Source organism: Streptomyces sp. MK37H (genome assembly GCF_018035285.1).
Taxonomy (GTDB): domain Bacteria; phylum Actinomycetota; class Actinomycetes; order Streptomycetales; family Streptomycetaceae; genus Streptomyces; species Streptomyces endocoffeicus.
The window spans coordinates 1-57,671 of record NZ_JAAAYH010000010.1 but is presented as its reverse complement, the minus strand read 5'-3'; the positions used below and the strand labels follow the sequence as shown (position 1 = coordinate 57,671).

At 72.8% G+C, this 57,671-nt stretch carries 20 protein-coding genes and 1 pseudogene (1 of these 21 running past the window's edge); 9 read left to right on the top strand and 12 right to left on the bottom strand.

Annotation, left to right across the window (positions count from 1 at the left end):
• Both GWI24_RS03195 and GWI24_RS03190 read right to left on the bottom strand, forming a co-directional pair.
• Nucleotides 1-169: part of a LysR family transcriptional regulator coding region (locus GWI24_RS03195; protein ID WP_210944362.1), annotated on the bottom strand (this coding region is incomplete at its 3' end). 700 nt of the annotated region lie to the left of the window's left edge; the window shows 169 of its 869 annotated nt.
• A 218-nt stretch (nt 170-387) separates the two neighbouring features.
• Nucleotides 388-1,491 (bottom strand): sulfotransferase, encoded by a 1,104-nt coding sequence (locus GWI24_RS03190; RefSeq protein ID WP_247615806.1) that lies wholly within the window; start codon nt 1,489-1,491, stop codon nt 388-390.
• Nucleotides 1,492-2,072: 581 nt separating this feature from the next.
• On the opposite strand from GWI24_RS03190, the gene GWI24_RS03185 reads away from it, so the two are divergent.
• On the top strand, nt 2,073-4,880 hold the full coding sequence (locus tag GWI24_RS03185) for a LuxR family transcriptional regulator (protein ID WP_210944360.1): 2,808 nt from the start codon (nt 2,073-2,075) through the stop codon (nt 4,878-4,880).
• A 40-nt stretch (nt 4,881-4,920) separates the two neighbouring features.
• Nucleotides 4,921-6,579 (top strand): NAD(P)/FAD-dependent oxidoreductase, encoded by a 1,659-nt coding sequence (locus GWI24_RS03180; protein ID WP_210944359.1) that lies wholly within the window; start codon nt 4,921-4,923, stop codon nt 6,577-6,579.
• Nucleotides 6,580-6,639: 60 nt separating this feature from the next.
• On the opposite strand, the gene GWI24_RS03175 is transcribed toward GWI24_RS03180, so the two are convergent.
• Together GWI24_RS03175 and GWI24_RS03170 are read right to left on the bottom strand one after the other, a co-directional pair.
• Nucleotides 6,640-8,073: a class I adenylate-forming enzyme family protein gene (locus tag GWI24_RS03175; RefSeq protein WP_210944358.1), complete on the bottom strand. Its 1,434-nt coding sequence runs from the start codon at nt 8,071-8,073 to the stop codon at nt 6,640-6,642.
• A gap of 57 nt (nt 8,074-8,130) precedes the next feature.
• Nucleotides 8,131-8,787, bottom strand: coding sequence for a thioesterase II family protein (locus tag GWI24_RS03170; RefSeq protein ID WP_210944357.1), 657 nt, complete (start codon nt 8,785-8,787; stop codon nt 8,131-8,133).
• Between the two features lie 325 nt (nt 8,788-9,112).
• On the opposite strand from GWI24_RS03170, the gene GWI24_RS03165 reads away from it, so the two are divergent.
• The 5 genes from GWI24_RS03165 to GWI24_RS44805 all read left to right on the top strand — a co-directional run bounded on the left by GWI24_RS03165 (nt 9,113) and on the right by GWI24_RS44805 (nt 13,101).
• A complete protein-coding gene (locus tag GWI24_RS03165; RefSeq protein WP_210944356.1) occupies nt 9,113-10,141 on the top strand; it encodes an ABC transporter ATP-binding protein in 1,029 nt (342 codons plus the stop codon).
• A complete protein-coding gene (locus tag GWI24_RS44810; RefSeq protein ID WP_247615805.1) occupies nt 10,138-11,622 on the top strand; it encodes an ABC transporter permease in 1,485 nt (494 codons plus the stop codon). Before GWI24_RS03165 ends, GWI24_RS44810 begins: the two co-directional genes overlap by 4 nt.
• 34 nt (nt 11,623-11,656) lie before the next feature.
• Entirely contained in the window at nt 11,657-12,595 is a 939-nt protein-coding gene (locus tag GWI24_RS03155; RefSeq protein ID WP_210944355.1) for an ACP S-malonyltransferase, read from the top strand.
• 70 nt (nt 12,596-12,665) lie between these two features.
• Nucleotides 12,666-12,803, top strand: coding sequence for a hypothetical protein (locus tag GWI24_RS03150; protein ID WP_210944367.1), 138 nt, complete (start codon nt 12,666-12,668; stop codon nt 12,801-12,803).
• A 13-nt stretch (nt 12,804-12,816) separates the two neighbouring features.
• Nucleotides 12,817-13,101: a DUF6087 family protein gene (locus GWI24_RS44805; RefSeq protein ID WP_247615804.1), complete on the top strand. Its 285-nt coding sequence runs from the start codon at nt 12,817-12,819 to the stop codon at nt 13,099-13,101.
• A 100-nt stretch (nt 13,102-13,201) separates the two neighbouring features.
• On the opposite strand, the gene GWI24_RS46760 is transcribed toward GWI24_RS44805, so the two are convergent.
• The 4 genes and pseudogenes from GWI24_RS46760 to GWI24_RS03135 all read right to left on the bottom strand — a co-directional run bounded on the left by GWI24_RS46760 (nt 13,202) and on the right by GWI24_RS03135 (nt 16,192).
• Nucleotides 13,202-13,432 (bottom strand): DUF397 domain-containing protein, encoded by a 231-nt coding sequence (locus GWI24_RS46760; protein ID WP_210944354.1) that lies wholly within the window; start codon nt 13,430-13,432, stop codon nt 13,202-13,204.
• 174 nt (nt 13,433-13,606) lie between these two features.
• A pseudogene (locus tag GWI24_RS44800) lies at nt 13,607-14,118 on the bottom strand (DUF5753 domain-containing protein); the annotation flags it as partial.
• A 459-nt stretch (nt 14,119-14,577) separates the two neighbouring features.
• Complete coding sequence (locus GWI24_RS03140) at nt 14,578-15,615, bottom strand: hypothetical protein (protein ID WP_210944353.1); 1,038 nt, start codon at nt 15,613-15,615, stop codon at nt 14,578-14,580.
• 1 nt (nt 15,616) lies between these two features.
• Nucleotides 15,617-16,192 (bottom strand): flavoprotein, encoded by a 576-nt coding sequence (locus GWI24_RS03135; RefSeq protein ID WP_210944352.1) that lies wholly within the window; start codon nt 16,190-16,192, stop codon nt 15,617-15,619.
• Nucleotides 16,193-16,395: 203 nt separating this feature from the next.
• On the opposite strand from GWI24_RS03135, the gene GWI24_RS03130 reads away from it, so the two are divergent.
• Both GWI24_RS03130 and GWI24_RS03125 read left to right on the top strand, forming a co-directional pair.
• Nucleotides 16,396-16,803, top strand: a complete 408-nt coding sequence (locus tag GWI24_RS03130) for a hypothetical protein (protein ID WP_210944366.1) — start codon at nt 16,396-16,398, stop codon at nt 16,801-16,803.
• The gene (locus GWI24_RS03125) at nt 16,803-17,018 is read left to right on the top strand and encodes a hypothetical protein (protein WP_210944351.1); all 216 of its coding nucleotides are present in this window, start codon (nt 16,803-16,805) and stop codon (nt 17,016-17,018) included. The genes GWI24_RS03130 and GWI24_RS03125 overlap by 1 nt, the downstream gene beginning before the upstream one ends.
• A gap of 54 nt (nt 17,019-17,072) precedes the next feature.
• Here the strand turns inward: GWI24_RS03125 and GWI24_RS03120 are convergent, their stop codons facing one another.
• The 4 genes from GWI24_RS03120 to GWI24_RS03105 all read right to left on the bottom strand — a co-directional run.
• Nucleotides 17,073-29,012 (bottom strand): type I polyketide synthase, encoded by an 11,940-nt coding sequence (locus GWI24_RS03120; protein WP_210944350.1) that lies wholly within the window; start codon nt 29,010-29,012, stop codon nt 17,073-17,075.
• A gap of 62 nt (nt 29,013-29,074) precedes the next feature.
• Complete coding sequence (locus GWI24_RS03115) at nt 29,075-46,534, bottom strand: SDR family NAD(P)-dependent oxidoreductase (protein WP_374103264.1); 17,460 nt, start codon at nt 46,532-46,534, stop codon at nt 29,075-29,077.
• A 29-nt stretch (nt 46,535-46,563) separates the two neighbouring features.
• A complete protein-coding gene (locus GWI24_RS03110; RefSeq protein WP_210944349.1) occupies nt 46,564-56,175 on the bottom strand; it encodes a type I polyketide synthase in 9,612 nt (3,203 codons plus the stop codon).
• A 65-nt stretch (nt 56,176-56,240) separates the two neighbouring features.
• Nucleotides 56,241-57,671: beta-ketoacyl reductase (locus tag GWI24_RS03105; RefSeq protein WP_247615802.1), on the bottom strand; the 1,431-nt coding region annotated here is incomplete at its 5' end.

The window sequence follows — 57,671 nt, the reverse complement described above, 5'->3', positions numbered from 1 at the left end:
GGGCGATATTGCCGCGCGCCCGGTGGAAGAGATCGGCTCCCAGCTCCCGTTCGAGGGCGCGGATCTGCTGGGACAGCGAGGGCTGGGCGACATGCAGGAGCTCCGCGGCGCGGGTGAAGTGCCGGGTCTCCGCGACGGTGGCGAAATAACGCAGCTGATGCAACTGCACACCACGATGATAGGCACCGGCTATGGACGTCTCGCCACTGCGTGCCCAGAACGTATGGGTCTCTCTCGGGGAAGCTCCCTCGGAGAAGCTCCCTCGGAGAAGCTCCCTCGGGGAAGCTCCCTCAGGGCGGGGAACTCGGCAAAGCTCTGGGGGAAGCAGGGCGCCACCCGGCGACCGGCCTCCAGGAGGGCGGCCGCCGCCGGGTGACCACATGCGCCCTACTGGCGGGCGGCCAGCGCCCGCGTCCCCGGGCTACAGGCTTCCAGCAGCGAGGTGAGCTCCTCCTCGGCCAGCTTGCTCGCCGCGCCGGGCCGGCCACCGTCGAGGTGGGCGATGGACGCGTCCAGCCAGTCGCGGTGCGGTTCCACCCCGATGAACTCGGCGAGCCGGATCAGCTCCTTCTCCGGCTCCTCCAGCAGGGTCTCGTACGACAGCGCGGTGCGCTGCTCCGCCGGGACCTCGTCCAGCTTCTTCAGACCGTCGACGATCGTCTCGGACCACAGGGTGCCGAACGCGCCGATCGGGATGGGACGGTCCCACACCAGCGCCGGGTCGTAGCGGTCGCTCAGCAGCGGGGCCAGGTCGGGCGGGAGCTGGGCCGCGTGCTGCGGCGTCAGCTGCATCGGGGACTCGAGACCGCAGTGGATGGCCATCTCCCACAGCATCGGGATCATCCGGAAGCTGAAGTGGCGGCTCATCGAGACGGCACAGTCGGGGCCCTGGCGGTAGATGTGCACGAAGCGGGCCTCGGGGAAGGCGCGGTGCATCTCGGGTACGCGGCCGATGGACAGGCCGGTGCGCTCGACGACGGTTCCGGGGTTGCCGAACCGTGCGCCGAGGGTGGCGAAGAGGGCCGTCCAGTGGTCTGCCGGACGGCGGGTGGGCCAGGTGGTGACCTCGGCCGCCAACTCGTCGAAGAGCGCGTCGGGGTCGTCGGTCAGATGGGGCAGCACCATGACGCTGATGGCCGGGATACCGGTGGTCTCCGCGTCGAACCGCCGCTTGGGCATCCTGTGGTAGAGGAACTCGGGCGGGATGGCGCCATTTTTGATCATGCTATTGGTGATCACATTGGGCCGGGACAGAAATCCCCAGAAATCCGAACCGCTCAGCGGAGCCTCGTCCAGTACCTCCGTGTCGGGAATACTGGCGAACAATTCATTGATGCTGAGAACATCCGGATGAATATTGATGATCTGAGACAGAGCCGTCGAACCGCACCGACCGGTGCCGACGACAAATGTCAACTTCTGGTTGACCACGCGCACTTCCTCCCGTTTCTCGCTCGGGCAACTAGTTGTTTCCCTAGTAGCCGTTCCCATAGTGGCCCATGACACACCGCGGTCGATTCGGTGGCCGCGGCGATGCTAATGGATGCCCGGGGCGACGATGACTCCGACCATCGAACAGGGGAAACACACACAACGGGATGCGAGAGGGCGAACTCAAGGTTCAGCAGCTTCCTACACTTTTGCGCAACTTTCACATCCGACAGGGGTGTTACCCTCAGAAACCCCTCAACTACCAGCGACGAAGCCCGATCTGAGAGTCGACTCCGGACTTCACAACTCACCCCCGGGGACGAAACCGTAATCGAACAGTTTCTCCCGTGACGAGACGGTCATCTTTTCGTACCAACAGCACTGCTAGAGTGCGCATCCACCCCATACCCGTGATCCTGGGCTGGCATGCCCAACCCGGCCGGGTGGGGCGGGGAACACGCGACATAACGCAGAGCAGCGGTGCCGCCGCACAGGGTGCAGCAACGGAAGGGACAGGGGACCCGAACAGCGGCACGGTACTTTCAACTCTCGGGGGACGACGCATTACCAGGTGCGCCATGCACGGTGATTCGCTTTCAAGACCCCTGCGCACACGGAAAATCGGGGAAGGTGTTTCGTACGTGTTGGTGGAGCGCGATCAGGAGATAGCCCGGCTCAATCGGCTCCTCTTCGAGGGCGCCCGCGAGGGAAGCCGGCTCGCCGTCATCAGCGGCGCCGTGACATCGGGAAAGACCGCACTTTTGCACACCGTGACGGATACGGCGGGCGGACGCGGCGTCCGGGTGCTGCCCGCGGTCGCCTCCGCCTCGGAGCAGAAGTTCCCCTACGCCGTGCTCGAGCAGCTCTACCAGGGCATGCCGACCCATCTGCGGCGCTCCCGGCCGCGCCCCGGCCTCGACGCGCTCCGCGACCCGAACGGCCCGGACCAGGCCGAGCTCTCGCTGCTCCAGGACTTCCACCGCACCCTCGACGAACTGACCGGCGACGCCCCCTTGTTGATCGCCATCGACGACGTCCAGTTCGCCGATCTGCCGTCGCTGCGCTGCCTGGCGTACGGCATCCGCCGCTGCCGCTCGGAGACGCTGTCCGTCGTGGTGAGCCGCGGGTCGCTGAGCGGCCCCGCGGCCACCGCCCTGGACGAGTTGCTGCACGAGCCGAAGGTGTGCCATGTCCGGCTCGCCCCGCTCACCGTCGCGGGTGTCTCCACGCTGCTGACCGAGGAGTTGGGCACCGAGGAGGCCGGGCGGCACGCCGCCGCGTACCACGAGATGACCGGCGGCAATCTGCTGCTGCTGCGCGGTCTGCTGGACGACCGGTTCTCCCGCCTCACCCGCGGCCCCCTCGACCCCGCGCCCGGTACGGACGCCCCGGTGGCCGGGGAGCTGTTCCGGCAGGCGGCGCTGTCCTGCGTGTACCGCGGCGGCCCGGCCCACCGCCGGGTGGCCCATGGGATCGCGCTGCTGGGTGACGCCACGTCCGTTCCCCTGCTGAGCAGGCTGATCGAGGTCGAGGAGCGGCTGGTACGGCAGTCCGTCGCGCTGCTCACCGAGGTCGGGATCCTGCACGGCGGGCGGTTCCGCAGCGACGCGGTGCGCACCGTGCTCCTGGACGACCTGGAGCTGCACGAGCTCGGCCCGCTGCACCACCGGGCCGCCCGGCTGCTGTACGAGGAGGGCGCCGACCCCATCGACGTGGCCCGCCATCTGCTCAGCCACGAGGCTCCCGAGCCGGTCGAGGAGTGGATCACGCAGGCGCTGTGCGACGCGGCCGTGCACGCCATCGCCGCGGACCGCAGGGAACTGGCGATGAACTGCCTGCAGATGGCCGACCGTTACACCACCGACGAGCGCGAGGCGCTTCAGCTCCAGGCCACGATGGTGCAGGCGATGTGGCCGTTCAACCCGCTGTCCCAGATGCGGCGACTGCAGTCGCTGGCCGGTCCGGCCGGCAGCGGGATGCTGCCCGCCCCCGAGACCATCCCGGTCGTCATCGGACTGCTGGGGCTGGGCCGGATGGACGAGGCGGCCGCCGCGCTGGAGCAGGTCAGCCGGGCCGCCGCCGAGCACCCGGGCACCGAGCTGGACACCGGGCTGCGGGCCATCCGGCTCGCGCTGTCCTCCACCTACCCCGACCACCCCGAACTGCGGCCCTTCCTGGACCAGGAGGAGGACGACGGTCCGTGGGACGTCCCGCTGTCGCCGGACCAGACCCCGGAGTCGCCCCATCTGACCGCGTTCCGCGCGCTGCTGACCGTACTGAGCCGCGGGGTCGACGAGCGCGCCGTACGGGCCGCGGAGCGGGTGCTGGAGACCGTCCGGCTCTCCGACCGCACGATGCTGACGGTGCACGCCGCCCTCCAGACGCTGGTGTACGCCGACCGCCACGCCACCGCCACCACCTGGTGCGACCGGCTGATCGAGGAGACCTCGGAGCGCGGCGCCAAGGCGCTGCTGGCCTACTTCTGTGTGCTGCGGGCCCAGATCGCGCTGCGCGTGGGGCGGCTGCGGGACACGGTCCGGTACGCGGAGCGGGCGCTTGAGGAGCTTCCGGCGCGCGGCTGGGGCGTCACCGTCGGCATGCCGCTGGGGATGCTGATCAACGCCCACACCTCGATGGGCAACCATGACGCGGCGGCCGAACTGCTCGCCCGCCCGGTGCCGGACGAGATGTACCGCAACCGCTTCGGGCTGCACTACCTCTACGCACGGGCCCGGCACCAGCTGGCCACCGGCCGGCAGCACGCGGCCCTCACCGACTTCCGCGCCTGCGGCGAGAAGATGGCCGACTGGGGCCTTGACTCGCCCGCCACCCTGACCTGGCGGCTCGGCGCCGCCGAGACCTGGCTGACGCTCGGCGGCCAGGAGCGGGCGGCACGGCTGGCGGAGGAGCAGCTCGAGCTGGCCGGGGAGTCCTCCTCGCGCACCCGGGGCGCCGCGCTGCGGGTCCTGGCCGCCACCCGGCCGCGCCACGAGCGCATCGCGCTGCTCCAGCAGGCGGTGGGGGTGCTCCAGGCGAGCGGCGGCTGGTACGAGATGGCGCGGGCGCTGGCGGACCTGGCGGAGGCGCACAAGCAGCTCGGTGATCTGGACACCAGCCGGCTGATGACCCGTCGGGCCCTGCGGCTCGCGGACAGCTGCGGCGCCGACGAGCTGTCCCGCTCATTGCAGCGCACTCCGGCCCGTTCGGCCCTGTCGGAGGCGGCCCGTACCGGAGAGGATACCGCCGCCTTTTCCGAACTCTCCGATGCAGAAAGTCGAGTGGCAGCACTAGCAGCTTCCGGCTACACCAACCGCGAGATCGCCGCTAAGCTTTTCATCACGATCTCCACGGTGGAACAGCACCTGACCCGTGTCTACCGGAAGATCAACATCAGCCAGCGCCGAGAACTGCCCGCGAGCCTGGATTTCGATGTCGCTTACACCGCCTGATCTCCCCGCGAAGCCACTCGGCCCCAACGAGGTTGATGCCATGACGTGCGCCACCGCGTCCGCCACGACGATGCTCGTGCCGGATTTCCCCTTTTCCTACGACAGATGGTTGTCCCATCCAGCGGGTCTGGGCGCCCTGCCTGCTGCGATGCACGGAACCGAAGTCGCCGTCATCGGCGGCGGGATGTCCGGAGTTACCGCGGCCTATGAGCTTCTACGACTAGGGCTTTCCCCAGTTCTTTATGAAGCGGAGCAACTGGGCGGCCGGATGCGTTCCACGCCCTTCCCCGGTAATCCGGAATACAAGGCGGAGATGGGCGCCATGCGCTTTCCCGTCGCCGCCCGATCGCTGTTCCATTACATCGATCTGCTGGCCCTGTCCACTCGTCCTTTCCCTAATCCTTTGGCGCCGGCCACCGCGAGCACGCTGATCGACCTGAACGGCGGCCAGGACCGGGCACGCACCGCCGGCGAGCTCCCGGAGGTCTACCAGGAGGTCGCCGACGCCTGGGAAAAGGCGCTCCAGGAGCGGGCCGACCTGGCCACGCTGCGGGACGCCATCCAGCGGCGGGACGTCAGCACGCTGAAGACCGTATGGAACTCGCTGGTCAAGGAGTTCGACGACCAGTCCTTCTACGGCTTCCTCGCCACCTCCTCCACCTTCCAGTCGTTCCGCCACCGGGAGATCTTCGGCCAGGTGGGCTTCGGCACCGGCGGCTGGGACACCGACTTCCCCAACTCGGTGCTGGAGATCCTGCGTGTCGTGGTCACCGAGGCCGACGACAACCAGGTGGGCATAGTCGGCGGCTCCTCCCAGGTGCCGAACGGGCTGTGGGAGCACCGGCCCGAGACGCTTCGGCACTGGCCGCGGGGCACCTCGCTGGCCTCGCTGCACGGCGGCCGGCCCCGGCCCGCGGTCACCCGGCTGCGGCGGACCGCCGACGGCATCCGGGTGACGGACGAGAGCGGCGAGGAGCGCGAGTTCCCCGCGGTGGTCTTCAGCCCGCATGTGTGGACGCTGCTGAACCGGGTCGACTGTGATTCAACGCTGCTGTCCACTCCGCTGTGGACGGCGGTGGAGCGCACCCACTACATGGGCGCGTCCAAGCTGTTCGTCCTGGTCGACCGGCCGTTCTGGCGGGACACCGACCCGGCGACCGGCCACGACGCGATGAGCATGACGCTCACCGACCGGATGCCGCGCGGGGTCTATCTGTTCGATGACGGGCCCGACCGGCCCGGGGTGATGTGCCTGTCGTACACCTGGAACGACGACTCGCTGAAGGTCGCCACGCTCTCGGCCGAGGAGCGGCTGGAGACGCTGCTGACCAAGCTGGCCGCGATCTATCCGGATGTGGACATCCGGTCGCACATCATCGCGGGGCCGCTGACCGTCACCTGGGAGACCGAGCCCCGCTTCATGGGGGCCTTCAAGAACAACCTGCCCGGCCACTACCGCTATCAGCGGCGGCTGTTCACCCAGTTCATGCAGGACGGGATGGATCCGGGGCAGCAGGGCTTCTTCCTGTGCGGGGACGATGTCTCCTGGACGGCCGGCTTCGCCGAGGGAGCGGTGACCACGGCGCTGAACGCGGTGTGGGGCGTGCTCCGCCACCTCGGCGGCACCACCCATCCGGACAACCCCGGCCCCGGTGATCTCTTCGACACCTTCGCGCCGCTGGAGCTTCCGTACGACTGACGGCCGCGGCGTCACGCACAGGGGGAGCCGTCGCGCGCCGTCGGCTCCCCCTGTCATGTCTCAGCCCTGGGCGAGACCCTGGGCGAGACCCTGGGCGAGCTGCTCGAGGCGGCGCTTGTCCGGCTTGCCGTTGCGGTTGAGCGGGAAGTTCTCCAGCACCTCGACCCGGTTGGGCTGTTCGTAGACCGGGAGCACCTGGCAGAGCCGCTCCCGCCAGTGCTTGGCGTCCCGCAGCTCCTCGTCCTCCACGAAGAAGACCAGCTGCTCGTCACCGGCGCGGCGCTCGTCGGGGAGCGGCACGATCCGGGTGGAGATCTCGGCGAGGGCCGCCTTCCGCTCGATCAGCTCGGGGTAGAGCGTGTAGCCGGAGCGGTGCACCGCGAACTTCCGCCCCAGGACGAAGAGGTTGTCCTGTCCGTCGAGGTAGCCGAGGTCGCCGGTGGACTGCCAGCCGGTGGGCACGGCGTCGATGGTGCCGTCCGCCGCGAGGTGGCCCTCGAGCGCGTCCGGGGTGTCGACCTCGATCTCGCCGGCCTCGCCGGGGGCGGCCGGGTGGCCGTCCTCGTCGATGACGCGCAGCTTGATGCCGTCCATGGCCCGGCCGCAGGAGACCGGGTTCTCCAGAGTGGCGAAGGCGATGTTGCCCAGCTCGGTGCTGCCGTAGCTGTCCAGCAGCGGCAGTCCGAATTCGGCCACATAGCGCTCGGAGAGCGCGCCGTCCAGCGGCGCGGCGCCCGAGCAGAACATCCGGACGCCCTCCAACCGCGCCCGCAGCGACGGCTTCCGGCCGACCAGGTTGAGCATGGTGCGGTAGCTGGACGGGGTGGCGTCGATCACCGTGGCGCCGGTCCGCCCGGCCATCTGGACGGCCCGGTCCAGGCGCTTGTACGGGGCGATCACCAGCGAGCAGCGGGTGAGCCAGGCGATGAGCACCATGGACAGCCCGTACTGGTGGGCGAAGGGCAGCAGCGGCAGCAGCACATCGTCCGGCCGGTGCCCGACCTGGGCGGCGTTGCGCTCCAGGTTGGTGAGGAACTTACGGCCGGACTTGACGGCGCCCTTGGGCTCGCCGGTGGAGCCGGAGGTCCACATGATCAGGCCGTCGCGCCGGTCGGCCCAGGCGTCGAAGTCCAGCTCCCGGGTGGTCAGCGGGCGCCCGGCGGCCGGGGCGATCAGCTCGTAGAGGTTCACCGTACGGATGTCGTCGTGGATCGGGGCGTCGTCGTCCACGAAGGCGATCCCGGCGCCGGTGCGCCGCGCTATCCGCCGGGTCTCGTCCGGGTGCTCCTGCTGGTCGATCAGGACGATGGAAGCTCCCACGTGCATGAGCGCGAACAGCACGCTCACATAGGCGGCGGAGTTGCCCGCCTTGAAGATGACGCGGTCGCCGTGGGTCACCCCGTGCTCGCGGATCACATCGGCGACGCGCAGCGCGTCCAGCTCGAAGTCGGCCAGGGTCTGCACCGAGTCGAGCGCGTAGATCTTCGCGGTCATCGAACGTACTCTTTTCCTTTTCGCTCAGGAGTACGGGCAGCCCTGGGCGGGTCCCCCCTAGGCTCCCTGGTCTTCGGCGCCGGCTTCCCACTCGGCGTCGACGGGGACTTGGGAGAGCAGCTGGTCGTGCACCAGGTTGACGACCTCTCTCCGGCTCGAGTCGAGGTAGTAGCGGGCACCGGGAAACACCTCGAGGTCGAATCGTCCGCTCGTCCGCCGCCGCCAGGCCCGTACGCCGCGCAGCGGGGTCTTGGGGTCGCCCTCACCGGCGAGGGCGACGATCCGGCAGCCGAGCGCCGGGGGCCCCAGGGTCATGCCCCAGTGCGCCGTCCGGCCGGAGACGAACAGGGTCAGCAGCGGCGTCCCGGTCTCCCGTTCCACGCGCTCGGCGACGCGGTAGGCGAGGTCGGCGCCGGCCCGGTGGCCGAAGAAGGCCAGCGGGCGGTCCATCCACTCCCCCAGCGCACCGAAAATCCGGTCCGCGAGGTCGGCGGAGTCGGTCAGCCGCTCGTCGTCCTCGAGCCCGGCATACAGGGGGTACTGGATCGCCAACACCTCCACCGTGGGCAGCAGAAGCTCGGACAGTGAGAGGTAGTACGCGGTGGAGTGGGCGGATTCCGGGAAACAGATCAGCCGGAAACTGCTCGGAGTTTCCGTTTGCAATATCCGAATAAGGCCCACATCATCGGGCTTGATCTGGCTCAAGGAGTACATCCCCGCGATTGCACTGAGGGGCCGGGCACGAGTGCACGGTGGGGCGCGTCGACCACGCTCGTCCGAGATGCTGACTCCGTGAGGCTATGAGCCCTTCTCCTGGGCCACAACCCCTAGTAACCGCTATTCGAGGTACGCGCTATATGCGGGTACCGCGCCCGTCCCGACGTGGCGCGGGACACAGGCGGGCGCCCCCTAAGGCCCCCTCACCCGGGCCACTACCCCCTAATCTGGGGGCCGTTAGGGGCCAGGAGTCAAGCTGTCGTGTTAAACATGTGCAAAGTAATGGTCTCCTCAAGCCAATTAAATCGGTGCGACGACAGCGATGAACACAACACGTCCTATTGATTTCGCCGTCGTTGTCGACGGCTTGGTCAAGAAGTACCCCGGCCGGCCCGTTCCGGCTGTCGACAATCTCAGCTTCACCGTCAGGCACGGTGAGGTCTTCGGCTTCCTCGGGCCCAACGGAGCGGGTAAGACCACCACCATCGGCATCCTGACCACCCGTGTCGCGCCCAGCGGCGGACGTGCCTTCGTACAGGGCGTCGACGTGGTGGCCAGGCCGGCGGTGGCCCGGCAGTCCTTCGCCGTCGTGCCGCAGCGCAACAACCTGGACCGGTCGCTGACCATCCGCCAGAACCTGACCTTCCACGCCGGCTACCACGGTCTCTCGCGCTCGGAGCGCAACCGCCTCGCGGACGAGAGCCTGGACTGGGTCGGCCTCTCCGACCACGCCAAGGCCCGGGCGGATCAGGTCTCCGGCGGTCAGGCTCAGCGCGTGATGATCGCGCGGGCCCTGATGCACCGCCCCCGGGTGCTGTTCCTGGACGAGCCGGCCACCGGCCTCGACCCGCAGTCCCAGATCTTTGTGCGCGACCGGGTCGCCGAACTGAAGGTCCGTGGCGTCACGGTGGTGATCACCACCCACGACATGGAGGAAGCGTCCAAGCTGTGTGACCGGATCGGCATCGTCGACCACGGCAAGCTGCTCGCTCTGGACACCCCTGAGGCGCTGACCAGCCGGATGAGCAACACCGCGCTGACCGTCACGGTGCGCCCGCCGTACTCCGGCATGAACGGCGTGGTCCACATGGTGCAGGGCCTCGGGGTCGCCGAGCGGGTCGAGGTGCTCCAGGCCGAGGACGACATGGCCGCCCTCATGCAGGGCGGGGGCGCGGCCGTCAACGACGGCACCTTCCGGATGAAGGTCTACAGCAACGCACCGTCCTCCGTGCTTCTGCCCACGGTCATCAAGGCCCTGACCGACACCGAGTGCGAAATCAAGGACCTGAATGTGAGCAAGGCGAGCCTGGAAGACGTCTTTGTCGACCTGACGGGGAAGGAGATGCGATGAGCTCCTCCTCACGACCCACGTCATCGACGGACGGGACCCCCGGCGGCAAGGCCGCCGAGGAGAAGCCCGCGACCGGCACACCCCCGCACCAGGGCGGCGGCCAGGGTTCCGCCGGCCGGGGCGATGAGCGGTCCTCCGCCGAACGCAGGCCCGCCGACCCCAGGACCCCCGGCGCCAAGCCGGACGGGACCGGGCCCGCCGATCCGCGGAGCGCCGACGGCACGTCCGCCGAGGACGACGGCTTCGAGGACACCCGGACCGTGCTCGTACGGTCCAAGCCGTCCGCCCCGCGTCCCGGTCCCGAGGCCCGGGCCCCGCGTCCGGGCGCCGAGGTCCAGAAGGCAGCCCCGAACGCGCCGGTCAAGCACGAGAGCCGACCGCACGACCCCCGGCACCACGAGAGCAGGCCGCACGACCCCCGGCACCACGAGAGCAGGCCGCAGGAGCACCGGCACCACGAGGCCAGGGGCATGGGCGCCCCGCACGGCAGCGGGGACATCGGCGACACCCTGACGCTGGTCATCAAGCCGATACCGGCCCCGTCGGCCTCCCAGGCCGCGCAGGACGCCAAGGCCGCGCTGAACGCCATCATCGCGGCGGCCGACGCCCGTTCGCCCCTCGTGGAGCCCGAGCCGGAGCCCGAACTCGAGCTCGAGCTGCCCGACTCCAAGCGCCGCGGCGGGCGCCACCGGCGCCGCGCCAACCGGTGGCGGACGTTCTTCTTCATCCTGTGGCGCGACATCTTCGTCACCGGCCGCGAGATGGGCCCCTTCCTGGGCCAGGTCATCGTGGAACCGTTCTTCATGCTGTTCGTCTTCGGCAAGGTGCTCGGCGAGATCGGCTTCACCCAGCCCGGCTTCCAGCAGGTGCTGCTGCCCGGTGTGGTGGCGCTCAACAGTTTCCTGGTCGCCCTGCAGAACACCGCGCTGCCACTGGCCATCGACTTCTCCTGGACCAAGGAGATCGAGGACCGATTGCTCGCGCCCATCCCGGTCGCACTGGTGGCGGTGGAGAAGGCGGTCTTCGGCGCGATGCGCGGTCTGATCGGCTCGCTGGTCATGATCCCGATCGGTCTGGCGCTGCTGGACGACGTCTCCTGGCCGCTGGACAAGATGCCGGTGACGCTGGGCATCCTCAGCCTCGGCGGACTCGTCGGCGGCTGCGTCGGCCTCACCCTGGGCACTCTGGCGCCCGCGCGTCACATCTCCATCGTCTTCGCCATGACGCTCACCCCGATCATGTTCACCGGGGCCACGCAGTTCCCGTGGCGGAGCCTGGAGACCGTCCGCTGGTTCCAGGTGCTGTGCACCTTCAACCCGCTGACCTACGTCACCGAGGCGATGCGCGGACTGCTGCTGACCCCCGGGCCCAAGACGCCGGAGTCGATCCCGCTGTGGATCTGCTTCTCGGCCATCGGGGCGGCCGTCCTGATCTTCGGGATGATCGGCATCCGGGGCTTCAACCGCCGGGCGCAGGACTGAGCCACGGCAGGACTTGAGAGTAAGGCACCACACCATGACGGCATCCGAGCAGACGAAGACAGCCATCGTTTTCCCGGGCATGGGACCCTCCGGCTTCTCCGAGGTGGGCAGGTTCCTCACGCTCGACCCGTTCGCCCGGAAGCGGCTGGCCGAGGCCGACGAGGCGCTGGGCTACTCGGTCTTCGACCGGCTCCGCGACTCCGAGGACGACTACTCCGAGGCCACCCAGATCGCCTTCCTGGTGAACTCGATGGCCTCGGCGGACCGGGCGGAGCAGGAGCACGGACTGGTCCCCGACCTGTGCGTGGGCCCCAGCTTCGGGCAGAAGGCGGCTGCGGCCTACGTCAGTTCGCTGCCGTTCCCCGAGGTGGTGCGGCTCACCGCGGAGCTGGCCCGCTGTGAGCACGCGTACTTCACCGAGGAGTACCAGGACGCGGTCACCCACACCTTCGTCCGCACTCCGCAGGAGAAGCTGACGGAGATCCTCACCGAGCTCGGCGAGCGCGATGAGTGGTACGACTACTCCGGCTATCTCGACGACGGCTTCTTCATGGTGTCGCTGCGCGAGACGGAGCTGGAGTGGTTCAAGAAGGCGATCAGCCAGGCCGGCGGCTACTCCATGTACAGCATGGTCCCGGCGGTGCACGCGCCCGCGTTCGCGGAGCTGCGGCGCCGGGCCGCCGAGGAGATCCTGCCCAAGTACGACATCCTCGACCCCAAGCTGCCCGTGGTCACCGACCAGGACGGCACCATCGTGACCACGGCCGACGAGCTGCGCACGATGCTGCTGGACACCTTCGATCTGCCGATCCACTGGCCGAAGGTGGTGGACACGCTGAAGGGCGCCGGGGTGTCGAAGATGTACATCACCGGGCCGGACAACCTCTTCCACCGGCTGGACCGCACCAAGTCCAACTTCGAGGTGGTGACGGTGGGTCCGGGCAAGCGCTCGCGGCCCGCTCGTAAGCGCTGATGACGGCGTAACACGCACGCGCGGCCCGGCCCCCTCAGGGCCGGGCCGCGCGGCGCGCGTGGGTCCGGGGGTGCCGGACCACCTGGGTCGCCTCCCGGCCCAATATTTTCTGGACGCGGCCCGCCCGTACGAGACCGCCGCGGTGGACGACGTACGCAGCAGAGCGAGGGATCTCACCGCCGCCCGGCCGACCACGATCGTCGCCTGAGACCATCGAGCGCATGGGCAAGCACCGCCGACCCGGCCCACCAAACCAGCCGTCCCGCGCCGTCCCGCGCGTAGACGTCGCCAGCCCTCTCGCCGCGTACAGCAAGCGGCGCCGTCCGCCGCTGGACATCTACCGCCGTCACCGGCCCCTGCACGGCGGCGCCGGCCATCTCCGACCCGACGAACCACGCGCGCTGGAAGAGTGGGACGGCTTCACCTACGCCCCAGCCGGGACGGCACCCGATCTCGCCGCAGCCCAGCGATGGGTCAACGAGCTAACGCCCGGTGAGTCCGGATGAGGCTCCGCCGCTCGGCCCTGGATGACCCGGCTGCCCGCCCAGCATGACGACGGCCCCCGGTCCGGGGGCCGATCGCTTCGGTGGCTGGTTGCTGGATGGGTCAGGTGGTGGGGAACTCCCCGCGCCTGACGGCAGAGACAAACGAGGACCAGGCGGTCAGCTCGAACATGAGCGCTGGGCCGTGCGGGTCCTTGCTGCCACGAACGGGGACCACGCCGCGCGAGGCGACGAGGTCCTCGGCGACCTCTATGCAGGCGCCGGTGGCGGCTCCCCTGGCCGAGGGCTGGGGCGGTGCCGGACAGCGGGAGGGGTTGGGGGTACCCCTCTCCAAAACGTTTGCCAAATTAGTTGCTTCAGATCAAGCGTTTTATCGAGGGGTGCTCGGAGAGGCCGTCAGTCCGGTATCCGCCCCAGCTCCCGGGCGCAGGTGCCGCCACCGGCGCTCGCATCCACCGGCCCGGCGCCCGGCGACGCGGTGCGAGCCCCCCGCCCCCGCCGCCGCTGCTCAATTGCGCCGAAGGCGCGAGACGAAACCCGCACCCGACCGAGCCGAGAAGCCCATACCGACCTGAACCGAGACCCGATCCTGAACCGAGACCCGCACGACTGAGGTGCTTTCCCGTTCAAATTGGCCCCGCTGGGCGGACTCCGCGTATGACATGAGCGAACGGTCCGACATCGTCAGGATATAGAGCGGCAGGTCGAACGGGCGGCGCGCCCCCAGTCGAACAGGGCGACTTGGAGCACAGTGTTCGGCAACTCGGCCATCTCGACCAGCCGTACGAACTGGGCGTCCATGACGACGGGTTCGCCGATGGGCCGACGGACACAGGCTTTCGTCCAGCATCACGAAGAGCAGCGGCGGGGGCGTCCGGACGAGCGCGGCTTGCCGCTCCGCGACAAACGTCACCCGCTCCGGCGTCTGGAGCAGACCGGGGATGACGCCCCTTCGTACTGCCGGATCTCCGCTGCCCGGCCCTCGTGCCCCACGTACTCGGGGAAGCCCTCCAACAGGCCGTCGTAATCGTCGCCGGACAGACCCTCACGGGAGCCGAAACCGTTCCTAGATACTGAGCGTGAGTTGTACGTGCTCAGCCGGGCGCTCCGAACGGTGTTGAGCGTCCTGGTCGCCCGCGTTCGCTCCGTATCCGGGCGCCACGGATCGTGTCCGTGGCCCGGGAGGGCGGGGGCGGGTGTCCTTACGTGGCCGACAATCAGCCGGACCGGGACGAACGGCCGACGATGACGATGCGCGTCTACAGCATGGCGCACAACGGGTGCCCCGACGCTCGTGAGCGGTCCGGGGCGGACGGTCCCGGCCCTGGTCGTTTCCGCATGCCCGTGGCAGACGACCGGAGCCACCCCCGACGCATCGGGTGCGATCCAAGGGAGTGATCTTTGATCTGCTCAGCCCGGAGGTAGGGCAGCAAGCCCCACATCACAGAAGACGAACGGGTGCCGACGGCCCGCTGTCGGTCAGACGCGGGTGAGGAAGCTGGTGGCGCGTTCTTCGAGGTCGGCGGCGCATCGCAGCCCGCGGCAGCGGTATGGGGCGAGGTTGCGGCGTATGTTCCGTACCGCCTTGCGCGTGCGGGTGGAGGCCACGCCGTCCATGTGGTCCATAGCCCGGCTCCAGGTGGCGCATGCCTCTTCGACGCTGCCCTGGTTGAGCTGGGACTCGGCGGCGGCGACCAGATCCAGGGCGACGATGCGTGCGTAGGTACCAGCCGGGCGGGAGGCGGCGGCGTGGGCGTAGTACTGGCTGGCACGCCGATGATCGCCGAGGTCTTCGAGGACCTTGGCGGTGCGGGAGACGACGGTCGCCTCCGGCGGCCCCCAGGCCAGTGCACAGAATGGGACCTGGTCGCCGCGGCCTGTGTCCAGGGCGGTGCGGGCGGCTTCGATCTCGGCGACGGCCTGGCGGCGTTGACCGGTCTTGGCCAGGGCGTGGGCGTGGGTGATGTGGAACAGCGCCCGGGCGGGGGCCGGGACCTGGTCGTGGGCACGGGCGAGGCCGCTCGCGGCTAGATCGAGGCAGTGTTCGGGGCGGTGCAGTTTCATGCCCTGCTGAGACATGGTGCGCATCACGAACCCGTCCTGGCCGGGTTCGCCGGACTCCAACGCCAGGGCGAAGGACTGCATGTAGTACCGCTGCGCCAGGCCCTGCTCTCCGGAGTCGTATGCCTTCCAGCCCGCCAGGTGGGCGGCGGAGGAGGCGACGGAGAGCATCTGGCGGCGCAGGTCGTCGTTGTGGAAGCGGGCCTGGCACAGCGGCGCGATGTCGGTGATGAGGTACTGCACGAACGCGGCCCGTCCGTGCTGGCCGCCGAGGCGTTCGTCCATCTCGGCGAACAGCCCCACCATGTCACGCACCGCGCTGACCTCCGCGGCGCCGATGACGGCTCCGCCGCGGGCGGCGGCGGTACGTTCGGCCATCTCCTTGACGTAGCCCAGCGGCAGCACGGTGGCGGCCATGGAGTAGGCGGAGACAGTCAGGAACCGGCGTCGGTGCACGTCAGCCTCCCCGATCGTCATGAGTACCTCGACCGGGTCCGGGCCGAGGGCTAAGGGCGGCCAAGGCCACATCCCACGGGTAGGCAGCTACGTTGCCCTGCTTGGGGATGTGCGGAGTGAACCCGTCTCCCCCGAGAAGAACGGTGACGCCATTGGCCCGTAGGAAGTCAACGCTGCGCCCCAGGGCCGGATGTCCTGCCTGTGCCTGGTTGAGATACGGCAGGGCGACCACTGGAAGTTGCAGCCCGATGGCTTCCGTGACGAGTCCGAGCGCGAGCGTGTCAGCAATGCCCTGCGCCCATTTGTTGATCGTGTTGAAGGTGGCCGGGGCCACGAGAAGAGCGTCAGGTGGCGGGAATACGTCCGCCTGCTGCGGCAGTTTGTACGCCGTGCGCACCGGGTGCCCGGTCAGTTCGGCCAATTCCGACAGTTCCTCATCAAGCCACCGAGCGGCCGATGGGGTGAGTACCAGGCACACATCCCACCCCGCTGCCTGCGCCTTCTCGATACCGGTTCTGATGCGTTGAGCAGGCGGAGCAGCGCAGGCGATCAGGTAGAGCACACGGGAATCTGTCATGCGGGAAGTCCACAACGGCCGGCGAGCCCCCGCAAGCGTCCTTCGGCCGAACCGGCACCGAGTAGGCGAAGGTCCTCGACAAGCCCCCGGGTCCGCGGACGGCAGTGCACCTCTTCCGGTGCCTCCCGCTCGGCTTCGAGTAACTTCGTCACCGCTTCCTCGCGGCGTCCAGCCTGTGTGAGGCCACGGGCCACGTCGACCAAGTGGGCCGCGCGGCGCTCGCGAGGCAGAGCGTTCAGGCCGGTCTGCTCGATCTGAACGGCAGCGGCCACGGCGTCGGCCCCGTCGTTCATGCGCGCGAGGGCCGAGACGCGATGAATGCTGACGTTGGTCGGGCCGAAAGCGGTCCACAGGGCATCTTCGCGCCCCACAACCCCACCGAACCGCGTTCGGGCCTGTGCCCCGCGTGCGTCGTGGCCGGAAAGCCCACCCGCGACGGCCTCGAACAGGCTGTCGTGATCGTCGCCGGACAGACCCTCACGGGAGCCGAAACCCTCGACCTGGCCGATGCCACGCCCGAAGAACTGGCCTACCACCTCGGCGCGGTGAAACGGAGCCTGCGCAGCCTGCTCCAACTCCTCGCCCCCGTGCCGGGAGGGGAGGACCGCTGATGGCCGACAACCAGCCTGACCGAGACGAACGGCCGAAGATGACGATGCGCGTCTACACCGTGGCGCGCAACGGCATCGTCACCACCCGGCGCGCGATGGTGACCGTCCTCAACGGGAAGCAGAGCGACGCCTACTCGTTGGGGCAGGCGTGGCCACCGTGCCAGTGCCCCCGCCATCGCGACCACAACAACTCCGGCCGATTCAGGCTCCTCTGAACACGACGACGGCCTGTTGGCACCCCTGTGGGGTGCCAACAGGCCGTCCGTCCGTCAGGACAGCCAGTCCTCCACGGCCCGGGCCGTCGTCGCGGCGTGCTCCTCCATCATCGTGAAGTGGTTCCCCGGCACATCGAGCGCGGTGTGCGGGAGCTGCCAGTACGACCGCCAGTCGCCGTCGCGGGACCAGTCGAAGAGCCGGTCCCCGGCCCGGACCAGCAGGGTCGGCGTCTTGACCTCCTTGGGCCGCCACTCCCCGAACAGCCGGAAGTACGCGCCCATGGCCAGCAGCCGGGTGTCGTCCACCGGCACCTGGCCCGCGCTCCGCTCGTCCATCCCGGCGCTCAGCCCGGGCTGGAGGGCGACGGCCGCGTCCCGGTCGTGGGAGTAGATGTCGAGCAGGACGACCGCGTCCGGGAAGACCCCGGTGCTCTCCAGCCGCGCGGCCACCTCATGGGCGAGCAGCCCGCCCGAGGAGTGGCCCAGCAGCACGAACGGCGCCCCGTCGGTCTCCCGCAGCACCGCCTCGGCCTGCGCCTCGACCACCGCCTCCGGGTTGGCCGGGAGCCGCTCTCCGGCGACGAAGCCGGGGTTGCCCAGCGCCCAGACGTTCCGGTGGCCGCGGAATCCGGCGGCGAACCGGGCGTACTGGTGCGGGCCGCCGATCGACAGGATCGAGGAGAAGCACACCAGCGCCGGCCCGGTCTCACCGCGCGAGAGCCGCACCAGCGCGGGCGCCTTGTCCAGCTCGGCGGCGCATCCGAACGAGGGCCGGAACCGCGAGACGTCCATCAGCAGCCGGGTGAACTCCTCCTGCTCACCGCGCTGTCCGGCCTCCCGCATCATCGCGCCGAACACGGCCGACGGCTCCGCGCCCGCCGCCTCGTCCCGCGCCGCGTCCGGCACCGCGCCGCCCTCGGCGGCCACCGCACCGGCCAGCCGCGCGAGCAGCTGCCGGGCGACCAGCTCGGGCGTCGGGTGGTCGAACAGCAGCGTCGGGGGCAGCCGCAGCCCGCTCGCGGCGCCCAGCCGGTTGCGGAGCTCCACGGCGGTCAGCGAGTCGAAGCCCTGCTCCAGGAAGCCCCGTGTGGCCCCCACCGCCTCCGCGTCCGCGAAGCCGAGGACCGCGGCGGCCTGACCGCGGACCAGGTCCAGCACGGCCTGCTCGCGCTCCGCCTCGGCCAGCCCGGCCAGCCGCCGCGCCAGCGAGGGGCCGCCGGTGTCGGCCGCCCCGGCGGAGACCGTACGGCGCCGGGCCGGGGCCCGGACCAGCCCGCGGAAGACGGCGGGCAGCGCGCCCTCGGCGGCCTGCTCGCGCAGCGGCGCGATGTCCAGGTGCAGCGGTACGAGCACCGCCTCACCGCCGACCGAGCAAGCCGTGTCGAACAGCTCCAGACCGTCCCGCGAGGTCAGCGGCGCCATCCCGGAGCGCTCCATACGGGCCACATCCGCGTCCGCCATGCCACCGGTCATCGCGCTGCGCTGCTCCCACAGGCCCCAGGCCAGCGAGAGCGCGGGCAGCCCGGCGGAGCGGCGGTGCGCGGCGAAGGCGTCCAGGAAGGTGTTGGCCGCCGCGTAGTTGCCCTGGCCCGGCGCGCCGAAGGTACCGGCGGCGGACGAGAACACCACGAAGGCCTTCAGGCCCAGGTCCAGGGTCAGCTCGTGCAGATTGAGCGCCGCGTCCACCTTCGGCCGGAAGACCGTGTCGATCCGCTCCGGGGTGAGCGCGGGCAGCAGCCCGTCGTCCAGCACCCCGGCGGTGTGTACGACGGCGGCGAGCGGATGCGCCGGGTCCACCTCGGCCAGCAGCAGCGACAGCGCCTCGCGGTCGGCCACATCGCAGGCCGCGACGCTCACCTCGGCGCCCAGCGCGGTCAGTTCGTCGACCAGCTCGGGCATCCCCTGGGCGCGCTGGCCGCGGCGGCTGTTGAGCAGCAGATGCCGCACACCGCGCTCGGTCACCAGATGGCGGGCGAGCTGTCCGCCGAGGACACCGGTGGCGCCGGTGATCAGAACCGTGCCGTCCGGGTCGAACTCCGGCAGCCCCTCAGGCGCCCCCGCGTGCTGCTCCTGAGCGGCGACCCGGGCCAGCCGGGGCGCGTGGAGGGCGCCCGCGCGGACCGCGAGCTGCGGTTCGCCGCCGGCCGCGGCCGCCATGAGCGCGTCGGCCGAGGGCCCCTCGTGGTCCAGGTCGAGCAGCAGGAAGCGGTCCGGGTTCTCGGTCTGCGCGGTGCGGATCAGCCCCCATACGGGCGCGTGCGGCAGGTCGTACACCTCGGCGTCCGGGGACGTGGCGACCGCCCCGCGGGTGACGAACGCCAGCCGCGCCCCGGCGAGGCCCTCCTCCGCGAGCCACGACTGCGCGGTGTCCAGCGCGGCGTGGGTGGCCAGCCGCGCGCCCTCCGCCAGATGGCCGCCACCGCCACCGGCGGGGCCGGTGAGCGGGAGCAGGACGACATCCGGCCGGGGGCTGCCCGAGGCCACCACGGCCGCGAGCTCGGTCAGATCGGGGAAGACGGCGCACTCGGCGCCGATGGACTCCAGCGCGTCGACCAGCCCGAAGGGGTCCCTGCCGTTCGCGGCGGCCTGCTCGCCGACCAGGGCCCAGCGGACGGCCGCGGGGGCCGCCGAGGGCGATGGCACCGGCGCCCACTCCAGCCGGAACAGCGAGTCGTGGTAGGTCACCTGGGCCGCGCGCAGCTGCTCCGGGGCGATGCGCCGCAGCACCAGGGAGTCCACCGACGCGACCGCGCCGCCGTTCTCGTCCGCGACGGTCAGCACCACCGCCTCCGGCCCGGCCGGGGCGATCCGTACGCGCAGCGCCGTGGCACCCGCCGCGTGGAGGGTGACCCCGCTCCAGGAGAACGGCAGCCGGATCCCATCCGCCCCGTCGCCCAGGAAGTCGCCGAGCGCGACCCCGTGCAGCGCGGCGTCCAGCAGCGCCGGATGCAGCCCGAACAGCGCGGCGTCACGGTGCTGCCGCTGGTCCAGGCGCAGTTCGGCGAAGACCTCCTCGCCGCGCCGCCAGGCGGCCTCGAGCCCCTGGAACGCCGGGCCGTAGCCGAAGCCGCCCGCCGCGAACCGCTCGTAGAGGTCGTCCACATCGAGGGCGACGGCCTCCGCGGGCGGCCATACGGACAGGTCCGCTCCGCTGTCGGCGGCGTCGCCGGAGGCCAGCACACCGCTGACGTGGCGGCTCCAAGGCACGTCCGAGGCGTCGCCCCGGTCCGCGTCCGGCTCCGGGCGGGAGTAGATCTCCAGCGCCCGGCGGCCGCTCGCGTCGGGCGCGCCGACGGTCAGCCGCAACTGGATCCCGCCCCGGGCGGGCAGGATCAGCGGCGCCTCCAGGGTCAACTCGTCCAGCAGATCGCAGCCGACCTGGTCACCGGCGCGGATCGCCAGCTCCACGAAGGCCGTTCCCGGCAGCAGCACGGTGCCGGACACGGCGTGGTCGGCGAGCCAGGGGTGGGTCTGGAGGGAGAGCCGCCCGGTGAGCAGGAAGCCGTCGGAGTCGGGGATTTCGACGGCGGCGCCCAGCAGCGGATGCCCGGCGGCGCCGAGACCGGCGGAGGCGACATCGCCCGCCGAGAGCGGCACCTCGATCCAGTAGCGCTCGTGCTGGAAGGCGTACGTGGGCAGCTCGACGCGGGCCGCGCCCGTCCCCTCGTACACCGCCTCCCAGTCGACGGCCACACCGCGCGTCCACGCCTCGCCCAGCGAGGTGTGGAAGCGGTCCATCCCGCCCTCGTCACGGCGCAGCGAGCCGATCGCGGCGGCCTCGCGGCCCGCGTCCTCGGCGGTCTCCTGCACACCCATGGTGAGGACGGGGTGGGCGCTGGACTCGATGAACGCTCCGAAGCCCTCGTCCAGCAGGCGGCGGATCGCGCTCTCCAGCTCGACGGTGCGCCGGAGGTTGGTGAACCAGTACTCGGCGTCCAGCTCGGAACCGTTGACCCACTCCCCCGTCACGGTGGACAGGAACGGCACCTCGGCGGCCCCGGGCTCCACGGGCGCGAGCAGCTCCAGGAGTTCCTCGCGGAGGAGTTCGACCTGGGCCGAGTGCGAGGCGTAGTCCACCGGCACCCGGCGGGCCCGCACCTCATCGGCCTCACAGGACGCGAGCAGCTCGTCCAGCGCCTCGGGCTCGCCCGAAACCACCGCCGAGGAGGGGCCGTTGACGGCCGCGACGGAGATCCGCTCCTCGCCCCAGGGGGCAATGCGCTCCCGTACGTCGGCCACCGGAAGCGCCACCGAGACCATCCCGCCCCTGCCCGCCAGCACCCGGCCGATGGCCTGGCTGCGCAGCGCCACCACACGGGCCGCGTCCTGGAGCGACAGGATTCCGGCCACGCACGCGGCGGCGATCTCGCCCTGGGAGTGGCCGACCACGGCGGACGGCCGGACGCCCAGCGAGCGCCACAGCTCGGCCAGCGACACCATCACCGCGAACAGCACCGGCTGGACCACATCCACGCGCTCCAACGACGGCGCGCCCTCGGCGCCGCGCAACACATCGACCAGCGACCAGTCGGTGAACTCCGCGAGCGCCGCGGCGCATTCGTGGATACGGGACGCGAAGACGGGCGAGGCATCCATCAGCCCCACCGCCATACCGGCCCACTGCGACCCCTGCCCCGGGAACACGAACGCCGTCTTGCCGGCCGTCCCGGTGCCCTGGACCAGCTGGGCCGCCGCCTCGCCCCGGGCGAGTGCCGTCAGGGCCCGGGTGAAGTCCTCGCGGTCCGTGCCGACCAGCACCGCGCGCTGGTCGTGGACGGCGCGGGTGGTGGCCAGGGAGTAGCCGACGTCGGCCGGGCGCAGGCCCGGGTGGGCGTCGAGGTGGGTCAGTAGCCGCTCGGCCTGGGCGCTCAGCGCCGTCTCGCTCCTGCCGGACAGGACCCACGGCAGCGCACCCGGCTCGGGTGCGGTGGCGTCGGCGGCCGTGGGCCGCTCGGCCGGGGCCTGCTCGATGATGGTGTGCGCGTTGGTGCCGCTGATGCCGAACGAGGACACCGCGGCGCGACGCGGACGGCCGGTCTCCGGCCACTCCGTCTGGTCGGTGAGCAGCGACACCGCGCCCGCCGTCCAGTCCACGTGCGGGGAGGGCTCGTCCACGTGCAGGGTCCTCGGCAGCACGCCGTGTTCGATGGCCTTGACCATCTTGATGATCCCGGCGACACCGGCCGCGGCCTGGGTGTGGCCGAAGTTGGACTTCACCGAGCCCAGCCAGAGCGGCTCGTCGTCGGTGTGCTCCTGGCCGTAGGTGGCGAGCAGCGCCTGGGCCTCGATCGGGTCGCCCAGTGTCGTACCGGTGCCGTGTGCTTCGACGACGTCCACCTCTGAGGCGGACAGCCGGGCGTTGGCGAGGGCCTGGCGGATGACGCGCTGCTGGGACGGGCCGTTGGGCGCGGTCAGACCGTTGGACGCGCCGTCCTGGTTGATGGCCGAGCCCCGGACGATCGCGAGGACCGGGTGGCCGTGTCGGCGCGCGTCCGACAGCCGCTCGACCAGCAGCATGCCGACGCCCTCGCCCCAGGCCGTACCGTCGGCCGCGGCGGCGAAGGGCTTGCAGCGGCCGTCGGTCGCGAGGCCGCGCTGCTTGCTGAAGGCCACGAAGGTGCCGGGGGTGGCCATGACGGTGACACCGCCCGCGAGCGCGAGCGAGCACTCGCCGTTGCGCAGCGCCTGCACCGCCATGTGCAGGGTGACCAGCGACGACGAGCACGCCGTATCGACGGTGACCGCCGGGCCCTCCAGGCCGAAGGTGTACGACACCCGGCCCGAGGCGACGCTGCCGGAGCTGGCGGTGCCCATGTAGCCCTCGAGGCCGTCGGGGGCGCGGTGCAGGAGGGTGCCGTAGTCGTTGTACATGACGCCGGTGTAGACACCGGTCCGGCTGCCGCGCACCGTCGCCGGGTCGATGCCCGCCCGCTCGAACGCCTCCCAGGTGGTCTCCAGCAGCAGCCGCTGCTGCGGGTCCATCGCGAGCGCCTCACGCGGCGAGATCCCGAAGAAGACGGGGTCGAAGTGGTGGGCGTCGTGCAGGAATCCGCCGTTGCGGGCGTAGCTGGTGCCCTGCTGGTCGGGGTCGTCGTCGTAGAGCGACTCGATGTCCCAGCCGCGGTCTGTGGGCATGTCGGTGATGGCGTCCGCGCCGTCGGTGACCAGCTTCCACAGGTCCTCGGGCGAGGTCACCCCGCCGGGGAACCGGCAGCTCATCGCCACGATGGCGATCGGGTCGTCGTCGTGTGCGGTGGCGGCGGCCACGGGCGCGGCCGCGTCCTCCTGGCTGCCCTGGGCCTCGGCCCGCAGATACGCGGCGAGGGCGGCGGGGGTCGGGTAGTCGAAGATCAGCGTGGCGGGCAGCCGGACGCCGCTGACCGCGGTCAGGCGGTTGCGCAGCTCCACGGCGGTGAGCGAGTCGAAGCCGACCTCGCTGAACGCGCGCTGGGGCTCGACCGCTTCGGGCCCGGCGTAGCCGAGCACGGCCGCCACCTGCGTACGGACCAGGCCGAGGACGATTGCCTCGGCCTCGGCGTCGGACGCCGCCCCGGCCAGCTGCTGGGCGAGCGCGCCGGACCGCGCCGCGGCGGCGGCCTGGGCCGCCTGGGCCGCGCGGCGGGGCGGAACGCGGACGAGTCCGCGGAGGAGCGGCGGCAGCATTCCGGCGCTTGCCTGCGTCCGGAGGGCGGCCAGGTCGAGGGGCATGGGGACCAGCAGCGCGTCGTCTGTGGCGTTCGCCAGGTCGAACAGCTCTCGGCCCTGGTCGGCGGTGATGGCGGCGATGCCACCGCGCTGGAGGCGGGCGAGTTCCGCCTCGTCCAGGTCTCCGGCCATGCCGCCGGGCTCGGCCCAGAGGCCCCAGGCGAGGGAAGTGGCGGGCAGGCCGTCGGCGCGGCGGTGCTGGGCGAGGGCGTCCAGGAAGGCGTTGGCCGCCGCGTAGTTGCCCTGTCCGGCGCCGCCGAAGACGCCTGCGGCCGAGCTGAACAGGATGAACGCGGACAGGTCCGCGTCCTGGGTCAGCTCGTGCAGGTTCCACGCCGCGTGTGCCTTCGGGCGGGCCACGGTGGCCAGGCGCTCGGGGGTCAGCGAGGCGATCACGCCGTCGTCCAGGACGCCCGCCGTGTGGATCACGGCGGTGAGGGGGTGGGCGGTGGGGATGGACGCGAGGGCCTCGGCGAGGGCGGTGCGGTCCGCCACGTCGCAGGCCGCCCAGTGGGCTTCGGCGCCCAGCTCGGCGAGTTCGGCGGTGAGTTCGGCTGCGCCGGGGGCGTTTTCGCCGCGGCGGCTGACCAGGAGGAGGTGGCGTACGCCGCGGTCGGTTACGAGGTGGCGGGCGAAGAGGGTCCCTAGGGTGCCCGATGCGCCGGTGATCAGGACTGTGCCGTCGGGGTTCCACTCCGTGGCTTGGTCGTCCTGCGTCGACGCGGTGGCGCGGGCCAGGCGGGGGGCCTTGACCGTGCCTTCGCGTACCGCGAGTTCCTGCTCGCCCGATGCGAGGGCGGTGGGCAGGGCTTCGAGGGAGTCCGGGTGGGTGTCGAGGTCCACCAGGATGATGCGGCCCGGGTTCTCCGACTGGGCGGAGCGGATGAGGCCGTGGGCGGCGGCGTGGGCGAGGTTGGTGCCGTCGGTGAGGATGGCGAGGCGGGTGTCGGTGAAGTGGGCTTCGGCCAGCCAGGTCTGGAGGAGGTTGAGGGCTTGGGTGGTGGTCTGGTGTGCGGCTTCGGTGGGGTTTTCCCCTATCCCGCCCCTTCCCGTAACCAGGGGCTCCGCCCCTGGACCCCGGTCCTCAAACGCCGGACGGGCTGGAGATGCCGCACCGGCCGCGTGCGGGTCCGGGCGCCCCTCGGGCGTGTCCTCAAGCGCCGGACGGGCTGGAAGTGCCGCACCGGCCGAAGGCTCCGCCCCCGAGCCCCGGTCCTCAATCGCGGGACGGGCTGGAGGTGCCGCACCGGCCGAAGGCTCCACCCCCGAGCCCCGGTCCTCAAACACCGGACGGGCTGGAGATGCCGCGTCGTCCGCGTGCGGGCCCGGGCGCCCCTCGGGCGTGTCCTCAAGCGCCGGACGGGCTTGATGTTGCGCACTGTCCCAGGCTTCGGGTGCTGCGCCGTTGGGGGCATGAGGTGCCGCAAGGGACACCACTACGTACTTCGGGGGCTCGGTGCCCGCGTCCAGCTCGGCCGCCAGTGTCGGCAGGTCCGGGTAGGTGGCGAGGCCCAGGGGGTTGGGGCCTACGGCTGCCCAACCAGCCCTGGACACCGGCTCGGACGTTGCCGGGATCGGGGTCCAGTCCACCTTGAACAGGGCGTCGGGGGCGCTGCCCGGGGCGGTCAGCTGGTCCTGGGAGACCGTGCGGAGGGCCAGGCGGTCGACCGTGGCCACCGGGGTGCCGGTGACGTCGGCCAGTTGGAGGGACACCGTGCCGTTTCCGGCTGACGACAGGCGGACGCGTACCGTGTCGGCGCCCACCGAGTGGATGCGGACGCCGGTCCAGGAGAAGGGGAGTCCGCCCTGGCCCGGGTTGTCGGTCAGGTCGCTGAGGCCGATGGTGTGCAGGACGGCGTCCAGCAGGGCCGGGTGGAGGCCGAAGAGGGCGGCGCCGGGTTCGGTGTCCTCGGGGAGGGCGACCTCGGCGTAGACCTCGCCGTCGGCGCGCCAGGCGGCGCGCAGGCCCTGGAAGACGGGGCCGTAGGCGAAGCCCGCCTCGGCCAGGCCCTCGTACAGGCCGTCGGTCTCGATGCGCTCCGCCCCGGCGGGCGGCCAGGCGCTCAGGTCGAACGACGGGGCCACGGGGGCGCTCTCCGCGAGGACGCCGGTGGCGTGCCGCAGCCACGGCTCGTCGTCTCCCGCCTCGTCGGGGCGGGAGTGGAGGGCGAGGGTGCGGCGGCCGGTGTCGTCCTGGGCGCCCACGGCGATCTGGAGCTGGACCCCGCCCCGCTCGGGCAGGATCAGCGGGGCCTCCAGGGTGAGCTCCTCCACCAGATCGCATCCGGCCTGCTCACCGGCGCGCACCGCCAGTTCCACGAACGCGGTGCCGGGCAGCAGCACCGCGCCCATGACGGCGTGGTCGGCCAGCCACGGGTGGGTGTCCAGCGCTAGCCGCCCGGTGAAGAGGAAGCCCTCCGCGTCGGCCAGGGAGACGGCCGTGCCGAGCAGCGGGTGGTCGGCGGTGCCGAGGCCGACGGAGGAGACGTCGCCATAGGCGGTGCCCGCGTCCAGCCAGTAGTGCTCGCGCTGGAAGGCGTAGGTGGGCAGCTCGACGCGCTCGGCGCCGGTGCCCGCGTAGTACGCCGCCCAGTCGGGGGCCGTGCCCCGGGTGTGCAGGGTGGCCAGGGCGGTGGTCAGGGTCTCGGCCTCGGGGCGGCCGGACCGCAGGGCGGGGGCGAACGCCACGTGCTCGGACTCGCCCGCCAGGCACTCCTGGCCGAGCGCGGACAGCACACCGTCCGGGCCGAGTTCGAGGTAGGTGGTGACGCCCTGCGCCTCCATCGCGCGCATGCCGTCGAGGAAGCGCACGGCCTCGCGGACATGGCGGACCCAGAAGTCGGCGGTGGCGATCTCCGCGGCGGGCGCGATGCCGCCGGTGAGGTTGGAGACCACCGGGATCTTCGGGGCCTCGTACGTCAGGCTCTCCGCGACCTTGCGGAACGGCTCCAGCATCGGGTCCATCAGCGGCGAGTGGAACGCGTGGCTGACGGTGAGCCGCTTGGTCTTACGGCCCTGGGCCTCGAACGACGCGGCGATCTCCAGAGCCGCGTCCTCGTCGCCCGCGATGACCACCGACGTCGGGCCGTTGAGGGCGGCGATGCTCACGCGGTCGGTGAGCAACGGCGCGACCTCGTCCTCGGACGCCTGGACGGCGATCATCGCGCCGCCGCCCGGCAGCCGCTGCATGAGGCGGCCCCGGGCCGCCACCAGCAGGGCGGCGGCGTCGAGCGAGAGCACCCCCGCGACATGCGCCGCGGCGATCTCGCCGATGGAGTGTCCGGAGACCACGTCCGGCTTCAGGCCCCAGGACTCGACGAGGCGGAAGAGGGCCACCTCGATGGCGAACAACGCGGGCTGGGTGAAGCCGGTACGGTCCAGCGCGGCGGCGTCGTCCCCGAACAGCACGTCCTTCAGGGGGCGTTCGAGGCGCGGGTCGAGCGCGGCGCACACCGCGTCCAGCGCCTCCGCGAACGCCGGGTAGGTCTCGTAGAGCTCGCGCCCCATGCCGAGGCGCTGGCTGCCCTGGCCGGTGAAGAGGAACCCCAGCTTGCCCCGGGTCTCCACGCCCTGGACCACCCCGGCGGCGGGCTCACCGGAGGCGAGCGCGGCGAGGCGGTCGAGGAAGGTGGCGCGGTCACCGGCGATGACGGCGGCGCGGTTCTCCAGGGCGGCGCGGGTGGTGGCCAGGGAGTGGCCGAGGGACACCGGGTCAAGATCGGGGCGTTCGGCCACGTAGGCGTGGAGCCGGGCGGCCTGGGCGCGCAGCGCGTCCTCGCCCTTGCCGGACACCAGCCACGGCAGGAGGGGGAGGGTGCGGGGCGCGGCCGGTGCCGCCGTCTCCTCGGCGGGCGCCGCCGTGCCCTCGGCGGGGGCCTCCGCGGCCTCCTCGCCGTCGGGGTCCTCCGCCGGGGGCTCCTCGATGATCAGGTGGGCGTTGGTGCCGCTGATGCCGAACGACGACACGGCGGCGCGGCGCGGACGGCCGGTCTCCGGCCACGGCCGGCCCTCGGTCAGCAGCGAGACGGCCCCGGCCGACCAGTCGATGTGCGGCGACGGCTCGTCGATGTGCAGGGACTTGGGCACATAGCCGTGCTCGATGGCCTTGACCATCTTGATGATCCCGGCGACACCGGCGGCGGCCTGGGTGTGCCCGACGTTGGACTTGATGGAGCCGAGCAGCAGCGGCCGTTCGGCGGGCTTCTCCTTGCCGTACGTGGCGAGCAGCGCCTGCGCCTCGATCGGGTCGCCGAGCGTGGTGCCCGTGCCGTGGGCCTCGACCACGTCGATCTGGTCGGCCGTCAGCCGGGCGCTGGCGAGCGCCTGGCGGATGACCCGCTGCTGGGAGGGGCCGTTGGGCGCGGTGAGGCCGTTGGAGGCGCCGTCCTGGTTGATGGCCGAGCCACGGACGACGGCCAGCACCTTGTGGCCGTTGCGGCGGGCGTCCGACAGCCGCTCGACCAGCAGCATGCCCGCGCCCTCGGACCAGCCGGTGCCGTCGGCGGACGCCGCGAAGGACTTGCAGCGGCCGTCGAAGGACAGCCCGCGCTGGCGGCTGAACTCGGTGAACGTGCCGGGCGTCGACATCACGGTGACACCGCCCGCCAGGGCCAGCGAGCACTCGCCGTTGCGCAGCGCCTGCATGGCCAGGTGCAGGGTCACCAGCGACGAGGAGCACGCCGTGTCGACGGTGAGCGCGGGGCCCTCCAGGCCGAAGGTGTACGCCACCCGGCCGGAGGCGATGCTGCTGGAGCCGCCGGTGCCGAGGTAGCCCTCGACACCGGGCGGCACGGCGCGCAGCCGCGAGGCGTAGTCGTGGTACATGACGCCCGCGAAGACACCGGTACGGGTGCCGCGCACGGAGGTGGCGTCGATGCCCGCCCGCTCGAACACCTCCCAGGTGGTCTCCAGCAGCAGCCGCTGCTGGGGGTCCATCGCGAGGGCCTCGCGCGGATTGATGCCGAAGAACGCCGGATCGAAATAGTTGGCGTCGTGGAGGAAACCGCCCTCCCGGACATAGCTCGTGCCCGCGCCGTCCGGATTGTCGTCGAAGAGCCGCCCGATGTCCCAGCCGCGGTCGGTGGGGAACTCGGAAATGCCGTCCCCGCCCTCGGACACCAGCCGCCACAGGTCCTCGGGCGAGCCGACCCCGCCCGGGTAACGGCAGCTCATCCCGACGATCGCGATGGGCTCCTGGTCCTCCGACTCCACCTCCTGCAGGCGGCGCCGGGTCTCATGCAGGTCGGCGGTCACCCGCTTGAGAAAGTAGCGGAGCTTTTCCTCATTCATACGTGCGTTTCCCTCTCGAGGAATCCGGAAGGCCTTGTCACTTCACGCCGGCTACGGTCACTTCAGGAGATCCCGAATTCCTTGCCGATGAAGTCGAAGAGGTCGTCGTCCGTGGCGGACTCCAGCTCCTCGGCGACTCCGGCGCCGTCTTCCGGTCCTCGGTTGTCATTCCATTGCGCGAGCAGGGCCTGCAGCCGCGCGGTGACCCTGCTCCGGCCCTCGTCGTCCGGGGCGGCTCCGGCCAGGGACTTCTCCAGCCCGTCGAGCTCCGCGAGCAGCGAGGTGACCGCCGTCGCGTCGTCCGGCAGGATCTCGCCGCGCAGATACTCGACCAGCGCGCCCGGGGTCGGGTAGTCGAAGACCAGCGTCGCCGGGAGGCGGACTCCGGTCGTCGCGTTGAGACGGTTGCGGAGCTCGACCGCGGTGAGCGAGTCGAAGCCGACCTCGCTGAACGAGCGGGCCGGGTCGACCGTCTCCGGGCCGGGGTAGCCGAGGACGGCCGCCACCTGGGTGCAGACCAGCTCCAGCAGCACCTCCTCGCGCTCGGGCTCGGAGAGCCCGGCGAGCCGCTCGCGCAGTGCCTCGGCACCGGCCGCGGCGGCCGCGGCGGACTCGGCGGCGCGGCGGACGGGGGCCCGGACCAGGCCGCGGAAGAGCGCGGGCAGCATGCCGCTCCCTGCCTGTGCCCTGAGGGCCGCCATGTCCAGTGGCAGCGGTACGAGGAGGGCCTCGTCCGAGCCCTGTGCGGCGCCCTGTGCGGCGTCGAACAGCTCCATGCCGCTCTCGGCCGTGAGCACGCCGACCCCGCCGCGCCGGATGCGGGCGATCTCGGCCTCGTCCAGCTCACCGCCCATGCCTCCGGCCACCGACCACAGGCCCCAGGCGAGGGAGGTGGCGGGCAGGCCGTTGGCCCGGCGGTGCTGGGCCAGGGCGTCCAGGAAGGCGTTGGCCGCCGCGTAGTTGCCCTGGCCGGGGCCGCCGAAGACGCCTGCGGCCGAGCTGAACAGGATGAACGCGGACAGGTCCGCGCCCTGGGTCAGCTCGTGCAGGTTCCACGCCGCGTGTGCCTTCGGGCGGGCCACGGTGGCCAGGCGCTCGGGGGTCAGCGAGCCGATCACGCCGTCGTCCAGGACGCCCGCCGTGTGGATCACGGCGGTGAGGGGGTGGGCGGTGGGGATGGACGCGAGGGCCTCGGCGAGGGCGTTTCGATCGGCGGCGTCGCAGGCCGCCCAGTGGGCTTCGGCGCCCAGCTCGGTGAGTTCGGTGGTGAGTTCGGCTGCGCCGGGGGCGTTTTCGCCGCGGCGGCTGAGCAGGAGGAGGTGGCGTACGCCGCGCTCGGTGACCAGGTGCTTGGCCAGGAGGGTGCCCAGGGTGCCGGTGGCACCCGTGATCAGGACCGTGCCGTCGGGGTTCCACTCGGGCGCTTGGTTCTCCGTCGCCGTCGCCACGGTGGCGCGCGCCAGCCTTGGCGCCCGGGGGGCGCCGTCGCGGAGGGCGATTTGGGGTTCGCCCGTTGCCAGGGCGGTGGCCATGGCGTCTTGTGGCTTGCCCTTGCCGTCGGTGTCCACGAGGACGATGCGGTCCGGGTTTTCCGCCTGGGCGGAACGGGTCAGGCCCCAGATGGCGGCTTGGGCCGGGTCGGTCGTCGGCTCGGCCGTGCCGGTGCTTACGGCTCCTGAGGTGAGGATGACCAGGCGGGAGTCCGCGAAGCGGTCTTCGGTCAGCCACTTCTGGAGGAGGGTGAGGGTGTGGGTGGTGGCCTGGTGCGCCGTTTCGGCGGGCGAGGGGTTTTCCCCAATCCCGCCCCTTCCCGAAACCATGGGCTCCGCCCCTGGACCCCGGCCCTCAAACGCCGGACGGGCTGGAGATGCCGCACCGGCCGAAGCGTGGGGCAAGCCCCAGGACCCCGGGCGCCCTTCGGGCGTGTCCTCAATCGCCGGACGGGCTGGAGATGCCGCACCTGGGCCACCGTGCGAGGCCGCGCCAGCCGTGGGCACCGCCCCTGGACCCCGGTCCTCAAACGCCGGACGGGCTGGAGATGCCGCACCGGCCGAGGCCTGGGGCAAGCCCCAGGACCCCGGGCGCCCTTCGGGCGTGTCCTCAATCGCCGGACGGGCTTGATTTGCTGCCAGGTCAGCCACGACGTATTCCGGGAGCTGCGTGCCGGAGGCGACCGCCTCTGCCAGCGCGTCCAGATCCGGGTAGGTCTGGAGGCCAAGGGTGTCGGGGCCTACTGCTGCCCAGTGGTTGGGGGTTACGTCGGTGGACTGGGCCGGGACCGGGAGCCAGTCCAGGCGGAAGAGGGAGTCGGACGGGCTGCCCGGGCGGGGCGCGCCGAGTTGATCCGGGGAGATCGTGCGGAGGGCCAGGCCCTCGACCGATGCCACCGGGGCGCCCGTCACGTCGGCGAGTTCCAGGGACACCGTGCCCGTGGCCGCTCCCGCGAGCCGCACTCGTAGTGCGGCGGCGCCGACGGCGTGCAGGGACACTCCGGTCCAGGAGAAGGGCAGGCGGCCCTGGCCGCCGCCCTCTTCGGCCGCGCTCAGGCCCAGTGCGTGGAGCGCGGCGTCGAGCAGCGCCGGGTGCAATCCGAACGCGGCCGCGTCGGACTTGCGGTCCTCCGGCAGGCGTACCTCGGCGAACACCTCGTCGTCGCGCCGCCAGGCGGCCGTCAGGCCCTGGAAGACCGGGCCGTAGGCGAAGCCCGCCTCGGCCAGGCCCTCGTACAGGCCGTCAGTGTCGATGCGCTCCGCCTCGGCGGGCGGCCATGCGGTCAGGTCGAACGAACTCTCCACCATGCCCGCCGCCAAGGCGCCCGTGGCGTGGCGCAGCCACGGCTCGTCCGCCGGGGCGCCCTCCGCGCGGGAGTGCAGGGTGAGCGCGCGGCGACCGGTGTCGTCGGGTGCGGCGAGGGAGAGCCGGAGCTGGATGGCGCCCTGGTCGGGGACGATCAGGGGGGCTTCCAGAGTGAGTTCGTCCAGGCGGTCGCAGCCCGCGTGGTCCCCGGCGCGCAGGGCCAGTTCCACGAAGGCGGTGCCGGGCAGCAGCACCGTGCCCATGACGGCGTGGTCGGCGAGCCAGGGCTGGGTCTGGAGGGAGAGCCGTCCGGTGAAGGCGATGCCGTCCGAGTCGGGCAGCTCCACGGCGGCGCCCAGCAGCGGGTGGCCCGCGGCGTGCAGGCCGATCGCGGTGGCGTCGCCGCCGACCGGTCCGGCGTCCAGCCAGAACGAGCGGCGCTGGAAGGCGTACGTCGGCAGATCGACCAGCCGCGGGCCGTACGGGGCGAACAGCGGACCGAAGTCCACCGCGGCGCCGCGGACATGGGCGGCGCCGATCGCCGTGAGCAGCGTCTCGGCCTCGGGGCGGCCCTTGCGCAGCGCGGAGACGAACGCGGCGTCGGACCCGGAGTCGGTCACACACTCCTGGGCCATGGCGGTCAGGACACCGTCGGGGCCGAGTTCGATGTACGTGGAGACGTTCTGCGCCTCCAGGGTCCGCACCCCGTCCAGGAAGCGGACGGCCTCGCGGACGTGGCGCACCCAGAAGTCAGCCGTCGTGATCTTGTCGGCGGAGACCACGGCACCGGTCAGGTTGGACACGATCGGGATGCGCGGGGCCTCGTACGACAACCCCTGTGCCACCTCGCGGAAGGCGTCCAGCATGCCGTCCATGTGGGGCGAGTGGAACGCGTGGCTGACGGTGAGCCGCTTGGTCTTGCGGCCCTCCGCCTCGAAGGCCGCCGCGATCTCCAGGGCCGCGTCCTCGTCGCCCGCGACCACCACCGAGGTCGGGCCGTTCACGGCCGCGATGCTCACGCGCTTGCCGAGCCGCGGGGTCACCTCGTCCTCGGACGCCTGGACGGCGATCATCGCGCCACCGGCCGGCAGCCGCTGCATCAACCGCCCACGGGCGGCCACCAGCTTCGCCGCGTCGGCGAGCGAAAGCACACCGGCCACATGGGCCGCCGCCAGTTCGCCGATGGAGTGGCCGGAGAGGAAGTCGGGCCGCACCCCCCATGCCTCGACCAGGCGGAACAGCGCCACCTCGACCGCGAACAGCGCGGGCTGGGTGAACCCGGTCCGGTCCAGCCGCTCCGCGTCGTCCCCGAACAGCACCGTCTTCAGCGGCAGTTCGAGGTGCGGGTCCAGCGCGTCGCACACCTCGTCCAGCGCCTCGGCGAACGCCGGGTGGGCGTCGTAGAGCTCACGGCCCATGCCGAGCCGCTGGCTGCCCTGGCCGGTGAACAGGACGGCCAGCTTGCCGCCCTCGGCCACCGCGCCCTCGACAAGACCGGTCGTGGTGCGGCCCTCGGCGAGGGCGTCGAGACCGGCCAGGAAGGCTTCCCGGCCCCGGGCGACGAGGGTCGCCCGGTGCTCGAAGGGCACCCGGGAGGTGGCCAGGGAGTGGCCGAGGTCGACGAGGGACAGCTCGGGGTGGTCGGCCACATGGGCGCGGAGCCGGGCCCCCTGGGCGCGCAGCGCCTCGGGGGTCTTGGCGGACAGCACCCACGGGAGCACGGACAGCTCGCCGCCCGGAATCCCCGGAACCTGCGCCGGTTCGGGCTCCGGAACCTGCTCGATGATGGCGTGCGCGTTGGTGCCGCTCATGCCGAAGGACGAGATACCGGCCCGGCGCGGACGCCCGGTCTCCGGCCACTCCCGCGCCTCGCTCAGCAGCGACACCGCACCCGCCGCCCAGTCCACATGCGGCGACGGCTCATCGATGTGCAGCGACTTCGGCAGCACACCGTGCCGCATCGCCTGCACCATCTTGATGATGCCCGCGACACCGGCCGCGGCCTGCGTGTGACCGAAGTTGGACTTGATCGAGCCCAGCCACAAGGGCTGCTCGGAAGACTTCTCCTTGCCGTACGTGGCCAGCAGCGCCTGGGCCTCGATCGGGTCGCCCAGCGTCGTACCCGTACCGTGTGCCTCGACCGCGTCCACCTCGGACGCCGAAAGACCCGCGTTCGCCAGCGCCTGACGGATCACCCGCTGCTGCGAGGGACCGTTCGGCGCCGTCAGACCGTTCGACGCACCATCCTGGTTGACCGCCGTGCCCCGCACGACCGCCAGCACCTTGTGGCCGTATCGCTTCGCGTCCGACAGCCGCTCCACCAGCAGCATGCCCACGCCCTCGCCCCAGGCCGTGCCGTCGGCGGCCGCGGCGAACGGCTTGCAGCGGCCGTTCCTGGCCAGGCCGCGCTGGCGGCTGAACTCGGTGAACACATCGGGGGTGGTGATGATGGTGACACCGCCCGCGAGCGCCATCGTGCACTCGCCGTTGCGCAGCGCCTGCGCCGCCAGGTGCAGCGCCACCAGCGACGACGAGCACGCCGTGTCGACCGTGACGGCCGGGCCCTCGAAGCCGAAGGTGTACGCCACCCGGCCGGAGGCGATGCTGCTGGAGCCGCCGGTGCCGAGGTAGCCCTCGACGCCCTCGGGGACGGTGTGCAGCCGGGACACGTAGTCGTTGTGCATCTGGCCGACGAACACGCCGACCTGCTTGCCGCGCAGCGCCCCCGGGTCGAGGCCCGCCCGCTCGAAGGACTCCCAGGAGGTCTCCAGCAGCAGCCGCTGCTGGGGGTCCATGGCGAGCGCCTCGCGCGGGTTGATGCCGAAGAAGGCCGGGTCGAAGTGGTGGGCGTCGTAGTAGAAGCCGCCCTCGCGGGCGTACGAGGTGCCGGGCCGGTCGGGGTCCGGGTCGTAGAACGCCTCGAGGTCCCAGCCCCGGTCCTCCGGCAGCCGGGCGATGCCGTCCCGGCCCTCGGCCAGCAGCTCCCACAGGTCCTCGGGGGTGCGCACATCCCCGGGGAAGCGGCAGCTCATCGCGATGATGGCGATCGGGTCGTCCTCGTCCGTCCCGGCCCCCGCCGGGCCCTCCGCCCGCGCGGGGACGGCGGCCGCCGCCTCGGAGCCGAGCAGCTCCTCCAGCAGATATCCGGCGAGCGCGGTCGGCGTCGGGTAGTCGAAGACCAGCGTGGCGGGCAGCCGCAGCCCGGCGGCGCCGCCGAGGCGGTTGCGGAACTCCACCGCGGTCAGCGAGTCGAAGCCGAGGTCCTTGAAGGCCCGGCTCGCCTCCACCGCGTCGGGCGAGTCATGGCCGAGCACCACGGCCACCTGGGCGCGCACCAGGTCCAGCAGGGTCTGCTCGCGCTCGGCCGCGTCCAGCCGGACCAGCCGCTCCACCAGCGAGGAGCCGTCCCCGCCCGCGCCCGACTCGGCGGTGCGGCGGGTCGTACCGCCGCGCACCAGACCGCGCAGCAGCGGCGGCACCATCTCGATGGGCGCGCCGGTGAGCGGCGCCAGGTCGAGCTGCATGGGCACCAGGAAGGCGTCGCCCACCTCCTGGGCGGCGTCGAACAGCGCCAGGCCCTCGTCGGAGGAGAGCCCCAGCACTCCGGAGCGGGTCATCCGGGACTTGTCGGTGGCCTCCAGCTCACCGGTCATCCCGCTGGCCTCGGCCCACAGGCCCCAGGCCAGCGAGGTGGCGGCGAGGCCCTGGGACTGGCGGTGGCGGGCCAGGGCGTCCAGGAAGGAGTTGGCCGCCGCGTAGTTGGCCTGCCCGGGGCCGCCGAACGTCCCGGCCGCCGAGGAGAACAGCACGAACGCGGCCAGGTCCTGGTCGCGGGTCAGCTCGTGCAGGTTGACGGCCGCGTCCACCTTGGGGCGCAGCACCTTCTCCAGCCGCTCCGGCGTCAGCGCGTCGATCACCCCGTCGTCCAGCACACCGGCGGTGTGCACGACGGCGGTCAGCGGATGCCCGGCGGGGATGTCGGCCAGGACGGCGGCGAGCGCGTCCCGGTCGGCCGCGTCGCAGGCCGCGATGGTGACCTCGGCGCCCAGCTCGCGCAGCTCGGCGGCGAGTTCGGCCGCGCCCGCGGCCTGCTCACCGCGGCGGCTGGTGAGCACCAGACGGCGTACGCCGCGCTCGGTGACCGCGTGCCGGGCGACCAGGCCGCCCAGGGTGCCGGTGCCGCCGGTGATCAGCACCGTACCGTCCGGGTTCCACGGGGCGGGCACGGTCAGCACGACCTTGCCGATGTGGCGGGCCTGGCTGAGGTAGCGGAAGGCGTCCGGGGCCTGCCGCAGGTCCCACGCGGTGATCGGCAGCGCCCGCAGCGCGCCCTGCCGGAACAGCTCCAGCAGCTCGCACAGCATCTCCTGGATGCGGTCCAGGCCCGCCTCGGTGAGGTCGAACGCCTGGTAGGAGACGCCGGGGTAGGCGGCCGCGACCTCCTCGGGCGCCCGGACGTCGGTCTTGCCCATCTCGACGAACCGGCCGCCGCGCGGCAGCAGCCGCAGCGAGGCGTCCACGAACTCCCGGGCCAGCGAGTCCAGTACGACATCGACGCCGCGACCGCCGCTGGCCTCGCGGAACTTCTCCTCGAAGGCCAGGTCGCGGGAGGAGGCGATCCGGTCGTCGGCCAGCCCCAGCGAGCGCAGCGTGCCCCACTTGCCCTGGCTGGCGGTGGCGTAGACGTCCACGCCCCAGTGCCGGGCGAGCTGGACGGCGGCCATGCCGACACCACCGGCGGCGGCGTGCACCAGCAGCGACTCCCCGCCCCGGAGGTCGGCCAGGTCGCGCAGCGCGTAGTAGGCCGTCATGAAGACGATCGGCACGGACGCGGCCTGGGCGTACGACCAGCCCTCGGGCATCGGCACGATCATGCGGCGGTCCACGGCCACCAGCGGGCCGAAGCCACCGGGCAGCATGCCCATCACCCGGTCGCCGGGCGCCAGATCGGTGACGCCGGGGCCGGTCTCGAGGACGACTCCCGCGCCCTCGCTGCCCATCAGGCCCGCGTCACCGGGGTACATGCCGAGCGCGTTGAGCACATCGCGGAAGTTCACGCCGGCGGCCCGGACCGCGACCCGCACCTGCCCGGCCTCCAGCGGCGCGGCGGCCTCCGGGCTGGGCAGCAGGGTGAGGTTCTCCAGGGTGCCCTTGTCCTGGATGTCCAGCCGCCAGGCCGGCTCACCGGGCGGCGGCACCATGGGTCCGGTGGCAGCGGTGCGCGCCAGCCGGGGGGCGTGCACGGCGCCCCGGCGCAGCACGAACTGCGGCTCGCCGGAGGCGAGCGCGGCGCCCAGCGCCTCGTAGGAGGCGTCGGTGCCGTCGAGGTCCACCAGCACCAGCCGGTCCGGGTTCTCCGACTGCGCCGAGCGCACCAGGCCCCACACCGGGGCGTGCGCCAGGTCGTGGGTCCCGGCGTCGCCCGCGGTGGCCACCGCGCCCCGGGTGACGAGCACCAGCCGGGACGCGGCGAACCGGTCGTCGGCCAGCCACGCCCGGACGAGCGCCAGCGTCCGCTGGGTGGCGGCGTGGACGGCGGCGGTCACCTCGTCCCCGGTGGCGCCGCGCGGATCGAGGTACGCCAGGACGTGACGGGGCGCGTCCCCGGCCGCGGCCAGCGCGTCCAGGTCGGTGTGGATCGCCGCGCCGGAGGTCAGCGGGGCGGGCGCGCCCTCGCCGAGCACCGTCCAGAACGCGGCCGGGCTCTCGGTGGACATCGGCACGGTGGCCCAGTCCAGCCGGTACAGCGACTCGTGGTACGCGGCGGAGCGGCCCTCGGCGAGCTGCCCGGCCGAGACCGGGCGCAGCGCCAGCTGCTCGACCGAGGCCACCGGGGCACCGGTGCCGTCGGCCAGCTCCAGCGACACGCCGTCGGCGCCGGCCGGGGTCAGCCGGACCCGGAGCGCGTCGGCGCCCACCGCGTGCAGCGACACCCCGCTCCAGGAGAACGGCAGCCGCCCCTGCTCATCGCCATCGGGACGGGCGAACGTGCTGTGCAGCGCGGCGTCCAGCAGCGCCGGGTGGAGCCCGAACCCGCCCGCGTCGGCCTTGCGGTCCTCCGGCAGCCGCACCTCGGCGAACACCTCGTCGCCGCGCAGCCAGGCCGCCGTCAGCCCCTGGAACATCGGCCCGTAGGCGAAGCCGCCCTGCGCCAGGTGCTCGTAGAGCCCCTCGACCTCGGCGGGCTCGGCGCCCTGCGGCGGCCATGCCGTCAGGTCGAACGAGGGCCGCGGGCCACCGGCCACCAGCACACCGCTCGCATGCCGGGTCCACGGCATCTCGGCGGGCGCGTCCTGCGCCCGCGAGTACAGCTCCAGCGTGCGGTGCCCGGCCTGCTGCGGGGCGCCGACGACGATCTGCAGCTGGACCGCGCCGCGCTCGGGCAGCACCAGCGGCGCCTCGATCGTCAGCTCGTCCAGCCGGTCGCAGCCCACCTGGTCACCGGCGCGGATGGCCAGCTCCACGAAGGCGGTGCCGGGCAGCAGCACGGTGCCCATGACGGCGTGGTCGGCCAGCCACGGGTGGCTTTCGAGGGAGAGCCGACCCGTGAACAGGAAGCCGTCGGAGTCCGCCAGCGGCACGGCCGCGCCCAGCAGCGGGTGGTCGGCCCGGTCCAGACCCGCCGACTCGACGTCGCCCACGAAGCCCGCGGGGGACGTCAGCCAGAAGCGGCGGTGCTGGAAGGCGTAGGTCGGCAGGTCGACACGATGGGCACCGGTCCCGGCGAAGTACGCGGCCCAGTCCGGGGTCACGCCGCGGACGTGCAGGGCGGCGAGGGCGGTGGCGATGGTCTCGGCCTCGGCGCGGTCCTTGCGCAGCGCGGCGGCGAACGCGGCGTCCTCGCCGCCTGTCACGCACTCCTGCGCCATCGCGGAGAGGACGCCGTCGGGGCCGAGTTCGAGGTAGGTGGTGACGCCCTGGGCCTCGAGCGTGCGGATGCCGTCCAGGAAGCGGACCGCCTCGCGGACGTGGCGGACCCAGAAGTCGGGGGTCGTGATCTCCTCGGCGGAGACCACGTGGCCGGTGAGGTTGGAGACGATCGGGATACGCGGGGCCTCGTACGACAGCCCCTCCGCGACCTCGCGGAACGCCTCCAGCATCCCGTCCATACGCGGGGAGTGGAACGCGTGGCTGACCGTGAGCCGCTTGGTCTTACGGCCCCGCGCCTCGAAACCGGCAGCGATCTCCAGAGCCGCGTCCTCGTCGCCCGCGATGACCACGGAGGCCGGGCCGTTGAGGGCGGCTATCGACACCCGCTCGTTGAGCAGCGGCGCCACCTCGTCCTCGGACGCCTGGACGGCGATCATCGCGCCACCGGCCGGAAGCGCCTGCATCAACCGGCCACGGGCGGCCACCAGCTTCGCGGCGTCGGCCAGCGAGAGCACACCGGCCACATGCGCGGCGGCCAGCTCACCGATGGAGTGTCCGGAGAGGAAGTCGGGCCGCAGCCCCCACGCCTCGACCAGGCGGAACAGCGCCACCTCGACCGCGAACAGCGCGGGCTGGGTGAACCCGGTCCGGTCCAGCTCCGCCGCGTCATCCCCGAACACCACGGTCTTCAGCGGCCGCATCAGATGCCCGTCCAGCTCGTCGCAGACCGCGTCGAACGCCTCCGCGAACGCCGGGTAGGCGTCGTACAGTTCACGGCCCATGCCGAGCCGCTGGCTGCCCTGGCCGGTGAACAGGAACGCCACCTTGCCATCCGCCACCGAGCCCTGGACCAGCCCCGCGGCCGACTCGCCGCGCGCCAGTGCCTCCAGGCCCGAGATCAGCGCCGCACGGTCCCCGCCGACCACGACGGCACGGTGGTCCAGCGCGGCACGGGAGGTCGCGAGCGAGTACGCCAGGTCGGTCGGGGACACCTCCGGCCGCTGCTCCAGGTCGGCGAGCAGCCGCTCGGCCTGCGCCCGCAGCGCGTCGGCGTTCTTCCCGGACACGGTCCACGGCAGCACGGACGGCTGAGCCGCCGGAAGCGCGGAGACCTCGGCCGGTTCGGTCTCCGGCGCCTGCTCGATGATGACGTGCGCGTTGGTGCCGCTGACGCCGAAGGAGGAGACACCGGCCCGGCGGGACCGCCCGGTCTCCGGCCACTCCCGCGCCTCGCTCAGCAGCGACACGGCGCCCGCCGCCCAGTCCACATGCGGCGAGGGTTCGTCGAGGTGCAGCGACCGGGGCAGTACGCCGTGGTGCATGGCCTGCACCATCTTGATGATGCCCGCGACACCGGCGGCGGCCTGGGTGTGGCCGAAGTTGGACTTGATGGAGCCCAGCCACAGCGGCTGGTCCTCGGTCTTCTCCTTGCCGTACGTGGCCAGCAGCGCCTGGGCCTCGATCGGGTCGCCCAGCGTGGTGCCCGTGCCGTGCGCCTCGACCGCGTCCACCTCGGACGCCGACAGACCCGCGTTCGCCAGCGCCTGACGGATCACCCGCTGCTGGGACGGACCGTTCGGCGCCGTCAGACCGTTCGACGCGCCGTCCTGATTGACCGCCGTGCCCCGTACGACCGCCAGCACCTTGTGGCCGTTCTTCTTCGCGTCCGACAGCCGCTCGACGAGCAGCATGCCGACGCCCTCGGCCCAGCCGGTGCCGTCCGCGTCGGCCGAGAAGGACTTGCAGCGGCCGCTGGCCGAAAGCCCGCCCTGGCGGCTGAAGTCGATGAAGGTGTCCGGGGTGGACATGACGGTGACACCGCCCGCGAGGGCCATCGTGCACTCGCCGTTGCGCAGCGCCTGCGCGGCCAGGTGCAGCGCCACCAGCGACGACGAGCACGCCGTGTCGATGGTGACCGCCGGGCCCTCCAGACCGAAGGTGTACGCCACCCGGCCCGAGGCCACACTGCCTGCCGTACCGGTGCCGAGGTAGCCCTCCAGGCCCTCCGGCAGGGCGGTCAGCCGGGAGAGGTAGTCGTGGTACATGACGCCCGCGAAGACGCCGGTCTTGCTGCCGCGTACGGTCGCCGGGTCGATCCCGGCCCGCTCGAACGCCTCCCAGGAGCTCTCCAGCAGCAGCCGCTGGTGCGGGTCCATGGCGAGGGCTTCGCGCGGGTTGATGCCGAAGAAGTCGGGGTCGAACTCGCCCGCGTCGTAGAGGAATCCGCCCTCGATGGTGGCGCTGGTGCCCGTCTGCTCGGGGTCCTCGCCCAGCAGCCCCTCAAGCTGCCAGCCGCGGTCGGTCGGGAAGCCGGAGATGGCGTCCACCGAGCCGGTGACCAGCTGCCACAGCTCCTCGGGGCTGGTGACCCCGCCGGGGTAGCGGCAGCTCATGCCGACGATGGCGATGGGCTCGTCGTCGGCGACGGCCACGGTGGCGGCCGGGGCCGCGGCGGCCTCGTCGGCCTGGTCGCCGAGGATCTCGGTGCGCAGGAAGCCGGCGAGCGCGGTCGGCGTGGGGTAGTCGAAGACGAGGGTGGCCGGGAGCCGTACGCCCGTGACGGCGCCGAGGCGGTTGCGCAGCTCGACGGCGGTGAGCGAGTCGAAGCCCAGCTCCTTGAAGGCGCGTGCCGAGCCGACGGCCTCCGGGCCCGCGTAGCCGAGGACGGCGGCCACCTGACCGCAGACGATCTCCAGCAGCAGCCGGTCGCGCTCGGGGACGGACAGTCCGAGGAGCCGGTCGGCGAGCCCGCCGGGGGCCGCGCCGCCGCCCGCCTCGACCACCCGGCGGCCGGGGGCCCGCACCAGGCCGCGCAGCAGCGCGGGGACCATGGTGGCATCGGCGTGGCGCAGCGGCGCCAGGTCCAGGTGCATGGGGACGAGCGTGGGGTCGCCCACGGCGAGGGCGGTGTCCAGGAGGGCGAGGCCCTCCTCGGAGGAGAGGGCGGCCACTCCGGCGCGGGTGATGCGCTGGATGTCGGTGTCGTCCAGGTCGCCGGTCATGCCGCTGCGCTCGGCCCACAGGCCCCAGGCGAGGGCGGTGGCGGGCAGCCCCTGGGCGTGGCGCCGGTGGGCGAGGGCGTCCAGGAAGGCGTTGGCGGCCGCGTAGTTGGCCTGGCCGGGGCCGCCGAGGGTGCCGGCGGCGGCGGAGAACAGCACGAACGCGGACAGGTCGAGGTCGCGGGTGAGCTCGTGGAGGTTCCACGCGGCGTCCACCTTGGGCGGCAGCACGCGGTCGACGCGCTCGGCGGTCAGCGAGCCGATGACACCGTCGTCGAGCACACCGGCGGTGTGCACCACGGCGGTCAGCGGGTGTTCGGCCGGGATGGCGGCGAGCGTCTCGGCGAGCGCGTCGCGGTCGGCCACGTCGCAGGCGGTGAGGGTGACCTCGGCGCCCGACGCGCGCAGCTCGGCGACGAGTTCGGCGGCGCCGTGGGCGTCTCCCCCACGCCTGCTGAGCAGCAGCAGGTGGCGTATGCCGTGCTCGGCCACCAGATGGCGGGCGACCAGCCCGCCGAGGGTGCCGGTGGCGCCGGTGACCAGGGCGGTGCCCTCGGGGTCGAGGGCGGGGGCGGTCTGCTCGGCGGCGGAGGCGACCTTGGCCAGCCGCGGTACGACCACGGTCCCGGCGCGGACGGCGAGCTGCGATTCGCCGGTGGCCAGGGCGGCGGAGAGCACCCGGTAGGACTCGTCGGTGCCGACGGTGCTGTCGAAGTCCATCAGGACGAAGCGGTCCGGGTTCTCGGACTGCGCGGAGCGCAGCAGGCCCCACAGCGGGGCGTGGGCCAGGTCCTCGGTGTCGGCGTCGGCGGAGGTGGCGACGGCGCCACGGGTGGCGATCACCAGCCGGGAGCCCTCGAAGCGGGCGTCGGCGAGCCAGCTCTGGACCAGCTCCAGCGCGCGGTGCAGGGCCTCGCGCACGGCGGTCTCGACGGGAAGCCCGGTGTCACCCGCGAAGAACGGCGCGACGACGGCCTGCGGCACCGGTGCCCCGGCGTCCACGGCCGCGCCGAGCGCGGCCAGGTCGGCGTACCCGGCGGCGGTGGGCAGGGCGATCGCGAGCTCGGGGTGTTCGGCGCCCAGCACCGCCCACTGCCCGGCCACGACGGTGGTGTTGGCGGGGACCGGGGCGGGGGTCCACTCGACGCGGAACAGCGCCTCGTGGAAGGCGCCGCGCGCGGCGTGCACCTGGTCGGGCGAGACGGGGCGCAGCAGCAGCGAGTCGACGGAGGCGACGGGCGCGCCGCTCTCGTCCGTCACCAGCACGGCCACCGCGTCCTGACCGGCGGGCGAGAGCCGGACGCGCAGCGTGGCGGCGCCCACCGCGTGCAGCCGGACACCGCTCCAGGAGAAGGGGAGGCGGCCGTGTTCGGTGTCCTCCAGGAGGGAGCCGATGCCCACGGCGTGCAGGGCCGCGTCCAGCAGCGCCGGGTGCAGCCCGAACAGCTCGGCCTCGGCGCGGGCGCTCTCGGGCAGCCGCACCTCGGCGTACACGTGGTCGCCGTGTTGCCAGGCGCCCTGGAGCCCCTGGAAGACCGGGCCGTAGGCGAATCCGGTCCCGGCGAGCCAGTCGTAGAGGCCGTCCACGGGGACTTCGGTGGCACCGGCCGGGGGCCATGCGGTCAGGTTGTCGTCGGGGGTGGTGGCCCCGGCGGCGAGCACACCGGTGGCGTGGCGGGTCCACTCGCCCTCGCCCCAGGTGCCGTCGGGGGCCTCCTCCAGCCGCGAGTGCAGGGCCAGCGAGCGGCGGCCGGTCTCGTCCGGGGCGCCCACGGACACCTGGAGCTGGACGCCGCCCTGCGGGGGCAGGACCAGCGGGGCCTCGAGGGTGAGCTCCTCCAGGACGTCCGCGCCCACGTGGTCACCGGCGCGGATGGCCAGCTCGACGAAGGCGGTGCCGGGCAGCAGCACGGTGGCCATGACGGCGTGGTCGGCCAGCCAGGGGTGGGTCTGGAGGGACAGCCGTCCGGTGAACAGGAATCCGGCGCCGTCGGCGAGCGACACGGCGGCGCCGAGCAGCGGATGGTCGGCGGAGCCGAGACCGGCGGCGGTGACGTCACCGGTCCACGGGCCGGGCGGCTCGGGCCAGTACAGCTCGCGCTGGAAGGCGTAGGTGGGCAGTTCTACGCGGCGGGCGCCGGAGCCCTCGAAGACCGCGGCCCAGTCGACGGCCACGCCGTGGACATGGGCGCGGGCGAGGGCGCCGGCCAGGGCGGTGGCCTCGGGGCGGTCGCCGCGCAGTACGGGCACGAACACGGCGCCGTCGCCGGTGACGCAGTCCTGCGCCATGGCGGAGAGCACCCCGTCGGGGCCCAGCTCCACATACGTGGCGACGTCGTACTCCTCGAGCCGGCGGATACCGTCGGTGAAGCGGACCGCCTCGCGGACGTGCCGGACCCAGTAGTCGGGCGAGCAGATCTCGTCGGCGGAGACCGAACCGCCGGTGAGGTTGGAGATGATGGGGATGACCGGCGGGGCGTAGGTCACCTGCCGCGCCACCTCGCGGAAGGCGTCCAGCATGCCGTCCATGCGCGGCGAGTGGAACGCGTGGCTCACGGTGAGCCGCTTGGTCTTGCGGCCCTGGGCCTCGAAACCAGCCGCGATCTCCAGCGCCGCGTCCTCGTCACCCGCGATGACCACCGACGTCGGCCCGTTGATGGCGGCGATCGACACCCGCTCGGTGAGCAGCGGTGTCACCTCGTCCTCGGACGCCTGGATCGCGATCATCGCGCCACCGGCGGGCAGTTCCTCCATCAGCCGGCCGCGCGCGGCCACCAACCGGCACGCGTCGGCCAGCGACAGCACACCCGCCACATGCGCGGCGGCCAGTTCGCCGATGGAGTGGCCGACGAGGAAGTCGGGCTTGACGCCCCACGTCTCCAGCAGCCGGAACAGCGCCACTTCGAGGGCGAACAGCGCGGGCTGGGTGTATCCGGTACGGTCCAGCGGTCCGCTGTCGTCGCCGAACATCACCTCGCGCAGCGGCCGCTGGAGGTGCTGGTCGAGCTCGGCGCACACCTCGTCGAGGGCGCGGGCGAAGGCCGGGACGGCCGCGTACAGCTCACGGCCCATTCCGGCGCGCTGGCTGCCCTGGCCGGTGAAGAGGAACGCGACCTTGCCCTCGGCGACCTCGCCCCGGACGACGCCGCCCGCGGGGGCGTCCTCGGCGAGTTCGGCCAGTCCGCGCAGCAGTTCCTCGCGGCCGCCCTCGCCCGCGAGGACCACGGCCCGGTGGTCCAGCGCGGCGCGGGTGGTGGCCAGCGAGTGGGCGAGGTCGACCAGGCCGAGGCCCGGGTCGTCCTGCACCCGGGCGGTGAGCCGCTCGGCCTGGGCGCGCAGCGCCGGTGCGCTCTGCGCGGACACCAGCAGCGGCACCTGCCCGCCGATGCCCGTCCACTCCGACGGCGTGGCGTCGCCATCGGGGCCTTGCGGCTCGCGGTCCTCGGCGGGGGCCTGCTCGATGACGGTGTGGGCGTTCGTACCGCTCACACCGAAGGAGGAGATGCCCGCGCGGCGCGGCTGGCCGGTCTCCGGCCACGGGGTGTTCTCGGTGAGCAGGGAGACGGCGCCCGCGTCCCAGTCCACGTCCCGGGAGGGGGCGTCGACGTGCAGGGTCCTGGGCAGCACCCCGTGCTCGATGGCCTTGACCATCTTGATGATTCCGGCGACACCGGCGGCGGCCTGGGTGTGCCCGAAGTTGGACTTGATCGAGCCGAGCCACAGCGGGCGGCCCTCGGCCCGGTTCTGCCCGTACGTGGCGAGCAGGGCCTGGACCTCGATGGGGTCGCCGAGGCTGGTGCCGGTGCCGTGTGCCTCGACGGCGTCCACCTGGGCCGGGGTGAGCCGGGCGTCGGTGAGCGCCTGGCGGATGACGCGCTGCTGGGACGGGCCGTTGGGCGCGGTCAGGCCGTTGGACGCGCCGTCCTGGTTGATGGCGGAGCCACGGACGATGGCCAGCACCTTGTGGCCGTGTCGGCGCGCGTCCGACAGCCGCTCGACGAGCAGCATGCCCGCGCCCTCGCCCCAGCCGGTGCCGTCCGCGCCGTCCGCGAACGCCTTGCAGCGGCCGTCGGGCGCGAGGCCTCGCTGGCGGCTGAAGTTGATGAACGCGCGGGGGCTGTTCATCACCGTGACACCGCCGGTGAGCGCCAGTGAGCACTCGCCGTTGCGCAGCGCCTGGATGGCCAGGTGCAGCGCCACCAGCGACGCCGAGCACGCGGTGTCGACGGTGAGCGCCGGGCCCTCCAGGCCGAAGGTGTAGGAGATCCGGCCGGAGATGACGCTGGCGGCGTTGCCGGTGAGCAGGTACTGCTCGACGCCCTGCGGCAGCGTGTGCATCAGCTCCGGGTAGTCCTGGCCGTTGGTGCCGACGAAGACACCGGCCTTGCTGCCGCGGAGCGTGGCCGGGTCGATCCCGGCCCGCTCGAACGCCTCCCAGGACGTCTCCAGCAGCAGCCGCTGCTGCGGGTCCATGCCGAGGGTCTCGCGCGGGCTGATCCCGAAGAACCCGGCGTCGAACTCGCCCGCGCCGTCGAGGAACCCGCCCTTGTCGGTGTAGCTGGTGCCCTGCTCGTCGGGATCGTCGGCGAAGAGCGAGTCGACGTCCCAGCCACGGTCCGTGGGGAAGTCCGCGATGGCGTCGCCGCCCGCGGCGACGAGCTCCCACAGCTCCTCCGGAGACGTGACGCCTCCGGGGAACCGGCAGCTCATTCCGACGATCGCGATCGGCTCAGGCTCCTGCGACTCGACCTCGCGAAGACGCTGCCGCGTCTGGTGCAGATCGGCAGTTACCCGCTTGAGGTAGTCGAGGATCTTGTCCTGATCCGCCATTGGAGTCTCACCCATGCTTCTCGTCACAAACCTTGCGCCCTCGGACCCATCGATCCTTAGATTCCGAGTTCCTTGTCGATGAAGGCGAAGACCTCGTCGGGCGTCGCCTCCTGCAACTTCTCCGTCACGGTGCCGCCGTCGCCGTCGGCCGCCTCGGCATCGGCCGTACGGGGCTCCGCCCACTTCGCCGCGAGGTCCCGCAGCCGGGCCGCGATGTCCTCCCGTGCCTCGCTGTCGGGGTCCAGGACGGACAGCGCGGACTCCAGCGCGTCGAGCTCCGCGAGGCCGGGCGCCGCGGCCGTACCGCCGTCGCCCACGATCCGGCCGCACAGGAACTCGGCGAGCGCCGCCGGGGTCGGGTAGTCGAAGACCAGCGTGGCGGGCAGCTTCTGCCCGGTGGCGGCGGTCAGCCGGTTGCGCAGCTCCAGCGCGATGAGCGAGTCGAAGCCCAGCTCCTTGAACGCCCGCCCGGCGCCGACCTCGTCCGTCGAGGGGTGGCCGAGCGCGGCGGCCGCGTTGGTGCGCACGACCTCCAGGACGACCAGGGACTGCTCGGCCCGGGAGATCCCGGCCAGCCGCTTGCGCAGCGCGTCCGCCGGGGACCCGTCGGAGGCCGCGCCGGGCTCACCGGCCGGGCCGCCGGTCTCCCGCAGCCGCTTGACCTCGGGCAGCTCGCCGATCAGCGGGCTGGGGCGGACCGCCGTGTAGCCGCCAGTGAAGCGGTCCCACTGGATGTCGGCGACGGCCACGACCGTGTCCGCGTGGTCCAGGGCCCGCTGGAGCGCCGTGATCGCGGCGTGCGGGGCCATCGCCGGGACGCCGCCCCGGTCCAGCCGCTCGCCGATGGCGCCGTCGGCGGCCAGACCCGTCTCGCCCCAGCGGCCCCAGGCCACCGAGGTGGCGGGCAGGCCCTGGGCGCGGCGCCGCTCGGCCAGCGCGTCGAGATAGGCGTTGGCCGCCGCGTAGTTGCCCTGTCCGGCGTCGCCGAGGGTGCCCGCGATACCGGAGAACAGCACGAACGCGGACAGGTCCAGATCGCGGGTCAGCTCGTCCAGATGGCGCGCCGCGTCGGCCTTGGGGCCGAGGACGGTGGCGAACCGCTCCGGGGTGAGCGCGTCCAGGACGCCGTCGTCCAGGACACCCGCGGCGTGCATGACCGCCGTGAGCGGCCGGTCGGCCGGGATGGCGGCGAGCAGCGTCTCGACGGCCTTGCGGTCGGCCACGTCGCACGCGGCGACGGTGACCTCGGCGCCCAGCCCGGTCAGCTCGTCCCGCAGTTCGGCCGCGCCCGGCGCCTCCAGGCCACGGCGGCTGGTGAGCACCAGGTGCTCGGCCCCGTTGCCCGCCAGCCAGCGCGCCACATGGGCGCCCAGCGCGCCCGTACCGCCGGTGACCAGCGTCGTACCGGACGGCTTCCACGCCCGTACGGCGGGCGCGCCGGCCAGCGGGGCGTGGGCGAGCCTGCGGGCGAACACCCCGGCCGCGCGCACCGCGAGCTGGTCCTCGCCGTCCGTCCCGGCGAGCGCCCCGGCGAGCCGGGCCAGCGCCCGCTCGTCGGGCGCCCCGGGCAGATCCACCAGACCGCCCCAGCGCTCCGGGTACTCCAGTGCGGCGGTCCGGCCGAGGCCCCAGACGAGCGCCTGCTCGGGGGATTCGACCTGATCCGTCCGGCCGACGGCGACCGCGCCCCGGGTGGCGCACCACAGCGGCGCGTCCACCCCGGCGTCGCCGAGGGCCTGGATCAGCACGGCGGTACCTAGCAGCCCGGCGCTGACACCGTCGGTGCCGGGCGCGGTGCCCGCGTCGAAGGCGAGCAGCGACAGCACACCCGAGACGGCTCCGGCGTCGGCCAGTTCCTCGCGCACCAGGCGGGTCAGCGACGCGCGGTCCGACTCCACGGCGGTCGGGGTGATCTGCCGCACCTCGGCGCCGCGTTCGGTGAGCATCCGGACCGCGCCGAGCGTCCAGTCGTCGATGGCGGCGGACTCGGGCACGGCCAGCAGCCAGGTCCCGGACACCCGCGGGGCCTGAGCCTCGGTCAGGGAGGCCCAGGTCACGCGGTAGCGCCAGCCGTCCACGGTGGACTGCTCGCGGGCCTGCTTGCGCCAGGACGCCAGGGCGGGCAGGACGGCGCCGAGCGAGGACCGCTCGCCGTCGTCCCCGAACGCGAGGGTGTCGGCCAGCGACTCCAGGTCCTCGCGCTCGACGGCCTCCCAGAAGCGCGCGTCCACGGCGTCGGACGGCGCGCCCGACTCGTCGGCCGGGGTGTCGGCCGCCTGCGGCCAGTAGCTCTGGTGCTGGAAGGCGTACGTGGGCAGCTCGACGCGCTGCGCGCCCGTCCCCTCGTACACCGCCTCCCAGTCCACGGCCACGCCACGCGTCCACGCCTCGCCCAGCGAGGTGTAGAAGCGGTCCAGGCCGCCCTCGTCACGGCGCAGCGACCCGATCGCGGCGGCCTCACGGCCCGCGTCCTCGGCGGTCTCCTGCACACCCATCGTCAGCACGGGGTGGGCGCTGGACTCGATGAACGCTCCGAAGCCCTCGTCCAGCAGGCGGCGGATCGCGCTCTCCAGCTCGACGGTCCGGCGGAGGTTGGTGAACCAGTACTCGGCGTCCAGCTCGGAACCGTCGATCCACTCCCCCGTCACGGTGGACAGGAACGGCACCTCGGCCGCCCTGGGCTCCACGGGCGCGAGCAGCTCCAGCAGTTCCTCGCGGAGCAGCTCGACCTGCGCGGAGTGCGAGGCGTAGTCCACCGGCACCCGGCGCGCCCGCACCTCGTCCGCCTCGCACACGGCGACCAGCTCATCGAGGGCCTCGGGCTCACCGGAGACGACCACCGACGACGGGCCGTTGACGGCCGCCACCGAGATCCGCTCCTCGCCCCACGGCGCGATCCGCTCCCGTACGTCCGCCACCGGCAGCGCCACCGACACCATGCCGCCCCTGCCCGCCAGCACCCGGCCGATGGCCTGGCTGCGCAGCGCCACCACACGGGCCGCGTCCTTGAGCGTCAGCGCTCCGGCCACACACGCCGCCGCGATCTCACCCTGCGAGTGGCCGACCACGGCGGACGGCCGCACACCCTGCGAACGCCACAGCTCCGCGAGCGAAACCATCACGGAGAACAACACCGGCTGAACAACGTCCACCCGCTCCAGTGACGGTGCGCCCTCCGCCTCGCGCAGCACATCCACCAACGACCAGTCGGTGAACTCTGCGAGCGCGGCGGCACACTCATCAATACGGGCAGCGAACACCGGTGAAGCATCCAACAGCTCCACGGCCATGCCTACCCATTGTGACCCCTGTCCTGGGAACACGAATGCGGCCTTGCCCCCGATTGAGGCCCCCTGCACCAGGTTCGGCAGGACCTGCCCCCTAGCGAGGGCGTCCAAACCCCGGACGAAATCGTCCCGGTCCGTGCCCACCAGCACCGCGCGCCGGTCGAAGGCGGCGCGGGTGGTGGCCAGCGAGTGGCCGATGTCCAGCGGGCGCGGGGCCGGGTCGGCGTCGAGGTGGGCCAGCAGCTTGGCGGCCTGGGCGCGCAGCGCCGCCTCGCTCTTGCCGGACACCGTCCACGGCAGCGCGCCCAGCCGCCGGGTCACCGGCTCGGGCTCACCCGGCTCCTCTGCGGGGGCCTGCTCGATGATGGCGTGTGCGTTGGTACCACTGAAGCCGAACGAGGACACCGCGGCCCGGCGCGGACGGCCGGTCTCCGGCCACTCCCGCGCCCCGGTCAGCAGCTCGATGTCGCCCGCCGACCAGTCCACATGCGGAGTGGGCTCGACGATGTGCAGCGACTCCGGCAGCACGCCGTGACGCAGCGCGAGCACGAGCTTCATCACACCCGCGACACCGGCGGCCGCCTGGGCGTGGCCGATGTTGGACTTGATGGAGCCGAGCAGCAGGGGCTGCCCGTCGGGCCGCTCCTGACCGTAGGTGGCGAGCAGCGCCTGCGCCTCGATCGGGTCGCCCAGCGTCGTACCCGTGCCGTGTGCTTCCACGACGTCCACCTCGGCCGGAGACAGCCGGGCGTTGGCGAGGGCCTGCCGGATGACGCGCTGCTGGGACGGGCCGTTGGGCGCCGTCAGACCGTTGGAGGCGCCGTCCTGGTTGATCGCCGAGCCACGGACGACGGCCAGCACCGGGTGGCCGTTCTTCCGCGCGTCCGACAGCCGCTCGACCAGCAGCATGCCCACGCCCTCGGCCGGGCTGAAGCCGTCCGCGTCCGAGGAGAACGCCTTGCTGCGGCCGTCGGAGGACAGTCCGCGCTGGCGGCTGAACTCGATGAAGGTGCCCGGGGTGGCCATCACGGTCACCCCGCCCGCGAGCGCGACCGAGCACTCGCCCTGGCGCAGCGACTGGACGGCCAGGTGCAGCGCCACCAGCGACGCCGAGCACGCGGTGTCCACGGTGACCGCCGGGCCCTCCAGGCCGAAGGTGTACGAGAGGCGGCCGGAGACGACGCTCGCGGCGCTGCCGGTGGCGAGGTGACCCTCGTAGCCCTCGGTGTTGTCGCGCATGACGATGGAGTAGTCGGAGCCATTGGTGCCGACGAAGACACCGGACGGGCTGCCGTGCAGCGTGGCCGGGTCGATGCCCGCGCGCTCGAAAGCCTCCCAGGACGTCTCCAGCAGCAGCCGCTGCTGCGGGTCCATCGCCATGGCCTCACGCGGCGAGATCCCGAAGAAGGCGGGGTCGAAGTCGGCGGCCCCGGTGAGGAATCCGCCCTCGCGGGTGTAGCTGGTGCCCTGCGCGTCCGGGTCCGGGTCGTACAGCGACTCGATGTCCCAGCCGCGGTCGCCCGGGAACTCCGACAGCGCGTCGCCACCGGATGCGAGCAGCTGCCACAGCTCCTCTGGGGTGCGCACCCCGCCCGGGAAGCGGCAGCTCATGGAGACGATGGCGATCGGCTCGTCGTCGGCGAGCGCCGCCGCGGTCGGCAGCGCGGCCACGGCGGCCTGCTGCCCGCCCGCGATCTCGGTACGCAGATGGCGCGCGAGCACGGTGGGCGTGGGGTAGTCGAAGATCAGGGTCGGCGGCAGCTTCAGCCCGCTGGCGGCACTGAGCCGGTTGCGCAGCTCGACGGCGGTCAGCGAGTCGAAGCCCAGCTCCTTGAACGCCCGGCCCGCCTCGACGTCGTCGGCGCCCGCGTAGCCCAGGACGGCCGCGACGGCGGTGCGCACCAGCTCCAGCACCATCCGCTCCTGCTCGGGCTCCGGCACCCCGGCGAGCTGCCGCACGAGAGCGACCGCGCCCGCGCCGTCCGCCTCGGCGTCCCCGGCCATGTCCTGGATGACGTCCCGCGCCTCGGGCAGGTCGTGCAGCAGCGGACGGGAGCGGCCGGAGGTGAAGGCGAGAACGAAGCGCTTCCACTCCATGTCGACCACGGTGAGCACCGACTCGTCGCGGTCCAGCGCGTGCTGGAGCGCGGTGACGGCCGACCGCGGCGCCATCTCGATGACGCCGTGGCGGCGCATCCGGTCACCGACACCGCCCTCGGCCATCCCGCCCTCGCCCCACGGGCCCCAGGCCAGCGAGGTGGCGGGCAGGCCCTGGGCGCGCCGGTGCTCGGCGAAGGCGTCGAGGAAGGCGTTGCCCGGGGCGTAGTTGCCCTGGCCGGGCGCGCCGAAGGTGGCCGCGAAGGAGGAGAACAGCACGAACGCGCTCAGGTCCAGATCGCGGGTGAGCTCGTGCAGATGGCGGGTGGCGTCCACCTTGACCTTCAGCACCCGGTCCACCTGGTCCGGGGTCAGGCCCTCGATCACCCCGTCGTCCAGCACGGCGGCGGTGTGGACGACGGCGGTCAGCGGGTGTTCGGCGGGGATGTCCGCGAGCAGCGCCTCGACCTGAGCGCGGTCGGCCACATCGCACGCGGCGATGGTGACCTTGGCGCCGAGCTCGGTCAGTTCGGACCGCAGATCCGCCGCGCCCGGGGCGTCCAGGCCACGGCGGCTGGTGAGCACCAGGTGCTCGGCGCCGTTGCCCGCCAGCCAGCGCGCCACATGGGCGCCCAGCGCGCCCGTACCGCCGGTGACCAGCGTCGTACCGGACGGCTTCCAGGCCCGTACGGCGGGCGTGGCGGCCAGCGGGGCGCGCACCAGACGGCGTACGAGCAGCCCGCCGGCGCGGATCGCGACCTGGTCCTCCTCCTCGGCCCCGGCGAGCACGGTCACCAGCCGGGCAAGCGCCCGCTCGTCGGGCGCCCCGGGCAGGTCCACCAGACCGCCCCAGCGCTCGCCGTGCTCCAGCGCGGCCACCCGGCCCAGGCCCCAGACCAGCGCCTGCTCGGGGGAGTCCAGCGGGTCCGCGCGGCCCACGGAGACCGCGCCTTGGGTGGCGGACCACAGCGGCGCGCCGATCTCCGCGTCGCCGAGGGCCTGCACCAGCGCGAGCTGCGCCGCCACTCCGGCCGGGACGGAGGCGTGCCGGGGGTGCGGACGCCCGTCGAGGGCCAGCAGCGACAGCACTCCGGTGAACGGGATGCCGTCGGTCTCCGCGAGCGCGGCGCGAAGCCGCTCTGTGAGCTCGTCGCGACCGTCGACGCCGGTGTCCACGGCGATCCGCCGTACGTCGGCGCCGCGTTCGGCGAGCACACCGGCCACGGCGTCGGTCCAGGTGTCCTCGGTGGCCGGGGTGACGACGAGCCAGGCGCCGGTCAGCCGCGCGGACTGCCCGTCGGCGAGCGGCTTCCACGTCACGCGGTAGCGCCAGCCGTCCACCGTGGACCGCTCACGGGCCTGCTTGCGCCACGACGCCAGGGCGGGGAGCAGCGCGCTGACCCGCTCGTCGCCGTCGATGTCCAGCTCGGCGGCGAGCGTCTGCCAGTCCTCGCGCTCGACGGCCTCCCAGAAGCGGGTCTCGACGGGGTCGGCGGCGATGGCGGCGGCAGCGGCGGGGCCGCCCGCCTCGAGCCAGTAGTGCTGGTGCTGGAAGGCGTACGTGGGCAGCTCGACGCGGGCCGCGCCCGTACCGTCGAACACCCCGGCCCAGTCCACGGTGACGCCACGCGTCCACGCCTCGCCGACGGAGGCCCAGAAGCGGTCCAGGCCGCCCTCGTCACGGCGCAGCGAGCCGATCGCGGCGGCCTCACGGCCCGCGTCCTCGGCCGTCTCCTGCACACCCATCGTCAGCACGGGGTGCGCGCTGGACTCGATGAACGCGCCGAAGCCCTCATCGAGCAGCCGGCGGACGGCGCCCTCCAGCTCGACGGTCCGGCGGAGATTGGTGAACCAGTACTCGGCGTCCAGCTCCGGGCCCTCGACCCACTCCCCCGTCACGGTGGAGAGGAACGGCACCTCGGCCGCCCTGGGCTCCACGGGCGCCAGCAGCTCCAGCAACTCCTCGCGGAGCAACTCCACCTGGGCGGAGTGCGAGGCGTAGTCCACCGGAACCCGGCGCGCCCGCACCCCATCGGCCTCACAGGACGCGAGCAGCTCGTCCAGCGCCTCGGGCTCACCCGAAACCACCGCAGACGACGGGCCGTTGACGGCCGCCACCGAGATCCGCTCCTCGCCCCACGGCGCGATCCGCTCCCGTACGTCCGCCACCGGCAGCGCCACCGACACCATGCCGCCCCTGCCCGCCAGCACCCGGCCGATCGCCTGGCTGCGCAGCGCCACCACACGGGCGGCGTCCTTCAGCGACAGAATCCCCGCCACACACGCGGCGGCGATCTCACCCTGCGAGTGGCCGACCACGGCAGCCGGGACGACGCCCAGCGAACGCCACAGCTCGGCCAGCGACACCATCACCGCGAACAGCACCGGCTGGACCACATCCACCCGGTCCAGCGACGGCGCACCCTCGGCACCCCGCAACACATCCACCAACGACCAGTCGGTGAACTCCGCCAGTGCCGCCGCACACTCCTCGATCCGCGCGGCGAATACGGGCGAGGCGTCCATCAGCCCCACCGCCATACCGGCCCACTGCGACCCCTGCCCCGGGAACACGAACGCCGTGCGGCCGCCGACGACGGAGCCCTGTGCGACGCCCGCCGCCATACCGCCCTCGGCCAGGGCGGTGAGTCCGGCCAGCAGTTCCTCACGGTCGTGGCCGCGCACCACGGCGCGGTGGTCGAGCTGGGCCCGGGTGGTGGTCAGCGAGAGGGCCACGTCCACCGGGCTGAGGGACGGGTCGGCCTCGAGGTGGGCCAGCAGCCGCTCGGCCTGGGCGCGCAGCCCCGCCGCGCTCTTGCCCGACACCGCCCACGCCACGACGTCCAGCCGCTTCGTCGGGGCCGCCGGTTCCTCGGTGGCTTCCTCGGCCTCCTCGGCGGGGGCCTGCTCCAGGATGGTGTGGGCGTTGGTGCCGCTGAAGCCGAAGGAGGACACGGCGGCGCGGCGCGGGTGGTCGGTCTCCGGCCAGGGGGTGGTGTCGGCGAGCAGCGACACCGCGCCCGCCGACCAGTCCACATGCGGGGTCGGCTCGTCGATGTGCAGTGTCTTGGGCAGGACGCCATGGCGGATGGCCATGACCATCTTGATGATTCCGGCGACACCGGCGGCGGCCTGGGTGTGCCCGATGTTGGACTTGATGGAGCCGAGCAGCAGCGGCCGGTCCTCGGTGTGCTCCTGGCCGTAGGTGGCGAGCAGCGCCTGCGCCTCGATCGGGTCGCCCAGCGTCGTACCGGTGCCGTGTGCTTCGACGGCGTCCACATCGGCCGCGGAGAGACGGCCGTTGGTGAGCGCCTGGTGGATGACGCGCTGCTGGGACGGGCCGTTGGGCGCGGTCAGGCCGTTGGAGGCGCCGTCCTGGTTGATCGCCGAGCCCCGCACGATGGCCAGCACCGGGTGGCCGTGTTGGCGCGCGTCCGACAGCCGCTCGACGAGCAGCATGCCCACGCCCTCGCCCCAGCCGGTGCCGTCCGCGGCGGCGGCGAAAGGCTTGCAGCGGCCGTCGGCGGCGAGCCCGCGCTGCCGGCTGAACTCGGTGAACGTCGAGGGCGTGGCCATCACGGTGACACCGCCCGCGAGCGCCAGCGAGCACTCGCCGTTGCGCAGCGCCTGCACCGCCATGTGCAGGGTGACCAGCGACGACGAGCACGCCGTGTCCACAGTGACCGCCGGGCCCTCCAGACCGAAGGTGTACGACACCCGGCCCGAGGCGATGGAGCCGGAGCTGCCGGTGCCCAGGAAGCCCTCGACGCCCTCGGGCACGGAGTCCAGCCGCGAGGTGTAGTCGTGGTACATCACGCCCGCGAACACACCGGTCCGGCTGCCGCGCAGCCCGGTCGGGTCGATCCCGGCCCGCTCGAACGCCTCCCAGGAGCTCTCCAGCAGCAGCCGCTGCTGCGGGTCCATCGCCATGGCCTCACGCGGCGAGATCCCGAAGACCGCCGGGTCGAAGCCGCCCGCGTCGTAGAGGAACCCGCCCTCGTTCACATAGCTGGCGCCCGCCTGGTCGGGGTCGGCGTCATAGAGCGACTCGACGTCCCAGCCGCGGTCGGTCGGGAAGCCGGAGATCGCGTCCTCGCCGTCCAGGACGAGCCGCCACAGCTCCTCGGGGGTGCGCACACCGCCCGGGTAGCGGCAGCTCATCGCGACGATCGCGATGGGCTCCTGGTGCCGCTCCTCGACCTCGCGGAGCTGCCGGCGGGCCTGACGCAGATCGGCGGTGGCCCGCTTGAGGTAGTCCCGGAGCTTGTCCTCGTTATTCACCATTGCGTCGGCTCCTTACGAAGAGGGAGGTGGTGCTCATGAGTTCCATGGGTTCAGAACGCTCCCGTTCAGGAGGAGCCGAGTTCGTCGTCGAGCAGGTCGAAGAGCTCATCGTCGGTCGCGGATTCGAGGTCGTGGTCGTCGGTGTCGCCGTCGCCGGTCGCGTCCTGGGCGTCGTTCCACTTCGCCAGGAGCGCCTGGAGGCGCATGGTGATCCTGGAGCGGGTGACGCTGTCGTCCGCGGCCACCGCCAGGGCGGCTTCCAGCCGGTCGAGTTCGCCGAACACCGACGGACCGCCGCCGTCCCCGTGCGGGAGTTCCGCGCGCAGATGGTCGGCCAGGGCGTCGGGGGTCGGGTAGTCGAAGATCAGCGTGGCGGGCAGCCGGAGGCCGGTGGCCGCGCCGAGCCGGTTGCGGAGTTCGACGGCGGTGAGCGAGTCGAAGCCCAGCTCCTTGAAGGCCGCGCCGGGTTCGATCGCCGCCGCGCCGCCGTAGCCGAGCACGGTGGCCACCTGGCCGCAGACCAGGTTGAGCAGGAAGCGGTCCCGTTCGGCCGCGGACATGCCCGCGAGCCGCTCGGCCAGGCTCGCCGCCTCGTCCGCCCCGCCGCCGCCACCGGCCGCGGCGCGCCGTACGGGGGTACGGATCAGCCCGCGCAGCAGCGGGGCGACCCCGGCCGTGGACTGGGCGCGCAGGGCGGCGATGTCCAGGGCGGCGGGGATCAGCACCGCGTGTCCGGCCAGGCCCGACACATCGAACAGGGCCAGGCCCTCGGCGTTGCTCAGCGCGCCCATGCTGCCGCGGCTCATCCGCTGCCGGTCGGCGGTCGCGAGGGTCGCGGCCATGCCGCCCTCGTCCTCCCACAGGCCCCAGGCCAGGGAGACGGCGGGCAGGCCCTGGGCGCGGCGGTGCTGGGCCAGGGCGTCCAGGAAGGTGTTGGCCGCCGCGTAGTTGCCCTGCCCCGGGTTGCCGAAGACACCGGCGGCGGAGGAGAACAGCACGAACGCGGACAGGTCGAGGCCCCTGGTCAGCTCGTGCAGGTTCCACGCCGCGTCCACCTTCGGGCGCATGACGTGGGCGACGCGCTCGGGAGTGAGGGACTCGATGATCCCGTCGTCGAGCACGCCCGCCGCGTGGATCACGGCGGTGAGCGGGTGGTCGGCGGGGACGGACGCGATGACCTCGGCCAGGGCGGTGCGGTCGGCCGCGTCGCACGCCGCCCAGTGGGCTTCGGCGCCCAGCTCGGTGAGTTCGGCGGCGAGTTCGGCGGCGCCTGCCGCCTCCGCGCCCCGGCGGCTGGTCAGCAGCAGCCTCCGGGCGCCGCGTTCGGTCACCAGATGGCGGGCCAGCACCCCGCCCAGGGTGCCGGACGCGCCGGTGACCAGCACGGTCCCCGCCGGGTCCAGGCCGGGTACGGCCGCCCCGTCGAGGGCCGCCACCCGCGCGAGCCGCGGCGCGTGGACGACCCCGGCGCGCACGGCGAGCTGCGGCTCATCGGT

What these genes read in the sequence shown, in the direction of transcription:
- GWI24_RS03190 (WP_247615806.1), bottom strand. Translation starts at nt 1,491, where the DNA reads ATGGGAACGGCTACTAGGGAAACAACTAGTTGCCCGAGCGAGAAACGG.
- GWI24_RS03180 (WP_210944359.1), top strand. Translation starts at nt 4,921, where the DNA reads ATGACGTGCGCCACCGCGTCCGCCACGACGATGCTCGTGCCGGATTTC.
- GWI24_RS03175 (WP_210944358.1), bottom strand. Translation starts at nt 8,073, where the DNA reads ATGACCGCGAAGATCTACGCGCTCGACTCGGTGCAGACCCTGGCCGAC.
- GWI24_RS03170 (WP_210944357.1), bottom strand. Translation starts at nt 8,787, where the DNA reads ATGTACTCCTTGAGCCAGATCAAGCCCGATGATGTGGGCCTTATTCGG.
- GWI24_RS03165 (WP_210944356.1), top strand. Translation starts at nt 9,113, where the DNA reads ATGAACACAACACGTCCTATTGATTTCGCCGTCGTTGTCGACGGCTTG.
- GWI24_RS44810 (WP_247615805.1), top strand. Translation starts at nt 10,138, where the DNA reads ATGAGCTCCTCCTCACGACCCACGTCATCGACGGACGGGACCCCCGGC.
- GWI24_RS03155 (WP_210944355.1), top strand. Translation starts at nt 11,657, where the DNA reads ATGACGGCATCCGAGCAGACGAAGACAGCCATCGTTTTCCCGGGCATG.
- GWI24_RS44805 (WP_247615804.1), top strand. Translation starts at nt 12,817, where the DNA reads ATGGGCAAGCACCGCCGACCCGGCCCACCAAACCAGCCGTCCCGCGCC.
- GWI24_RS03135 (WP_210944352.1), bottom strand. Translation starts at nt 16,192, where the DNA reads ATGACAGATTCCCGTGTGCTCTACCTGATCGCCTGCGCTGCTCCGCCT.
- GWI24_RS03125 (WP_210944351.1), top strand. Translation starts at nt 16,803, where the DNA reads ATGGCCGACAACCAGCCTGACCGAGACGAACGGCCGAAGATGACGATG.
- GWI24_RS03120 (WP_210944350.1), bottom strand. Translation starts at nt 29,012, where the DNA reads ATGAATGAGGAAAAGCTCCGCTACTTTCTCAAGCGGGTGACCGCCGAC.
- GWI24_RS03110 (WP_210944349.1), bottom strand. Translation starts at nt 56,175, where the DNA reads ATGGTGAATAACGAGGACAAGCTCCGGGACTACCTCAAGCGGGCCACC.